We start from the raw sequence: 56,654 nt of genomic DNA, 5'->3' as shown, positions 1-56,654 counted from the left end.
CGGGGAGTGGGCTTACCGGCCGGGCATGTTCGGGCGCGTTCGGGCGTGTTCGGGCGTGTTCGGGGGGTTGGAGCGGAGCGCGGAAGCGGCCGCTGTCCGGGGCTGGGTCCGGGCTTTGCGGCCGCTTCGGTGTGCCAGGGTTCGGTGTTGGGCACTGCGGGGAACGCGGGTGGGCCTCAGTACTGGGGCCGACGGCCGTGGTTCGCCTTGTGCCGGGCGCGGGTCTTCTTCTTGCGGCGTCGCTTTGACGACATGGCCACACTCTCCTCTCGCGACAGTGGACAACGGCCCCCCGTCCACGGTGCGCCTGTCGCCGTGCTGGTGCCAGCCGGGGCCGGGGACGCTCCGTTGCGAGGCGGACGCGCCCCGCACCGGCCGGGTGCGGCGGCGGATGGGGACGCACCATGGAGACGAGGGGGTCGAACCACTGCCGCGGGAGGCGAGATGTCGCACCACACGCACGGAACGCACGGAACGCACGGAACGCACGGAACGCACGGAACGCACGGCACTCACGACGCACCGGCCGACGAGTGGCCGCCCACCGAGACGCCGGAGGCCGGGATGACCGCCGAGGGCTCGCCGCCGCCGGACGAGAGCGAGAAGACGGCGGAGGACGGCCCCGAGTTCGCCGTGCCGGTCTCCTCGCCGCCGGAGCCGGAGGAGGACTGACCGCAGCGGCCCGCAAGCCGCGCAGGCGGTAGGGCCCGCAGGCAGGAGCGCCCTACGCCAGTAATGCCCTGCGCGCGTAGGCGGGGGGCGTCGACCTCCGCCCAGATGGACTTGCCCTGGGCGCGCGGGTCGGCGCCCCCCGCGGTCGGCGGTGTGTTGCCCGATGTACAGGCTGTGACCGCCGTGACCGCCGTGACCGCCGTGACGGCCGGGGAGGCCGGGGCAGCCGGGGCGGTGAGGGGTGCGCAGGGCGGGCAGCGCGGAGGACACGTCGGCCCGGCCGGAGGCGGCGGCTCTCAGCGGCGGGCGAGGCGCCGTTCGCCGCCTGCGCCGGTGGCGTAGTCGATGTTGTAGTGAGCGAACACCTCGGGTTCCTGGTCGGCGGGCAGGATGCCGTCGGGGTCGATGGACGGGGCGTTCTTCACGTCGTCGCGGCCGTACGGGACCCGCAGGTAGCCCGGGCCGGCCACCGCGTTCACGATCGGGACGAACACCAGGCGTTTCTGCCGGCCGAACATGCCGACCGTGACGGTGGCGAAGTACGGCAGGTCGGTGGCGGTGTCCACGTAGACGTTCTCCAGGGTGCCGATCTTCTTGCTGTCCTGGTCGACCACGTCGTGGCCGCGCCACTCGCGGATTTCGGCGATCTCGATCATTGACGGCCTCCGATGGCTGGATGGTCCGCCGGTGGTGCGGCCTGCCGCTGGTACGGCCTGCCGGTGCTACGGACCGTGGCTGGACGGGGATTCCCGACCTGTCCATGGTCATCGACGGTGCGCGGGTCCGCCCGTTCGCGCATCGGCGTCCTGCGGGAGCAGCAGGCCGGCCAGCTCGTCGAGGAGTTCGGTGACCCGGCGGGCCTGCGCCGGGTCGGGGACGGCCTTGGCGATGACGGGTTCGGCCGGGCGGGCGACCCGGGCGCGGATGTGTCCGCGGGCGAGTTCGGAGGCGCGCAGCAGGGTGCGGCGGCCGTCCGCCGGGTCGGGCGTGGCGTCCAGCAGGCCGCGTTCGCGCAGACGGGCGACGGAGGTGGAGACGTGGCTCTGGGCGAAGCCGGTGCGCGCCCGGATGTCCTGCACCGAGGTGTCCGGGTGCCGGTACACGTCGGAGATCACCGCGATCTCGCCGGGGGAGAGGGTCGCCGAGGCGTGGTCGGTGACCAGCTCCCGGCCGAGCTCGGTCAGTCGCTTGCCGAGCCGCAGAAGTCGTACGCCGTCCATGCGCGGCAGAATACATCTTCACAGATGCATCGGCGCCGATGTATTTTTCCGGCATGACGACCCAAGAGCCGGCCCGCCCCGGCCTGCCAGCCGCCGAGCAGTCGAGCCCCGCACATTCCGGCCGGCCGGCCGCCGAGCGGCTGAGCCCCGTGTCGCGCACCGCCGTCGCCGTGGCCCGGGTCCGCGCCTACGAGAGCGCCCAGCCCGACCCGCTGTTCACCGACCCGTACGCGCTCGCCTTCGTCACCGCCGCCGGCCACCCGCCCCGCCCCGGCGGCGCACCGCTCGGGCCGTTCGCCCAGCGCCTGCTCCTGCACGGCATCCTGCGCACCCGGCACTACGACGACCGGCTGCTCGCCGTCGGTGCCCGCCAGGTCGTGCTGCTCGCCGCCGGACTCGACACCCGCGCCCACCGGCTGCCCTGGCCGGACGGCACCCGCCTGTTCGAACTCGACCTGCCGCCCGTCCTCGCCTTCAAGGACCGGATCCTCGCCGAACGCGGCGCCCGGCCGCAGTGCGAGCGCATCACGCTGCCCGCCGACCTCACCGACCCCGGCTGGCCCGAACTGCTGCGGAGCGCCGGCTTCGACCCCGGGCAGCCCGCCGCCTGGCTGGTGGAGGGACTGCTGGTCTACCTCGACGCCGACCAGGCCGCCCAACTGCTCACCACCGTCGGCGAGTTGTCCGCCCCAGGCAGCCGCCTGCTGGTCGAGAAGGGCCGCGACACCAGCCGCACCCCCGTCGAGGAGGGCCTCACCGAGATGACCGCCCTGTGGCGCGGCGGCCTCGGACCCGGCACCGCCGACTGGCTCGACACCCACGGCTGGACCACCCGCTTCACCGCCCTCGACGAACTCGCCGCCACCCACGGCCGGTTGCTGCCGCCAGGCGTTGCCGGGGGCGAGCCGTCCGGGTTCCTGGAGGCCGTCCGCAGCTGACCGCCAACGCGGCTGCCACATCCGCGTCAGGAGTGCGCCGAAAGGTACATCGCCCGGCGGTGACACCCCCCCGGGCCGGTCCGCGTTGACGCGGGGTGGGTCGCGGTGATGGAGTCCGGACCGGTGCTGTGCGTTCGCCCTGATGGGAGGCTGGTTTCGATGGCGGGTCGGTCGATCACCGTGGTCGGGGAGTGCGTCGCCGACGCCTTCGTGGAGCGCGGCGCGGCGCGGCCGGGTGAGCTGGCGCTGCGGGTGCTGCCGGGTGGGGGTCCGGCGAACACCGCTGTCGCGCTGGCCCGGCTGGGCACGCCCACGCGGTTCCTCGGCCGGATCTCCACCGACCCGTACGGCGAACTGTTCCGCGAGCGTCTGGCCGGCTCCGGCGTGGACCTGTCGGGCACGGTACGGGCCGCCGAGCCGAGCACCCTGGCGCTGGCCGCGCTCGACGGCGACGGCCACGCCGACTACTCGTTCCACGCCGAGGGGACCGCCGACTGGCAGTGGACGGAACGGGAGTTGACCGCGGCCCGCTCCGACGGCGCGGTGTGCGTGCACACCGGTTCGCTCGCGCTGGTGCGCGAGCCCGGCGGGCCACGGATCGAGGACCTGCTGGCCGAGGTGCGGGCCGAGGCCACCGTCTCGATCGACCCGAACGTCCGCCCGCTGCTGGTCGACCCGGCCGCCTACCGGCGGCGGCTGGCCCGCTGGTGCGAACTCGCCGACATCCTGCGACTGAGCGCCGACGACCTCGCGCATCTGCTCCCCGGCGCCACGCCCGAGCAGGCCTGCGACCACTGGCACGAGGCGGGCGCCCGACTGGTGGTGATCACCCTGGCCGAACACGGCGCGCTCGCCTCCCTGGACGGCCGGCGGATCCGGGTGCCCGCACCGCCGACCATCGTGGTGGACACCGTCGGCGCGGGCGACTCGTTCACCGCCGGACTGCTCCACTCGCTGGCCGAACAGGGCGCCCTGGGAGGGAGGTTGGACCCGCTGACGGTCGAGGGCCTGGAGCGGGCGGGTGGCTTCGCGTCGCGGGTCGCGGCACGGACGGTGGCGGTGGCGGGCGCGAATCCGCCGTGGGCAGGAGAGCTCTGAGCACGGGCTGACGCACCGTCATCAGGGCGAGGGGCCAACCTCGTTGGGGAGTTGCGTGATCGCGTCGGCCGAACGCGGCATGCCGACCCCGCCGGGCCGGCCGGGCGCATGGGGAGGACGGCTGCGCCCGCTGACCGGAGTCGAGCGTCGGCGCGAGCCCGGGTGCCGTCACCAGGGCAGCGGGCCGTCCTCGTTGAAGAACTGTCCGTTCGGGCCTCCGGCGGGCAGGGTGGCCAGGCGGACGGCGATCACCGCGCCCTGGGCAGGAGTTCGGGTGCCGCGGTGGCCGTTGAGGTCGGTGTCGCAGTAACCCGGGCAGGCGAGGTTGACCAGGATGCCGGTGTCGCTCAACTCCTTGGCATACTGCAGGGTCACGGCGTTCAGGAGGGTCTTGGACGGCCCGTAGGCGGCCGAGGCCGGTCCGGTGAACGCCTCGGGATCGGACTGGAGCGTCAACGAGCCGACGGCGCTGGACATGTTGACGATACGCGGGGCGGCCGAGCGGCGCAGCAGCGGCAGGACCGCGTTGGTCATCCGGATCACCCCGAGCACGTTGGTCTCCATCACCAGCCGCACCGCTGCGAGGTCGGCCGTGCTCGGCTGCTGCGACCAACCACCCGCCACCGCCGCGTTGTTGACCAACACGTCGAGCCGCCCGAAGCGCTCCGCGAGCAGCTCGGCGGCGGCCGTCGCGGAGTCGTCGTCGGTGACGTCGAGCGGAACCCCGAACGCGTCCGCACCGCCAGCGCGCAGCGCCCGCACGGCGTCCTCGCGCCGCCGCTCGTCGCGGGCTCCCACGCCGACCTGCCAGCCCAACGCGCCGAGGCCCGCCGCGATTTCGTACCCGATGCCCTTGTTCGCGCCGGTCACCAGCGCCACGGTCCGCCCGTTCGTGTTCTCGTTCATGCCGCCATCCTCCGGCCCGGCCGGGGCGGGTGGCCAAGACCGATCCGGTGGCCCGGCGATACCGGGCGGGTATCGCCGTAGGCTGGGGCAATGGAGACCAGGGAACTGCGCTACTTCGTGGCCGTGGCCGAGGAGTTGAACTTCGGCCGGGCGGCGCGGCGGCTGGGGATGGCACAGCCGCCGCTGTCGCGGGCGATCGCGCAGTTGGAGCGACGGCTCGGCACCGTCCTGCTGGAACGCGACAGCCACGGCGTGGCACTGACCGGCGCGGGTCACGTCCTGCTGCGCGAGGGCCGCACCGTGCTGGCGGCGGTGGCCGCGGCGGAGGCGCGCACCCGGCGGGCCGGACAGGCGCCCGGTCTGGCCCTGGCGGCGAAGGCCGGCGCGTCCACCGAACTGCTGGCGGCCCTGCTCGACGCGTACGCCGCCGGGCTGGACCCAGTGCCGGTGGACCTGCGGCTGTGCCGGTTCGGCGAGCAGGAACGCCTGCTGCGCGAAGGCGCGGTGGACGCGGCGCTGCTGCACCTGCCGTTCGACTCCACCGACGGCCTGGACAGCGAGGAACTGCACACCGAGGGACGGGTCGCACTGCTCCCGGCCGGCCACCCGCTGGCCGCCCGCCCGTCCCTGCGGCTCGCGGAACTCGCCGCCCTGCCGGACCTGCCCGCCCCGCGCTTCCCCCGCCGCGACGGCAGCTACCCCGAAGGCCCCGGCCCCGAGATCCGCGACAGCACCCAGCTCACCGAACTGGTCGCGCTCGGTCGGATGCACGCCGTGCTGCCGGACTCCGCCCGCAGCCAGCTGCGCCCCGGCGTCGCCGTCGTCCCCGTGCCCGACGCCCCGCCCGTCACCACCGTGCTGGCCTGGGACCCGGCCGCCCGCTCCCGCCCGCTGGCCGAGCTGGTGCGGGCGGCGAACGTGGCCCTCGGCGGCCCGAACGGTGCTGCTGGGCACGGTGGTTGACCGATCGGGTCAGCGCCCCGCGAGGGTGTCGAGGGCGGGCGGCTGCCAGGTGAACGTGGGCGCGGAGCGGTCGAGCAGGACGCGGGCGGGCAGGCGTCCGGCGAGGGCGAGTGCGCCGTCGCGCAGCAGGACGCCCGGGCGGGAGTGGGTGGCGACCAGGCGGCCCATGGTGTGGGAGCCCGCGACGATCCGCGAGGTGCGGGGCAGACGGGCGTCCGAGTAGGCGCGGAGGGCGGCCAGCGGGTCCGAGGCGTGCTGCGGGGAGGGGAGGGCGGCGAGCGGGTCCGGCGCGTGCTGCGGGGAGGGGAGGGCGGCGAGCGGGTCCGGCGCGTGCTGCGGGGAAGGGAGCGCGGCGGCGAGGACCACCGCATCCTCGATGGCCTGGCAGGCGCCCTGCCCCTGGAACGGCGACATGGCGTGCGCGGCGTCGCCGAGCAGCGCGACCCGTCCGCGATGGAATGCGGGCAGCGGGTCGGTGAGCGCCCACACGTCGTGGCGGAGCACCCGGTCGGCGTCGGTGCGGCGGAGCAGTTCCGGCAGCGGGGCGCACCAACTGCCGTACCGGCGCAGCATTTCGGCATGCTCGTCGCCGCCGTCCGCGCGCTGCCCCGCCGGTGCGAGGGCGGCCGCGTACACGTACACCCGCCCCCCGGCGAGCGGCACGATGCCCGCGAGCGCGCCGCGTCCCCACACCTCGCCGACGACGGCCGGCGGGCGTTCGGGGTCGTCGATGACGGTGCGCCACGTGGTGAACCCCGAGTAGCGCGGCCCCGGGTGCTCCGGGAAGAGCTGCGTGCGGGTGGCGGAGCGGATGCCGTCGGCCGCGACGACGAGGGACGCCTCGCGCCGGCCGTCCCCGGTCTCGACCAGGGCCGGGGAGTGGGCGTCGCCGGCGTCGAGCAGGGTGGCCGGGGAGTCGGTGCGTACGGTGCCGGGCGGGAGGGCGTCCAGCAGTGCGGCGATCAGCTCGGCCCGCGCGACCCCCAGCACCGGATCGCCGAAGTGCTGCTGCACGGCCTCGGTGTCGGTCCGGGCCAGCCACCGGCCGGACGGGCGGCGCAGGCCGACGGCCGGGTGCCGCACCGCGAGGGCGCGCAGGCGCCCACCGACACCGAGAACGTCCAGCGCCCGCAAGGCATTTGGCGCCAGCGCCAGCCCCGCGCCGACCGGTTCGAGGCTCGCGGCGCGCTCGTGCACGGTGACGGGGATGCCGCGGCGGTGCAGGGCGAGGGCGGCGGCGAGGCCGCCGATGCCACCACCGAGAACGATCGCGGGGCGCGGGTCGGTGGCGGGGTGCGGGGAGGGGTGCGGGGCGGAGGGCATGGCGGGCTCCGATCGGCCGGTTGACTACAGCTGTAGTTCCGAGTGCTGAGGCTGAGCGTACTACGGCTGTAGTGCGGGTGGGGAGGGGGTCTCGCCGGGGGAGGGGGAGCCGACTCAGGCGAGCGCTGCCGGCCCTGCGGGCGCTGCGGAGGCTGAGTGGATGGCCTGCAGGGCGGATCGGGGCGTCCAGCGGGTGGTGGCGCCCGGGCGGGTGGCGAGGTAGGCGGCGGCTTGGGCGGGCGTCCAGCCGTGGGATTCGGCGAGGCCGGTGGCGACGGTGGCGAGATAGGCGGCGGTGGGCGGGTTGAGGTCGGCGTCGGCGAGCGTCCAGGGGGAGGTGAAGGTGAGGACGGGAATGCCGTCGATGTTGCCGAGGTGGAGCAGGGTCTCGTAGCGGCCGGGGCCGAGCTGGTCGCGGCCGGTGGTCAGGACGCGGGTGAGGTCGAGGTCGGCGCCGGGTTCGCGGCCCATCTCCTGGGCGGCGATATCGGCGAACTGCCCGGCGGTGACGAGGTGGGCCCGGGCCGGCATCTCGCCGTGGCGGGTGGGGTCGTAGAAGGCGATGCCGCCCGTCCACACCAGGGATTCGTGCGCGAAGTACAGGATTCCGGGCAGCCGGATCGGCAACGTCCGTTCGGGCGGCGTGCGGTCGCGACAGCCCGGGTGCACGCGGGTGCCGTCGTTCGGGCGCCCGCCGGTGATGTAGTGCGCGAGGCGGCCGGCGCTCATGTTCGAGCCGTAGGCCGCGTACCACACCTTGGTGCCGGGGCCGGTCGGCGCAGGCTGGGGGCGGGGTGGCGCAGGCTGGGGGCTCGGCGGCGCGGGTTGGGGGCGGGGTGGCGCGGGTTGGGGGCGGGGTGGCGCGGGTTGGGGGCGGGGCGGCCGAATCTCGTTCATGTGGCAGACGGTAGTGGTGACCTGACGTTCCGTGCGCGAGGGTGTGGCGGGGTTTGGGAGTTGCGGGCGGGGCGCGGGATGATCGGGACCATGACTGTGGCGCGACCGACCCGGATTGCCGATGCGGCCATTGCCGTGATTGCGGAGCGAGGCCTGCGCGGCCTGACGCACCGGGCGGTGGACGAGGCGGCGGGCCTTCCGCTGGGATCGACGTCGAACGTGGCCCGGACGCGGTCCGCGCTGCTCGAGGCGGCGCTGGTGCGGATCGCCGAGGTCGAGGCGGCCGGCATGCTGGGCGAGGTGCCGACGACCCGGCCGGTGGGGGACGGCGCGGCGGCGCGGCGGCGGTTGGTGCGAGTGGTGGCGGACGGGCTGGAGCAGGCGCTGACCCCGGCCGGACGGGTGCTGACGGTGGCCCGGATCGAGCTGGCGCTGGAGGCCGCCCGGCGACCCGAACTCCGTTCCGTCTACGACCGGTTGGGCGCGGGCTTCGTGGAGGTGGCGGTGCAGTTGCTGCAGGCGTGCGGCTCTGCGGAACCGGTCGCCGACGCGCGCCGCCTGGTGCGCTGGTGCGAGGGCGTGCTGTTCAACGCGACGGCGGGCGGCGGGCACGCGTACCCGCCCGGCCGCGCCGAGCTGGCGGCGGACGCCGACCGGTACCTGGCCGCCCTGCTCGACGGCTGACCACGGACGTCCAATGACGATCGAGCTGCCCGAAGGGTCCTGGTGGGACTGGGACGTGGTCTCCTGGGACCCGTCCCGCCTGGTGCTGGGTGCGGACCACGACCTGACGTACCACCACTCGCTCGAACTGCGCTTCGACGAGCCCGAGTTGGTGACCTGCCCGGCCTCGTTCCAGGACCCGGTCTTCCGCGCCCCGACACCGGCCGAGACGACCGGCGTCCAACGCCAACTCGGCGCGACGCCAGCCGTGTTGGTCGCCTTCACCGCCGACGCGGGCGGCCCCGACCCGGCCGACGGGCTGATCGCCGCCGGTCGGCTGAGTATCGTCCGGGGGACGGTCTTCCGGTACTGGCGCGAGGAGTTGAGGCCGGGGGAGCGTCACGCGCCGTGGGTGCGGCCGCCGGTGGCGTGACCGCATTGCGGGCGCCGTGAAGACGCGGTGCGGCCCCGCGTGGCGGACCGCGCCGTGAAGACGCGGTGCGGCCCCGCGTGGCGGACCGTGGGCTCAGTGTCCGGGGAGCAGCGGACAGGCGCGCGGAGCTTGGGGAACAGGCAGCGTGGGAGCGGGAGTTTCCGCTCCGCTACCTCCTGGTGCGGGAGGACATGGATGGTGACGACGAGGAGCTGTGGGCGCGGTGCGCGGAGGCCGAGGGCTTGGCCGTCGGTGGTGCGCGGGTCGGGTCAGCCGGCGGCGTGGGCGAGGGGTGGGGCGATGGCCTGGGCGTCGGCGTGTTCGCCGATCCAGAGGCCGATGAAGAGGGCGGCGGTGGCCTCCAGCAGGTGGGCGCGGGAGAGGGCGCCGGCGTGGACGGGGGTGCAGCCGAGGTCGCGGACCAGGGCGGCGGTGCGGGCGAGGGCGTCCGGATGGTCGCCGCAGAGCGGGACGGCGAGGGGGCGGCCGTCGAAGACCGGGGGCTGGCGGCGCCAGACGTCCTCGTGGCACAGGTTGAACGCCTTCACCACCCGGGCGTCGGGTGCCGCCTCGGACAACTGCTGGGCGGCGGACGGACCTTGGCCGGTGAGCAGGCGGAAGCCGGGGCCGACCGGGTTGGCGCAGTCGATGAGGGTGCGGCCGGCCAGCGCGTCACGCAGCTCGCGGACCACCTCCGTTCCCGCACCGTACGGCAGCGCCGCGAGCACCACCTCTCCGGACTCCGCCGCCGCGCGCAGGCCGGCCGGGCGGGCGCCATGGCCGATCCGGTCGGCGAGTCGGCGGGCCTTGGCCGCGTCCCGGCCGCCGATGGTGACCCGGTGACCGGCCCGCGCCCACTGGGTGGCGAGGGCGTCGGCCATTCCGCCGGTCCCGAGGACGCCGATCGTCATCGAGGTGTTCATCAACTGGCTCCACTCTGCGCGGGTTTGGAAGATCTCCTTCGACAGTACGGAGCTCGCCGGGCACCATTCGGTACGTGACGACCAATGCCTTCCTCGCCGACTGCCGAGCCCGGCTCGCCTTCGACCTGCTCTCCAACACCTGGAACGCCGTAGTGCTCTGGGCCCTGCGCGACGGCCCGCGCCGCCCCGTCGAACTGCGGGAACGGATCGGCGGCATCAGCTCGAAGGTCCTCACGCAGACGCTGCGTCGCCTCCAGTACCACGGCCTGGTTGAGCGTCACCCGCAACGCCCCGGCGTGGCGTACGAACTGACCGCGCTCGGCCGTACCCTGCTGACCCCGATCGACGCCTTCGGGGCCTGGGCGTTCGAGCACGGCGACGAGGTGATGGCCGCGCAGGAAGCCGCGGAGGGGCGGTCGTGAACCAGCCGCAGCCAGGGGCTTCCGAGATCGCGGAGTGGCTCGGCGCCGTCGCCGAGGGCCGGGTGGATCGGGACGCGGCGGACCGGTGGGCGGGATGGTGGATGGAGGACGACGCGCTGGACTGGGACGAGGCGTGCTGGTGGGGGCTGGACCTGCTGTACGGCATCGATCTGCGCACCGGGCCCGGCGGGCCGTACCTGCACGATGACGAGCAAGTGCGGGGATGGGCGGCGGAGTTGATGGAGTGGGGCTCGTGTGGGTGAGAGGGCAGGGGCGCGGGCCGACAGTCGCTGCCGCTGAGCGCTGCTGGTGACGGTGGGCCAGGGAGGAGGAGTGCGCCGCGCGGATGGCCGGAAAGCGGATGGCCGGAAAGCGGTGGGTCGTAGCCCGGTGGACGGTGCGGGACGCGCTGGTCCCGGCGAGCGGGACGCCGCGCCGAGCACCACCGCTGACTTCGGGTGCGGCGGCTGCGCCTTTCTGACGTGGCACCAGCTGCAGAGCGGGTCGCCGGTGTGATCGGCTTGATCGGCACCGTGGCGATCAACTGCGCCGGGCGATACGGGGCCCGACCGTCGCCGTGTCCGGGAAGGGCAGGGCAGGGCAGCGTGGCCGTGTGCGGCGTCGATCACGAGTACCCGAGTGGTTGCCAGGACCTACTCCGGCCTCGGCGAGATCGGGTCGAAGCCGTTCGGGCGAGCCCCTCGCCGCGACCGGTGCGAACCTGTGCGGGCACCTGGAGCAGGGGGTGAAGCGGCGGGCGCGGCGTCGGCCGGCGGGGTGCGGGCGGTGCGGAGGGAGCGGGAGAAGGGTGAACTAACTGATGGTCCGTCGGTATGGAATGCGGAGCGCGGCGGCAGAAACATTTTGACGGGCGGTTAGGTATTCGGGCAGTCCCACTCACCCCGTCCACTGGGTCGGGCCCGCCGCCACAGAGTGTGCCGCCCGGCCGGGATCACGAGGAACCTTCCATGGCACCACAGTTCCGAGGCACCGCGATGCTCGCGGCCGCCGCGATCACCCTGCTCCTGGCCCCCACCGCCGCTGCCGTCGGCGCCCCGGTCAGCCCCTCCGAGTCCACCGCCGCCGACACCACGGCCGCGAAGCCGACCAACACGACGGCCGCGAAGCCGACCAACACGACGGCCGCGAAGCCGACCAACACGACGGCTTCGAAGCCGGCCAACACCGCTGCCACCAAGCCGGCGAAGACGACGGCCGCGAAGCCGGGTGCGGCGCCTGCCGGTACGACGGACGCCAAGCCGGCCGACACGACGGCGGCGAAGCCGGGCGTGGCCCCTGCGGGCACCACGGCCGACAAGCCGAGCCTGTCGCCCGCCGGCACGACCGCCGACAAGCCGAGCTTGTCGCCCACCAGCGCCACGGGCGCCAAGCCCGGTCACGCTCCCGGGTTCGGAGAGCTTCTCGGCTTCCTCGGCATGAAGACCCCCGCCGGCCTCCAGCAGCCGGGAGATGTGGCCACGCCCGGTGGTGTCCCGCTGACCGGTGACGTCGCCACGCCCGGCGGGGCCCCTGCGGGGGGTGGCGTTCCCGGGAGCGAGGAGGGCGACGCACCGGTCGCCGTTCGGCCCGTCGACAAGGTCTACCCCGCGCTGCCGCCGCCCGGCCGACTCGTTCACGGCGAACCCGTCGAGCGTGCCGCCGTCGCGCCCGGACGCTGACGCCCTGCCCATCCGGTAGGTCCCCTCCACGGGAGGAGTCCCCGGCACCTCCCGCTCGCCCGCGCCTTGGCCGGGCCGCCCCTGGGGTGCGCCGCCCCCGTCGATGACCTGCTGCTGCGGGCCCAGGGCCATGTCACCACAAGGTAGTTCGGTGACGGTGCCGCCAACTCGCGGTGTTTCAGCCTGAGTTCGGTGGTCGGCCCGTCCGGAGTCGAGCTGAACCAGGTCGCTGAGGTTTCAACCTCGCCAACTGAGGCCCCATGACCGGATATCGGAGGCCCGCACCGGAGGCCGGTGCGGGCCTCCGGCGCTTGCTGTGGCGGTTTGGGTGAGCACGGTTTCCAGGTCGAGGTGTGTGGACGCGGTTCTGGGGCAATGGCGGCGGCGAGGAACGCCGTCCCGGCGCCTGGCGTGTGCAGCGATCTCAACTCACCGAGGCCGTCCGGCGATGGTTGCGCGGCGGCCGACCCCTGGCAATCCACTTCGGGCGGTCAGCGCAGGCGCCTCAAGCAGCGCTCGGATCCGCGCCGCGCCCGAGCTCCGCGGCGGATCCGGGCGGTGGTTGAACGTCGGGCAGTGGTGGGCAGTCAGAACCTGTTGGTAGGGCGGGAGAGGGGGCGTCGTAAGGTGAGGCCGAGCCGAGACGATCAGGAGTTGCCCCCTCATGCCGGACGCGATCACGCTGCGACCCGTCACCGTTGACGACCTCGACCTGTTCGAGCGCGAGTTCGGCGGGCCGGAAGGGGTCGGTGCCTACCAGTGGTTCGGGTTTCGGTCGGCGGACGGTCTGCGACGGCGCTTCGCGGAGAACGGCCTGCTCGGTCCGGACGGTGGCGTGCTCTCCGTTGCCGAGGCCGGGCGTACGGTGGGCCGGGTCGAGTGGTTCGCCGGGAGCTGGGGGCGGCCCGAGACCTCCGCCTGCTGGACGCTTGCCATCGGCCTGATTCCCGCCGCCCAGGGGCGCGGTATCGGCACCCGGGCCCAAGGTCTGCTCGCCGACTACCTGTTCGCCCACACCCGCGCCGAGCGGCTCCAGGCCTGGACGGACTGCGCCAACCTTGCCGAACAGCGGGCCCTGGAGAAGGCGGGGTTCGTTCGTGAGGGTGTCCTGCGTTCCGCGCAGTGGCGCGGCGGTCGGTGGCACGACCAGGTGATCTATTCGCTGCTCCGCACCGATCCTGGGCCGGCCGCGGTCACCGGGGGAGCGTAGCCGGGCACCGCATCGCGTTCCACCGCGCGGGGGGCACTCAACCGCGGTCGGGCCGGGACGGGGGCGCGGGGCTGCCGAGTTGGTGGACGGTGAGGTGGTGGGGCGGGAACTGCTCCTGGCCGATCAGGTGGGGTGGGGCTGTCCCCTCGGGAACGGTGAGGACCAGTGGGAGGTGGTGGGGGAGCTGCGTCAGGTCGAGTGAGGTGCAGTGGGGGGCGACGATCAGGCTCAGCTCTTCCAGGCCGGGGAACAGCGGGAGAAGCGGGGCGAGCGGGTAGTCGGTGGGGACGTCGATCAGCGTCAGGTACCACACACCGGTCAGTGGTTCCCGTCCGGTGAGTGCGGCCGGGTCGGGTGTCAGCAGGGAGAGGATGCGCAGTTTCCGCATGTCGCGCAGGATCGCCCACAGCTCGTCGAACCGCTGCTCGGCGGCCCGGACGGATCGAATGGCGAGGGCCTCAAGTGGCAAGCCACGCAAGGGAGTCAGATCGTCCAGCTCCGGGCACTGGTAGAGGCCGAGACCGCTGAGCTGCGTCCACTGCCCCAGGAAGGAGATGTCCTGCAGCCCGGGGATCGCCGACAGGGTCAAGTACTCGATTCTGTCCGCCAGTTGGCTCCATCGCCATGGATCGACGGGCATGGCCGGACCGCCGAGCCAGACCTGACGCAGCGTCGGGTGGTCGACCAGGGCGTCGAGCTGCGCGGGCGAATGGAGCTGCACATGGACGGCGGAGAGGTCGGCCCGGTCCACCACCTGCCGGGCGAAGGCGTCGACCTCGAAGCGCGGCCACTGGTGGACCACGTTCGGCAACGGGTCCTCCTGCTCGGCCAGGGTCGCCAGCAGGGCCAGGGCGTCGGCGCCGCCGATGAGACCCAGGACGTTCGGGACCAGGTGGCGGGTTCCGGCCAGCAGGTCCGGCTCGTTTTCGGCGAACTCCCGTAGCAGGGGGACGAGTTCTTCTCCGACGCCGGCCAGTTGGAGGGCGGTGGCATCGCCGGTGAGCAGCGCGGGGAGGTGGTCGCGGAGCCGGGCAAGGACGGTGTCACGGACCTCGCCGTCGAGTTCCGGGGCGCTCGGGAGGCAGGTGGCGGCGAGGAGGTGGATGACGGGCTTGAGCTCGTCGGGGGCGGTGTGCGCGGCGGCGAGGACGGTGGTGAGGAGTTCGGCGCGTTCGCGGCGGCCGCAGTGGCCGACGGTCATCCGGATCACGTCGCCCCACTGCTCGTCGGCGGCGTGGCCCGCGAGCAGGCCGAAGTCGCGTTCCTCGCGGAACTCCATCGCGGCCAGGTACTCCTGGAAGGTGCGGTGGATGAACTGGAAGGTGTCCGGGCCGGTTTCGGTGATCAGGCCGGTGCGGTTGAGGAGGTGGACGTACGCCTGCTCGGCGTCGGTGCGACGGGCGACGGCGGGCAAGTCCCGCAGGGCCTTGGCGAGTTGGGCGATCGCGTCCCGTCGTCGGCCCTCGGCCTGGTTGTTGCGCACCAGCCAGTGAGCAAGTCGGCGGAGCATCGCCAGCTGCTCCTCCTCGGAGGCCTGGAGCTGCTCCGCGCCCTGCACCCGGCGGCCTTCGTCGCGCTTGACCAGCATCATGGACATCGCGTCGCGGTACAGCGCCATGCGGTGGCGCGGCAGCGCGCCGTCCGACTCGCGGTTCAGGGCACAGATCATCGCGCACAGCAGGGGGCTGTCGGTGAGTTGGGCGACCTCCGGCACGGTGTCGAGGGTGCGGAGGAGATCGGCCTGGTCCAGGTCGATCTCGCGGCGCCAGCGCTGCGCCTCGGCCTCGGTGTGCTGGGCGGTGAGGAGTTCGCGCAGGGCGGCTTCGTGCCAGCGTTCGACGAAGTGGCGGCGGTCCTGGCGGTTCATCGGGCAGAGCTGCAACTCGTCGAAGCCCAGGTGGCCGAGCCAGCCGTGCGGGACGGCGGAGGGGCGGACGGTGGCCAGCGTCCAGGTGTCGGGGTAGTGGTCGAGCAGTCGGTCCAGCCAGTCGAGGGCCTCCTCGCGCTGGTCGGTCGGCACCTCGTCCAGGCCGTCCACCAGGAGCAGGGCGCGGCCGGTGGAGAGGAGGCGGTGTGCCCAGCCGAGTGGTTGGCGCTCGGCGCACATGCGGTCGTCGAGGGTGAGGAACTCCTCGGGGCGGGGCTGCATGACGCCCTTGCGGTGCAGCTTGCGGAGCTGGAGGACCAGCGGGACGCGGTGGTTGAACCTGGCGAGGTCCTCGCCGAGGGTGCCGTTCATGGCGCCGACGGCCAGCCACTGCACGAGGGTGGTCTTGCCGGAGCCCGCCTCGCCGCGGATCAGGACGCGGCGGCGGCCCGCGAGGATGCGCTCGGCGCGCTGTGGGCCGGGGCCGGGGTCGGGGCCGGTGGTGGTGGCGGTGGACCGGATTTCCAGGCTGAGGTAGGAGGTGGTGAGGTCCCAGCCGCGGCGGCCGTGGCCGGCGGCCTGGCGGAGGCCGAAGATGCGGATGCGGCCGTAGTCGGCCTCGATGGCGGCGGCGTAGTCGCGTTCGAAGTCGGAGTCGGCGATTTCGGTGGCGGAGATGCCCTCGGGGTAAGGGAGTTCACCCAGGTTCGAGATGAGTGCCGCACAGAAGCCGGGGTCGGTGAGCAGCGCGGCCATCGGGACGAGGTCGAACTGGGAGTGTTCCCAGGTGTCCGGTGTCCGGTCCTGGACGGCGATGCCGAGCAGGCGGTCGCGGAACACGGCGCCGGCGCCCGACAGGCCCGACCATGGTGAGTCCGTCTCGCGGCGGCGTCGGGGCGGGTGCTGCTGGACGACCAGGACCTGACGGCCGGTCCGCTGTCCGGCGGCCGGGGTCAGGGTGGCCAGCACCTGGACGGTGTCGAGGCGGCCCTCCCGGTCGCGTCCGGCGAGCGGGAAGCCGGTCAGGTGGCAGCCGGCCACCGGGTCGAGCGTGGTGACGGTGCCCCAGCGGAGCGGTTCGAAGCGACCGGCGGGGATCAGTTCCCGATCCGCGAGCAGCAGGGCGGCGTCGAGGCCGGTGGAGCGCCAGACCGTGGTGCAGGGCGTCCACCCGGTGCCGTCCAGGACGGCGGCCTCCGGCGACGACCCGCCGACGTGGGCCGCCGTCAGGACCAGCCGAGGGCCGAGCAGGAAGCCGCTGCCCTGCGTGGCACCCCGGACGGCCGCCACGTGGTGAGCGAGGAACGGCACGGTCAGAACCCGTCCCGGCTGCCCAGGTCGTCGTTGGAGATGGTGACGCTGCCGCCGGTGTCCGCGTCCTTCGGGGTGAGGGTGACGGAGACCTTGTGGGTCCGGCCATGAGCCAGGCCCGCTTCGGCGTCGGCGGACAGCACCCAGGCCTTGATGCCGCCCTTGGCGCGGGCATCGCGCTTCAGCTCCACGGTGAAGTCCAGGGTGACCGGGCCGACCTCGAACTGGATGGCCTGGCCGCGGCCGCGCTCGGAGGCGTCGAGCAGTTCCAGCCTGATCGCCTCGATCGCGTCGGCCAGTTCGATGTCATGACGGTCCATTGCGCGCCCCCACAGCTTGAAGTCTTCGAGGGCCGAGCGTAGAGGGTCGGTCCGTCAACGGTGGTGCGGTTGGGTCAATTCGAGCGGAGGTAGGCGGCCAGGTACGGCGCGGTCGGGCTGCCCGCGGTGGTGGTGAGGGCCGCAGGGGTGCCCGTGGCGAGGACGCGGCCGCCGGCCGTCCCGCCGGACGGGCCGAGGTCGATGAGGTGGTCGGCGGTGGCGATCAGCGGGAGGTGGTGTTCGGCGAGCAGGACGGTCGCGCCGGCGTCGACCAGACGGTGGAGCTGGGCGGTGAGGACCTCGCTGTCGGCGGGGTGCAGGCCGGTGGTGGGTTCGTCGAGGAGGTAGAGGGTGTGGTGGCGGCGGGCATGGTGCAACTCCGCGGCGAGTTTGACGCGTTGGGCCTCGCCGCCGGAGAGTTCGGGCGCGGGCTGGCCCAGCCGCAGGTAGCCGAGGCCGACCTGCTGGAGGACCGTCAGGACGCGGGCGGCGGCGGGGACGTCGGCGAGGAACGGGGCGGCGGCGTCAACGGTCAGCGCGAGGACGTCGGCCACGGTGGCGCCGCGGTAGGTGATCTCCAGGGTCTGCGGGTTGTAGCGGCTGCCGTGGCAGTCCGGGCACGGGCTCCAGGCCGTGGGCAGGAAGAGCAGCTCCACCTCGATCGCGCCCGCGCCCTCGCAGGTCGGGCAGCGCCCGGACGCCACGTTGAACGAGAACCGCCCGGCGTCGTAGCCGCGCCGGCGGGCCTCGTCGGTGGCCGCGAACAGTTTCCGGACGGTGTCCAACAGGCCGGTGTACGTGGCCAGGTTGGAACGCGGGGTGCGGCCCAGCGGCGTCTGGTCGACCGTCACCACCCGGCCCACGGACGGGTCGGCGGCCGCCGCGTCGGCCGCCGCGCCCAGCAGCGTCGACTTGCCCGCGCCGGAGACGCCCGTCACGGCCGTCAGCACGCCCAGCGGCACGTCCACGTCCACGCCGCTCAGATTGTGCCGGGTCACCTCGCGCAGGCGCAGCACGCCGGTCGGGGTGCGGCCCCGGGAGGCGGGTGCGGGCGGCGGGTCGAAGAGGAAGCGGCGGGTCGCCGAGCCGGTCACCTCGCGCAGGCCGTCCACCGGCCCGCTGTACAGCACCTGGCCGCCGCCGGTGCCCGCGCCCGGGCCGACGTCCACCAGCCAGTCCGCGCCGCGCACCACCGTCATGTCGTGCTCCACCACGAACACCGAGTTGCCCGCGGCGCGCAGCTCGGCGAGGACCTCGCGCAGCGCCTCGGTGTCCGCCGGGTGCAGGCCCGCCGAGGGCTCGTCCAGCACGTACACCACGCCGAACAGGCCCGAGCGCAACTGGCTTGCCAGGCGCAGGCGTTGCAACTCGCCGGTGGACAGGGTGGGGGCGGCACGGTCGAGCGAGAGATAGCCGAGGCCGAGGCGGCGCAGGGCCGCGAGCCGGTCCGTCAGATCGGCGGTGAGCAGACCTGCCGGGCCCTCGTCGCCGGTGAACGGGTGCAGCAGGGCGGCGAGACGGTCGGCCGGGAGAGCCGCGAGCCCGGTGACCGGCAGGCCCGCGAAGGTCACCGCCAGGGCCTCGGGACGCAGCCGGTGGCCATGGCAGACCGGGCACGGGGACTGCGTCATGAACGCGGCGGCCTTGGCGCGGGTGGCCTCGCTGCGGGACTCGGAAAACGCTTTCAGCACCAGCCGGCGGGCACTGCTGTACTTGCCCTGGTAAGGGCGCTGGATCCGGCCCGGCTCGCGCTCCGGGTGGACGGTCACCACCGGCTGCTCGTCCGTGAACAGGATCCACTCGCGGTCGCGTGCGGGCAGTTCCCGCCAGGGCCGGTCCAGGTCCTGGCCGAGCGCGCCCAGGATGTCCCGCAGGTTCTTGCCCTGCCACGCACCCGGCCAGGACGCGACCGCGCCCTGCCGGATCGACAACGACGGATCGGGTACCAACGACTGCTCGGTGACCCGGTGCAGCACCCCCTGCCCGTGGCACTCCGGGCAGGCGCCGGCCGGGGTGTTCGGCGAGAACGCGTCCGAATCCAGCCGCGACGCGCCCGCCGGGTAGTCGCCGCACCGCGACAGCAGCATCCGCAGCAGGTTCGACATGGTGGAGATGGTGCCCACCGAGGAGCGCGAGGACGGCACCGAACGGCGCTGCTCCAGCGCGACCGCCGGCGGCATTCCCGTCACCGAGTCCACTTGCGGCGCCTCCACCTGCCGCAACAGCCGCCGCGCGTACGGCGAGACCGACTCCAGGTACCGGTGCTGCGCCTGCGCGAACAGCGTCCCGAACGCCAGCGAGGACTTCCCCGACCCCGAGACCCCCGTGAACGCCACCACCGCCCCGCGCGGCACCGCCACCGCCACGTCGCGCAGGTTGTGCACCCGCGCGCCGCGCACCCGCACCATGCCGTCGTCGTTGCCGCCGCTGTTGATCTCCGTGCCGTTCACCGGGCCACGCTACCGTGCGGCGCACCCTTCGGCGGGCTGCGCCACCTGCCCGGCGAGCGGGGCCAGGTTGGCGAGCGCGGCCTTGAAGCGGGCCTCGGTGTCGCGGGCGGTGCGGCCGTGGAAGAAGAGCGCGAGCAGGCCGGTGAAGCGTTCGCGCTGGACGACCCGGACCCGGCCGTCGCCGAGGTCGGTGATCAGGTAGGAGTGCGTGTTGTCGAGCAGCCTGGGCACCAGGAGGCGGCCGGCGCGGGAGAGTTCGCGGCCCGGGGCGACCACGGTGAGCACCGGGTGGAAGGTCAGCTCGCGGCCCGAGGCGGTGCGGACCACCTCGGTCTGGCGGGCGCCGACGGCGAGTTCGCCCTCGACCCGGACCACCACCGGGTGCCACTGCGGGTAGCGGTCGTGGTCGGTGATCAGCTGCCAGACGGCCTCCGGGGTGCCCGGGAACTCGGCTTCGGCGCTGGCCTCGCAGGTGAACAGGCTCATGATGGTCTCCCCCTGGTGACTGCTTGTCGTGTGTTTCAGCGGTGGCGCGCCAGGGTGGTGTCCACCAGGGCGCGCGCGAAGTGGTCGTCGATCGGGTCGCCGCTGATCAGCACCCGGTAGTAGAGCGGGCCGACCAGCTGGTCGATGATCAGCGCGGGGTCGGCGTCGGCCGCCAACTCGCCACGGGCGGTGGCCCGGGCGAGCAGCTCGGCGGCCGCGGTGCGGCGCTGCGTCCACAACGGGCGCAGCGCGTCGCCGAGTTCGGGGTGGCGGGTGCCGGCGGCGATCAACTCGGCCACCAGGGCGCGGGTGGCGGGCAGGCGCAGGCCGGCCGCGATCGCGGTGAGGGTGGCGGTCAGATCGGCCCGGACGTCGGCGGTCTCCCGGATCGGCGCGGTCTCGAACATGGTGGCGAAGGCGGCGACCACCAGGTGGTCCTTGGTGGGCCAGCGCCGGTACACGGTGGTGCGGGCGACCTCGGCGCGGGCGGCGGCCTCGTCGAGTGCGAACCCTGCGTACCCGCGCTCGCGCAGCAGCCCGCGCGCCGCCTCCAGCACCTTGGCGTCAACACCGGTGTCCCGCGGCCTGGCCATGTCTCCCGCCCCTCATTTCGCTACGCGTGTCTCGTAATGAGGACGAGGCTAGCGGGGGACGGCGCCATTGCGCAACGCGTGTAGCGGAATCGAGGGCCGGGCGTCAGGAGGAGCTTGGCCAGGTCCAGTTGAGAAGGGCCTCGCGCATCAGCCCGGCGGCGGGGGAGAGGCGGGCGGACTCGGACCAGTGCAGGGTGAGGGTCCGCCGGCACGCGGGATGGTCGACGGCGAGGAGGGCGAGCGGGAGGCGGGTGGCGCTCTGCCGGCCGACGGCGGGGATCAGGCCGACGCCGAGGCCCGCCGTGATCAGGTCGGCGATGGCGGCGAGTTCGTCGCTCTCGCAGACGATGCGGGGCGGGTGGCCGAGGTCGGCGAAGAGCTGGTCGAGCAGACGGCGGTTCCAGTGACCGGGGCGGGCGGTGATGAACGGGAGCGCGGCGAGGTCGGGCAGGGCGACGGAGCTGCGCCCGGCCAACGGGTGGCTGCGGTGGACGGCCAACCAGACCGGCTCGTCCAGGAGTTGGGCGCTCTGCAGGCCCTCGGTGCGGATCGGCTGCGAGGCGACGCACAAGTCCACTTCCTGAGCGCGGAGTTGGCGTGGCATCAGATCGGCCGGGAGCTGCCGCAGGTCGATCTCGGCGGCGGGGTGGGCGCGTTTGTACGCGGCCAGTGGGGCGGTGAAGGTCAGGAAGGTCTCGGACGCCAGCCGGACCGTTCCGAAGCCGTTGCCCGCCGCCTCCGCGACGGCCCGGCGGCCGGCCTCCAGCTCGCCGAGGGCCCGCTCCGCGTAGCCGCGGAACAGCCGGCCCGCCTCGTTCAGGCGCAGCCGCCCGCCCCGGTCGAACAGCGGGGTGCCGAGGTCCTCCTCCAGGCGGGCGATGGTGCGGCTCAACGAGGGCTGGGCGACCCGGAGTTCCTCGGCGGCCCGGCTCAGGTGCTCCAGACGTGCCACCACCAGGAACTGGGTCAGCGCGTGCAGATCCATGGCCGCTCCCCGTGTTGCTGCAACCGTCCGGCGACGGCCGGCGACGGCCGACACCGCCCGAGACCGCCCGGCACGTCCGGCACCGGCCATGCCGGAAACGGCATAACCCCATAGCAATATTGATCTTAGACGGGATAGCCGCCGGGGCATAGCGTCGAGGAGGTGCAAGTTCCGTACCCCGTACCAGGATTGAGGGAGAACTCTGCCATGGCTGTGTCAGCCGTCCCCGAACACGCCGAAGCGGCCGACCGCGCCGACCGCGCCGGCCGGACCGGTCCCGCCGGGCAGGTGCTGCGCGTGCTGGCCGCCGTGCACATGGTGGCCGTGTACGGGCAACCGGTGTTCGCCGGCGTCTACCTCAGCGGCTCGTACGACGGCCTCGGCTGGCACCTCGCCGGGGCCAACGCCGTCACCAGTCTCGGCTACCTGCAACTGATCGCCGCCATGGTGTTCTGGTACCGCCGCCGGATCGCCTGGCCGCTGACCGGCACCGCGCTGGTGGTGATCGCCGAGACCGTCCAGTACTTCGCCGGACTCGACGGCGCGCTGTGGCTGCACCTGCCGCTCGGCGTGGCCACCATCGCCGCCCTCACCGTCCTCACCATCGGCCTGCTGCGCGCCCCGCTGCCCGGACAGGCGCCGGAGGTGCGCGGTGAGTGAGCCCCAACTCCAGCTCAGCAGGCGGCGGTTGCTCGCGCTCGGTGGCGCGTTCGGACTGCTGACGGCGGGTGGTCTGGCCTCCGCCGCGACGCTCGCCCACCGCCCGGCCGGGACGGGCGGCCTGCTGCGCAGCGCGATCGAGCTGCCGCCCGCGTTCCAAGTGCCGCTGCCCCGGCCGCAGGTGCTGGCGCCGGTGTCCACCACCGGCGGTGTCGACCGGTACGAGATCACCCAGCGGGAGGCCGTCGCCGAGATCCTGCCCGGCGTGCACACCCCGGTGTGGACGTACGGCGGCAGCTTCCCCGGTCCGACCATCGAGGCCCGGCGCGGCCGTCCCGCCGTGGTCACGCACCGCAACGAACTGCCCGTTCCCACCGTGGTCCACCTGCACGGGGGCCGTACCCCCGCCGAGTTCGACGGCTACCCCACCGACTTTGTGCTGCCCGCGAGTTGGCCGGAGAGCGGCGGCCACGGTGGACATGGCGGCCATGGCGGCACCATGGCGGATCCGAGGGCCGTGCAGAGCCGAGTGGTGCGCGAGTACACCTTCCCGAACGAGCAGCGCGCCACCATGCTCTGGTACCACGACCACCGGATGGACTACACCGCCCCCGCGATCTGGCGCGGCCTGGCCGGGCTGCACATCATCCGCGAGGACAGCGAGAAGGCGCTCGAACTCCCGGACGGAGAACGGGAGTTGCCGCTGGTGATCACCGACCGCGCGTTCGCTGCCGACGGGAGCCTGGAGTACCCGTCGCTCGACCCCTCGCTTCGCGACCGGCCCGGGGTTCAAGAACCTTACATGGCCGGGGTGTTGGGCGATGTGATCCTGGTCAACGGCGCGCCGTGGCCGGTGCACGAAGTGGCGGCGGTGCGGCACCGGCTGCGCGTGCTCAACGGCTCCAACGCCCGCCACTACGAGCTGGAGGCGGTCGATCAGGACGGGCGGGCCCTGGAGTTGGTGCAGATCGGCGCGGACCAGGGTCTGCTGTCCGCGCCGGTGACGCACCGCCGACTGCCGCTCGCGCCCGCCGAACGGTACGACCTGCTGGTCGACTTCGGCGCGGTGCCGGTGGGCGGGACGGTCCGGCTGCTGAACCGCATGGGCAGCGGGCGGACCCGGGAGGTGATGGCGTTCCGCGTGGTCCGGGCGCAGCGGGAGGACACCCCGGTGCCGCAAACGCTGGCCACCGACCTGCCGGAGTGGCGACGCGAAGAGGCCGTCCGAACCAGGGAGTTCGCGTTCCGGGCCGGCCGGATGGGCGAGGGCCACGGCTGGCTGATCGGCGGCCGCCCGTTCGACCCGGCGCGCGAGGACGTCGGCGTCCGGCTCGGCGACCTGGAGGTGTGGCGGCTGATCGCGGACGTCCACCACCCCATCCACCTGCACCTGGTCGGCTTCCGCATCCTGAGCCGGGGCGGCCGCGCACCGCTGCCGCACGACGCCGGGCTGAAGGACACGGTCTCGCTGCGGCCCGGCGAGGCGGCCGAGATCATCTCCCGCTTCGACGGCTACCGGGGGCGGTACCTGTTCCACTGCCACAACGCGGAGCACGAGGACATGGGGATGATGGCGAACCTGGAGGTGCGGTGAGGCGCGACGCGTTCGAGGAGTGGTTCTGCGCCCTGTTCGAACGCGTCCCGGGCCTGCGGCCGACCCTCCGCGAGGTGGTCGTCCGGGGCCGGCCCTGGCGCACCACAGTGGGCCGCTGGCCTGACTGACCGTCAATATCGCTACGTGGCACGTCAATTGGTGATGGCAACGGGCGAGGAGGCGCCGGTGGCCAGCAGATGGGGCCGGCCGGAGCCGTCCGCCGGGACGGACCAGAGGTCGGTGGCGTGGCCCTCCTTCGCGGGGAGGGCGTAGCCGAGGGTCCGGGCGTCCAGCCAGGCGGCCTGGTCGTTCACGGCGCGGGTCTCGGCCACGGGATGGTCGCGCAGGTCGGCGAGGTCGAGGACATAGAGGCGCCAGGGGTCGGCGGGGTCGGCGGAGACGCGCTTGCGGAAGGCGATCTGCGTGCCGTCGGGGGAGAGGGACGGACATTCGACGTTCTCCCGCAGGGTGTGTGCCGACCAGGCCTTCAGGTCGCCCTCGACCAGGTGGGTGTGGCCGTCGGCGGAGACGGTGGCGTAGAAGCGGTTGTCGTCGGCGGCGAAGTTGACGCTCCAGTAGTTGAGGTCGGTGGCGTGGGAGGGGACGCCATCGACGGTCAGCGGGATGTTCTCGACGGCCCTGACCAGGGAGCCGGAGCGCAGGTCGAGGATCGAGGTGCGGGTGGAGTAGCCGGCGGTGGCGTGGGTGCCTCTGGTGAGGGTCGTCCAGGACAGCACCTGCCCGGACGGGGAGACCCGGGCCCGGTTCGGCAGGCCCGGGAGGGCGAGGGTCTGGAGCCGGTGGAAGTGCCGGTCGTAGACCACCGCTTCGGTACCGGCGGGCCGGCCCGGCCTGGTGCGCAGGCACAGTGCGCGGTTGCCCGCGGCATAGAAGCGTTCGCAGGACGGGCCGCCGACCGCCGCCGGATCGCCGACGGTGTGCGCGGCGCGGGCGATCCGGCCGGAGGCGGCGTCCCGGTAGTACAGGCCGGGCTCGTCGAGGGTGAAGGTGGCGTCGGCCGGGACGATCTGGTGCGGGCCGTCGCGGTGGCAGGTGTGCAGGGCGAACCCGAGCGCGGAGCCGAGCATCGTGACCACGACCACCACCAGGACCACCAGACGTGCCCCGGCCGCCGGACGCTCCGCCAAGTCCGGTGCGAAGTCCGTGTCTTGGGCTGGATCGGTGTCTTGGGCTGGGTCGGATGCGGCTCCGGGTGTGGTCTCGGTCGTCATGAGGGTTCCCTTCGGACAGGGCGCGCCGCGGCGCGAGTCCTGGATGCCGAGGACGGGGCCACGCCGGGCCGTTTCCCCGGAGCGTAGGTGAAAGGAAAGTTTCCTACCAGTAAGTCCGGACAAAGTCACCACCGCGAACTGCCGTACGGGAAAGGCGTGCTGACGACGCAACGGATTGTCGGAAAGTGTGGGTAACGCTGTTACCGGTGGGCTACGGTGTTACCCGTGAACACGCCCTACCAGGACGCGCAACGCATCGGCCAGAGTGCTGTGCGGACCGCGATCCTCGACCACGCCATCGACCTCCTGGTCACCGAGGGGCCCGCCGCGCTGACGATGCGCCGGATCGCCACCGGCATCGGTGCCTCGACCAAGGTCCTGTACACCATGTTCGGCGGCAAGGAAGGCCTGGCCGACGCGCTCTACCGGGAAGGCTTCGCCCGGCTGCGCCGCGCCCAGCAGCAAGTCCCGTGCGCCGACGACCCGTTGACCGCACTGAACGACCTCGGCACCGCGTACCGGGCGCACGCCCTCGCCGAACCCGCCTACTACCGGGTGATGTTCGAGCAGGCGGTGCCCGGCTACCAGCCCGGACCGGAGGCGCTCGCCACCGCCGACCACGCCTTCGACGCCTCGGTGGCGGCCGTCCAGGCCTGCATCGACGCGGGCGTCTTCGCGCCCGGCGACGCACACGAGATCTCCAAGCTCCTCTGGGCGGCGGCCCACGGCGCGGTGAGCCTGGAACTCGCCGGCCACTTCCCGCCGGAGAGCGCCGCCCACCGCTTCGACGCGCTGATGGCGGCGGTGGGGCGGGCGTTCCTCGCCGAGCCGCAGTGACCGTCCCTCGTCGAACCGCACCGCACGAACCGCGCGCCTCGCACGGACTGCGCGCACCGCACGAACCGCACGGACCGCGCGCCTCGCACGGACTGCGCGCACCGCACGAACCGCACGTACCGCACGGAAAAGGACAGCCGGCATGACGATCAACCGCTATCTGACGGGCAGCTTCGCCCCGGTCACCGAAGAGGTCACCGCCCACGGCCTTCCCGTCACCGGCCGCATCCCGGCCCACCTGAACGGCCGTTACCTGCGCAATGGCCCCAACGCGCTGGGCATCGAGGACCCCGCCGCGCACATCTGGACCCTCGGCCCGGGCATGGTGCACGGCGTGCGGATCCGCGACGGCCGTGCCGAGTGGTACCGCAACCGCTGGGTGCGCTCGGGCGCCGTCGCCGACCACCTCGGCGAGCCGCACCGCGGCACACCCGTCGATCCGCGGCTGGACTTCGCGCCGAACGTCCAGGTCGCCGGGCTGAACGGCCGTACCTTCGCGCTGATCGAGGGCGGCATACGTCCCTACGAACTCGGATACGAACTCGACACCTTGGGTCCCTGCGAGCTCGGCGCCACCCCCGAGGGCTACAGCGCCAACGCGCACTCCGTCTTCGACCCGCACACCCGGGAACTGCACTCGCTGGCGTTCCTGTACGGCACCGAGTACGTCCAGCACATCGTGATGGACCACCACGGCACCGTCCGCCGGACCACGCTGATCCACACCCCCGGCAACCCGTACATGCACGACTTCGCGCTGACCGAGCACTACGTCGTACTGTTCGACGCCCCCGTGGTGTTCAGCCCCGCCCACCTGCCCACCGGCGTGCCGTTCACCTGGGACGACACCCACCAGGCGCGGGTCGGCATCATGCCGCGCGGCGGCGGGCCGGTGCGCTGGTTCGACGTCGCCCCCTGCCTGGTCGGGCACACCCTCAACGCGTACGAGGACGGCACCGAGGTGGTGATCGACGTGGTCCGCCACCCCGAGGGCTTCAGCATCCGGGACTTCGGCCGCAGCCGCCCCACCCTGGACCGCTGGCGGATCGACCTGGCGGCGAACAGGATCCGCGAGGAGCGGCTGGACGACCGAACCCAGGAGTTCCCGCGCGTCGACCCCCGCCGGGTCGCCCGCCCGCACCGCTACGGCTACGCCGCCGTGGCCGAGCTGTACGCCACGCCCACCGGCCCCGACGACCCGCGCCCCGACGAGGGGTTCAGCAGCGCCCTGCTCAAGCACGACCTGCTGCGCGGCACCGTCGAGGCCCACGAGTTCGGACGGTACGGGGCCGTCGGCGAGGGCGTGTTCGTCCCCGCCGAGTCGCCCACCGCCGAGGACGACGGCTACGTGATGGCCTACGCGCACAACCCCGAACGCGGCGCGGCCGACCTGGTGATCCTCGCCGCGCAGGACTTCGCCGGCGAGCCCGTCGCCCGCATCCACCTGCCGGTCCGGGTGCCGCTCGGCCTGCACGGCAACTGGGTCCCCGACGGACGGTCAACTCACTGAAGGAGCACCGGCTTTCGGGATCGCCGTCCCGGTGGCCGCCGAGATCGTGTGCCGGGTCGGCGCCGGGAGCGCGGTGTGGCGGCGGCGTTCGCGGTGCAGCTCGACGTGCACGGCGACCTTCGCGCGCAGCGCCCACGGATCGACAGGCTTCGGGATGAAGTCGACCGCACCCGCCGCATAGCCGCGCATCGAGTGGTCCGGGTCCGTGCCGATCGCCGTGACGAAGATGATCGGGATGTCGCGGGTACGGGCCCGGCGCTTGATGTGCGCGGCGGTCTCGTAGCCGTCCATCCCCGGCATCTGCACATCCAGCAGGATCACCGCGAACTCGTCCGGCTCCAACAGCGCCCGCAACGCGTCCGGCCCCGACGCGGCCCGCACCAGCCGGTGCCCGTGCGGCCCCAGGACGGCCTCCAGCACCATCAGGTTGTCCGGCCGGTCGTCCACCAGCAGCACCTTCGGCGGCGGGCCCTCGTTCGACGGGCCCGGCGGAGCCGGGGGAGCGGGCGGAGCCGGCGGACGTGCGGGCTGCAACGGGATCTCCGCGAGGCCCTGTTGCTGCTCCACCAGGGCGAGTTGACGCTCGAACAGGTCGCAGCGGGTCTCCGCGCACGCCGCCCGCTCCCGGGCGCGGGCCAACTCCTCGGCCAGCCGCTCCACTTCGCGGGCGAGCGCGTCGCGCTCGGCGAGCAGCGCATCCCGGTCCGGCGCCGAGAGTGGTTCGGCCTGCTCGGCCTGCTCGGTGTGCCCGGCCTGCTCGGCCTGCCCGGTGTGCCCGGTGTGCCCGGCGCGTTCGGCTTGTTCGGTGCGGTCCTGCGGTGCGGGCAGGAGGGGGCGGGACTCCAGGCGGACCAGCCGGGCGTCCAGGTCGGCGATGCTCTGCCGAGTGTCGTCCAGCGCGTGGTCGAGCTGCTCCTCGCGCGCCCCCGCCCGGCGGGCCTCCCGGTCCGCCGCCTGCAACTGGTCCTCCAGTTGCTGCACCGCCCGGCCGATCGACGCCGCCGTGCGCAGCGCCGCCACGTGCCTGCGGCGCAGCCCCTCCAGGGCCGACGGGTCGAGTCGGGTGCCGCAGTCCTCGTCGAGGTGGTGCAGCAACTCCTCGACGAACTGCCACGGTGCGATCCGCGACCCCGCCAAGTACCGGGACAGCGTGCCCGGGTTGAGGTAGCAGCGGGTGGCGTACCGGCGCACCGAGATGCCGAGCTCCAGGAACAGTTCGCGCAATGATTCGGCGAACTCCCGGCACTCCCTGTTCAGTTCACGATCCAGCGGCTGGAGCCCGCCGTCCCGGACAGGCCCTGCCATCACGCTCCGCACCCCCGTCGGCCGTTCATCGATCCGCCGGGTCGCCATGTACGCCGCACCCGAATCCTCCACCCGTACCCGCCGGCCCGTCACGGTCCGGTCGCGCCAACCCCGGCCGCCGCTGCGCCGGGGTGGACAGCAGCATGCCGGATCGTGAGGGTGTTGCGCGCCCCGCAACGCGCAGACGCGCCGGACCGGCAACAGGATTGGCGTCCCGCAATTCTGATGCTGCGTCAGATTGACGAGACCCCCGACGGTACGCCGGTGCACAGCTTTCAGCGACCCCCGCGTTCACCTGCACGGGTGACGCCGAGGAGGGTGACCCCGGGCCCGCGAGGCCGCGTGCACGCCAGCGGCGCGGCTCCGAACGACCGGATGGTGACGAGGAAGCGGCAGGGCCTGCGGGGGCCGTGCCCTGGTGGCGGTCGGGGCGTTAGTCAGGGTGGCAGGATCAGCGCGAGTAGGAGGACTCCTTGATTGCATCTCAGGTCCGCAGGGTTGCCCTGGCCGCGGCTGCGGCGGCCGTGGCCGTGATGACGGTGATGCAGCCCGCGACGGCTGCCGGTCCGGTGCGGCGGGCGTTCACGGACCGAACCGACAGCGGGTTCCAGAACGACTGCCTCGCGGCCATCAACGCCTACCGGGCCAAGCATCAGGCACCTCCACTCACCGTCGATCCGCAGATCGTGGAATACGCCAAGTCCCGGGCGCAGAAGGTGTCGGAGCCGGGCGGCTTCCAGCACGACGGCCTTGCCCGTGGGTACGGCGAGACCCTGAGCTGGAGTTCGTTCGCCGGTGAGAACCCCGGGAGCGGCTATGCGCCGGACAGTTGCAGGGTCGCGGTGGACGCCTGGTACGAGGGGAGCGCGCACTACGACTACAGCAAGCCCGGCTTCTCCCGCGAGACCGGCAACTTCACCCAGCTGGTGTGGAAGTCCACGACGAAGATCGGCTGCGCCCGGGTGGGCGGACCGCGCGACGGCGGCCCCGACAAGGACGGCTTCTTCTGGTTCGACACCTACATCGCCTGCGACTTCGCGCCGCGCGGGAACACCGCGACGGATCCGCAGGACCCGGGCAAGTCCTATCGGGAGAACGTCCTGCCGGCCAGGTCGTAGGGGCGGCCGCGCACAGGTGAACGCGCGCACGGGTCCCGGCGGCGGAGTCCTCCAGGGCGCTGCCGGGTCCCGGTGGACGGCGTGGAGGGCGGCGACCGCGAGCAGCAGGTGGCTGCCTGGAGCGCGCGGCGCCGGGCGAGCCCCGGTGGCCCGCGCCGAGTGGCGCGGAGGGCGTCGAAGGGAGCGGACGGGTGAGGGAGTTCGGGCTCCGGGCCCGTCCACTCCGGGGGAGGGGCGGGGATCAGTCCTCGGTGCGGCGCAGCAGGTAGCTGTCCATGATCCAGCCCTTGCGTTCGCGGGCCTGTTCGCGCAACTCGGCGATGCGGTCGGCCTGTTCGGCGAGTGGGCCGGCGGCCAGGATCTCGTCCTCGGTGCCCAGGTAGGCGCCGTAGTGGATGTGCACGCCCGCCGGGTCGATCTTGGTGAAGGCCGCCTGCCCGTCCAGCATCACCACCGCGTCCTCCGAGCCCGGGCCGAAGCCCTCGGCGGCCAGGCGGCGCCCGGTGGTGATCCGAACCGGCCGCGCGGTGCGGGTCAGGGTGGTGCGGTGACGGGCCGCCAGGACGGAGATGCTGCTGATGCCGGGGATGACGGTGTAGTCGAATTCGGTGCGGCCGCGCGCCAGGATCCGGTCCAGGACGGCGATCACACTGTCGTACAGTGCCGGGTCGCCCCAGACCAGCAGGGCGCCGGTCTGACCGTCCGCCAGTTCCTCGATCACCGCCTGCTCGACCAGGTCGGCGCGCCGCTCCCGCCACTCCTCGACGGCCTCCCGGTACGCGGCCGTGCCACGGTCGCGCGCCGGGTCGATCAGCTCGACGACCCGGTGCCCGGGCCGCCCGTGCTCGGCGATCATCCGGCGCCGCAGCCGGATCAGGTCCTGGCGCTCCTCGGGCTTGTCCAGCAGCAGGAACGCATCCGTGCGGCCGATCGCCTTGACCGCCTCCAGAGTGAGGTGGTCGGGATCGCCTGCACCGATGCCGATGACGAGAAGGGTACGCATGACGCCGATTCTGCCTGGTCCCTCCCGCGCAGCCGCAGGTGGGAGTCCTGCTGGGCGCAGGGATGCGCGGTCGGCCGGCTGCCGTCCTCGAACTCGGCCGGGATCTCGTCCTCCCCACGGGTCGATCCCGAGGCGCTCCCGCGTGCCGTACCACCGCTCGCGCAGCGACTCCGGCAGGCGCCCGCCCCGGTCGGTCGTCGTCCCGCAGCAGTGCTCGGTCATCGGCCCCGGTGTCCCGTTCGGCTTGTCGGGCGGGCAGGCGAGGTGCGGCGGAGCGCGGCGGCGGTACACAGCGGTACACGGGTGGGCGAACGGTTTTCGGCCGTGTTCCGGCGGTGTCGCAGCAGGTGGGAGGCGGTCTGTTCACGGGCCCGGCGGCCTGTCAGGCTCGCCGCTCCGGACACCGACCAGGAGGGGCAACGGAGATGAGACGAATTCGGCAGGCACTGACCCGATGGATCGCGGTGATGGCCGTCCTGCTGGGCGCCGTCGCACTGACGGCACAACCCGCAGACGCGGCTCCGGCCGCCGCGCAGGGAGCGACGACGACCATCTGCGGCTACACCCCCGTGCCCGCCGGCTGGGTGATCACCAGCGAGAACTGGGCCGGGTGCAGCGGCTACGGGCTGTTCACCATCACGGAGTTGGGCGACGCCACCACCATCCAGGCCTGCTCCAACTCGCCCGTGCCCGCCGGCTGGGTGATCACGGCAATGCAGAACGGCCCGACCTGCGGCAGCAGTTACCCGCTGTACTCGCTGCTGAAGGTGACCACCCAGACCACGCTTCAGGACTGCGGCCAGTCCGCGATCCTGCCCGGCTGGGTGATCACCGCGATCCAGACCGTCTCCTCCGCCTGCGGCACCTACGGGACGTACACCGTCACGCTGATCCCGCCGGGGGCGACCTCGTACCAGGCGTGTGCGATCTCGCCGATCCAGAACGGCTGGGTGATCACCTCCTCGCAGAACGGCGCGGGCTGCGGCAACTATCCGCTGTACTCGCTGCTGAAGGTGACCACCCAGACCACGCTCCAGGACTGCGGCCAGTCCGCGATCCTGCCCGGTTGGGTGGTCACCGCGATCCAGCCCAACTCGCCCGCCTGCGGCTCGTACGGGACGTTCACGGTGACGCTGGTGACCACCCAGACCTCGCTCCAGGTGTGCGCCAACTCGCGCGTCCCCGACGGCTGGGTGATCACCGCGATGCAGAATCTGGCCGGCTGCGGCAGCTACCAGGTGTACTCGCTCGTCAAGCTCGCCGACCAACCGTCGATCCAGGCCTGCGCGCAGTCCGCGATCCCGGCCGGATACGTCATCACCCAGGTGCAGAGCGGCAGTTCGGTCTGCGGCGCGTACAACGTCAACACCCTGACGAAGGTGACCACCCAGACCACCCTGACCGTCTGCGGACAGTCGCCGATCCCGGCCGGCTGGGTGATCACCCAGGCGGGCAGCTCCGGGCAGTGCGGGACGTACACCATGTACACCCTGGTGAAGGTGACCACGCAGACCAGCATGGTGGTCTGCGGCCCGTCCCCGATCCCGGCCGGCTGGGTGGTCAGCAACCAGGTCAACGGCTCCCAGTGCGGGGTGTACACCGTGCTGCTCATCACCAAGACCTCCTGACACCCGCTCTCCCGCGCACCGGGTCTCCGCCTGCGAGGCCCGGCACGCGGGCCCGACCGTCCTCCACCCGGGCGGGAGCGTGGTGCGGGGAGGCTTTGACGGCCGGCCGGGCCGGATTGTCAGTGGCGGCTGCCATGCTGCCGGGATGATCCCGTGGAATCTGCTCGACCTCGACAGGGCGCTGCGCGCCAGCTGGGCCGCCGACACCTGCTCGCCCGACGACCTGGAGCGGGCCGGGTGGCAGCCCGAGAATCCGGCGTGGGGCCAGTGCGACATCACGGCGCTCGTGGTGCACGACATCTTCGGCGGGGATCTCCTGGTCGGGGAGGTGCACTGCGAGGGCGAGCAGCGGGGGTTCCACTGGTGGAACCGGCTGCCGAGCGGGGTGGAGCTCGACCTGACGCTCGAGCAGTTCCGGGCGGGGGAGACCGTGACGGAGGCGCGGGTTGTCGAGCGCCCGGCCGGGCCGACCCGTCGGCGGTGGGCGGAGTACCTGCTGCTGCGGGAGCGGGTCGGCGAGCGTCTCGAGGGGTTCCCGGAGTTGACTCACTGACGCGGCGTGGTGCCGAGACCCGCCAGGCCCGGCTCGGCGCACCCGGTGGGTGAATCAACCGCGTCGACGATTCGCCGCCGGACCGGGGCGGTGCCCACGACCGCGAACGGCCCGGCCGGCGCCGGGAGTTGTGCTCCGGCCCGGTGTGCGGTCGGCTGCTGCCACCCCGGGTGCGCACGTCAGCAGCGCCGATCGCCGCCAGCAGCGCCCCCACAGCCCGCCCCCGACCGTTCCTCGCCCGTCCTCCTCGGTCACAGCAATCAGACCTGTCGTCACCGGGCCCGGTCAGGACCCACGGCGCAGCAGGTAGGCGCCGGAGGCCGCCGCCAGGGCGGCCATGCAGGCCGCGAAGACCAGGCCCGCGTGGGTGAGGCCGAGCGGGCCGCTGAGCAGGCCGATGCCGATCACCGGCACCGAGATGCCGAAGTACGCCACCACGAACAGCGCCGACAGCACCCCGCCGCGCTCCCCGGCCGGGGACGCGTCCGCGACCTCGTCGACCGCACCGCGCAGCCCCATGCCCTGGCCGGTGCCGCCGACCAGCGCCGCCAGCACGAGGGGCGCAAGGGTGCCGGTGGCGAGGGAGAGGGAGAGCAGGCCGAGTCCGGCGATCAGCACCAGGCAGCCGAGCGGGATCGCCCGGGCCGCGCCCAGCCGGGGCACCAGCAGCTGGCCGCCGGTGGAGGCGAAGAACGCCAGGCAGACGATCGCGCCGACCGCGGCGTGGTTGTGCACGTCCAGGCTCTCGGCGAGGAACGCCGGGCTGACGGACGTGAACACCCCGAGCAGCGAGAACCCGGCGAACGCGGCGATCCCGGCCGGCACGAACACTCCGCGCACCTGCGGCGGCAGACTCGGCCGCCGGGGGCGCGCCGCCCGCAGTGGGACGGTGTCCGCGACCGTCTCCGGCAGCGACCAGGTGACGGCGAACGAGGCCGCCAGCAGCACCAGATGGACCAGGTACGGCAGCGTCAGCGGGTGCGAGGTGTACTCGGCGAGCAGCCCGGACAGCAGCGGTCCGAGGCCGAGACCGCCCATGTTGGCAGCGGTGGCCACGAACCCGGCGCGGGCGCGGCGGCCGGGCGGGGCGAGTTCCAGCACGTACGCGGTGGCGGTGCCGGTGAACAGGCCCGCCGACAGTCCGGACAGCAGCCGGCCCAGGCAGAGCAGCGGCAGACCCCCCTCGGCCAGGAACGCGACCGCGGCCGCCGCCGCGCAGCCGAGGCCGACCAGCAGCACCGGGCGCCGCCCCACCGCGTCCGAGACGTTGCCGACCAGCAGCAGCACGCCGATCACCCCGAACGCGTAGATGGCGAACACCACCGTCACCATCAGCTCGGAGAAGCCGATCTGTTCCTGGTACAGCCCGTACAGCGGCGTGGGCAGCGTGGTGCCCGCCATGCAGACGGCGAACGCGCCCGCCGCCCCCAGGTATCCCGGGTGCTGACGATCGGTCATGTGCCCACCGTAACCACGGGCCCGGCGCCCCCGCCCCCGGGCGGAGCGAACGCGCAGGTCAGCGCTGTCGGTGACGCACTGTTGAATGGCCGCCATGAACGTTCACGACCTGCTGCCCCTGCTGCCCGAACCGGCTGTGCTGCGCGCCCGCTGCCGGGCGATCGCCCTGCTCGACGCGGTCCTCGACCCGTCGGACCCCAGGCACACGTACCTGCCCGGCTGGCGGGAGGGCGTGGATCTGGCGTGCATGGACAACGGCGGGGGCGACCGGTACGCGATCGTGTTCGACCCGGCCGCCGGGGTGTTCCTTCACGGCTTCGACCACGAGAGCGCCGCGACGCCGTGGCGGGAGGAGGACCGCGCGCACTGGCCCGGGCTGCTCGACGGCCTGCCCGCCTCGCTCGCGCACTACGCGCAGGATCCGGCGTTCCGGTTCGAGGGGTTCTTCGACGCCTCGGTGTGCGTCTGGCGCGAGGCCGGCGACAGCGCGTGGCGGTGCGGGCCGGTTCGGTTCGGCCCCGGCGAGTCGGACGGCGCGGGCTGGCTGTTCGACCTCCTGGTGGACGGGAGCACGGACGGGTACCTGAGCTTCGCCGAGGACTACTACGAGCGGCCCGTGGACCGGGACGCGGTGGCGGCGGTGATGGCGGGCGCCCCGCTGACCAGGGCCACGGTCGCGGCGCTCAGCGCCACCGCGCACCACGGCACCGTCGCCGAGCGGGCCCGCGAGCTGGGCTGGGCGGTCGCGGAGGAGGCTGCGCCGGCCAGGTGAGATGTGGGGGGTGTCGGGGTCGGCCTGCGGGGGAGTGGGCGGGGCGGGTGGCACAGTGGCCGGGTTCCGATCATCCGATGGATGCGCGGCGGCCGGTGGGTCCCGGGGGACCCGACCGGTCGGTGGCGCGTCCGGTGCAGTTTGTAGCTAGGGCGGTGGACTCCCATGTCCCGTGGCACCTCCCGGTCCTGGCGGTCGGCGGTGGTCGCGCCGGTCGTGGCGCTGCTGCTGACGATCGCCGCACCCGCCGGCGCCGAGCCGTTGCCCGTTCCCGACAACGAGTCCGCCGGCGAAGCAGCCGGCGGCGAGCAGGCCGGGGAGGCACCCGAGAGCGAGGCCGCCGGGGAGGCCCCCGAGAGCGCGGTCGCCGGGGCGGCACTCGACCAGTTGGCCCAGGACCTCGCGCAGGCCCGGCACACGGCGGAGACGGCCGAGCAGCGCTCCACCGCCGCCGGTGCCCAACTCGACCGCAGGAAAAAGGAATCCGCGGACGCGGCGGTGCAGGCCGACCGGGAGCGGGCCCGGGTCGCGGAGGCCGAGACGCAGGCCGAGCGGCTGGTCGGCGAGCAGTACCGCAACGGCCCGCTCGGCTCGCTCGGCCCGCTGGCCCGGCTGCTGCTCTCCGACCGGCCCGAGGAGTTCCTCGGCCGCCGGCGCCAGGCGTTCGAAGGGTCCCACAGCGCCGCCGAGGTGCTGAGCGAACTGCGCGAGGCCCGGGGACGGCTGGTGCTGGCCGCCGACCAGGCCCGGCAGGCCGAGGAGTCGGCGGCCGCCGCCGCGCAGGACTCCCAGCAGGCCCTGGACCAGGCCCGCACCGCCGCCGACCGCACCGCCCAGCTGCTCGACTCCACCCCCGCCGACCAGCTCGAACTGCTGGAGCAGCTGGACTACGACCGCGCCGACCAGTCCCGCCAACAGATGCTCGCCGCCGGGGTGTTCGGCCCCGGCGGCAGCGCGTCCGAGGCCGGCCGCCAGGCCATCGCCTTCGCCCTCGACCAGCGCGACAAGCCGTACCTGTGGGGCGGCACCGGCCCCGACGCGTTCGACTGCTCCGGCCTCACCTCGCAGGCCTGGCTGGCCGCCGGCGTCACCATCCCGCGCACCAGCCAGGAGCAGTGGGCCGCGCTGCACCGGATCCCGCTGCGCGAACTGCGGCCCGGCGACCTCGTCATCTACCAGAACGACGCCAGCCACGTCGCGCTCTACCTGGGCGGCGGCACCGTCGTGCACGCCCCGCACGCCGGGACGGTGATCAAACTCGCCCCCGTCACCATGCTGCCCATCCTCGGCGCGATCCGTCCCGACCCGAACTCCCCGTCCGCGTCCTGACGTTCCGACAGATCGCCGCTCAGCGGGTGGCGGCGATCGGACGGACCTGGGTGCCCGGCTGAGGGGCGGTGCGGCGGTCCTGCGGGTTGGCGCCCTCCCAGTGGACGGTGAGCCGGCCGGTGTCGTTCGGCGGGGTCAGCACCATCGAGGTGACCTTGAACTCGTCCTGGCCGCGCTGCCCGCGCCCCCGGTAGGGCAGGTAGTCGATCAGCAGGTACGCCGTCCCGCCGGGCGGCAGCGTCACCGTCCGGGCCTGCGCCGAACGGGAGCGCGGCAGACTCCAGGTCGTCTCCCCGCTCACCAGATCGACGCCCGGGAAACCCTGCATGGTGCAGGTGGCGGTGCCCCGGTTGGCCAGCTCGATCCGCTCCACCACCGGCCCGTCCGAGGCCGGCACCACCGAGGCCGCCGCCACCGTCGCCCGCAGGTCCGCCGCCGTGCACGGGCGGGTCCCCTTCGCGGCCGGGGAGCTCGCCACCACGGGCGACACCGGGAGTTCCGCCGCGACCGGCGCCACCGGCCCGGCGGGCGCGACAGGGCCGGACGGCCGGTCGTCGGCGCACGCGGTGAGGGACACGCCCAGGGCCGCCACCACGGCGGCGGCGGAGAGCTGACGGATACGCATGATCTGTTCCCCGTGATCTCGGCGGCCCCGCAGCGGGTACCGCGCCGAAACTGACGGCCGGCCACCACTCGAACCCACCCCCGGGACCGGCACGTCTCCCATGCTGGCCTCCGCCGATCAACAACGGATCAACAGCCACGGGACGCCCGTCGCCAGCGGAGCCGAGCGGCGGCCACGGGCCGGGCGCGGCAAAGGACTTGCGGCCCCGCGCGGGCCGCGCGGAGGGGCCGGACGGCCCGGGGCGCGGGGACGTACGGGACCTGCGACGGCACGGGCGGGGTTCGTAGCGTGGAGGCACGCCCGTGCGGGGGGTCCGCCGGCCCCGGGGCGAGGTGCACGAGTCCAGGAGGACCGCATGTTCTGTTACCAGTGCGAGCAGACCGACCGTACCGGTACGGTTCCCGGGTGCGCGGGCGCGATCGGCAACTGCGGCAAGGACGCTGCCACGTCCGACCTGCAGGACCTGCTGATCCACGCGGCGAAGGGCATCGCCCAGTACGCCGCCGAGGCGCGCACCCTCGGCGCGGCGGACGACGAGGCGTCGCGGTTCCTGCTGTACGCGATGTTCACCACCCTCACCAACGTGAACTTCAACCCGTCGCGGTTCGGCGCACTGATCCAGCAGGCCGTCGCCCACCGCGACCGCGCCCGCGCCGCCTACCAGCGGGCCGCCCGCGCCGCCGGACAGGAACCGCGCGAACTGACCGGCCCCGCGGCCTGGCAGCCCGCCGACGACCCGGACGCGCTGATGCGCCAGGCCGCCGAGGTGGGCGTGGACGCCGGCCTGGCCCTGGTCGGACCGGACGTGGTCGGCCTGCGCGCGCTGCACCTGTACGCACTGAAGGGCATCTGCGCGTACGCGCACCACGCGCACGTCCTCGGCAAGGAGAGCGCCGAGGTGTTCGGCGGCGTGGAGAGCGCCCTCTCCTACCTCGCGGGCGAACCCACCGACGCCGCCGACCTGGTGGAACGCGCGGTCGGCCTCGGCCGGCTCAACCTCGCCACCATCGAACTGCTGGACGCCGCCAACACCGGCGCGTACGGCGCCCAGCAGCCCACCGCGGTGCGCACCACGCCCGTCGCCGGGAAGGCGATCCTGGTCAGCGGCCACGACCTGCACGACCTGGAGCAACTGCTGGAGCAGACCGCCGGCCAGGGCATCAACGTGTACACCCACGGCGAGATGCTGCCCGCGCACGCCTACCCGACGCTGAAGGCCTACCCGCACCTGGTCGGCAACTACGGCGGCGCCTGGCAGGACCAGCAGCGCGAGTTCGCCGCGTTCCCCGGCCCGATCCTGATGACCTCCAACTGCATCATCGAACCCCACGCCGGTTACCGGCGGCGGATCTTCACCACCGGCCCGGTCGGCTGGCCCGGCGTGCGCCACCTCGCCCAGGGCGACTTCGGCCCCGTCCTGCAGGCCGCCCGCGCGCTGCCCGGCTTCCCCGCCGAACCGGAGGGCGAGCCCGAGCGGATGCTCACCGTCGGCTTCGGCGCCGACGCCGTACTCGCCGTCGCCGACCGGGTCACCGCCGCCGTCCGCAGCGGCGCGATCCGCCACTTCTTCGTGGTCGGCGGATGCGACGGGCCCACCCCCGGACGCGACTACTACACCGACTTCGCGGTCGGCGCGCCCGCCGACAGCGTGGTCCTCACCCTGGGCTGCGCCAAGTACCGTTTCAACGGGCACGACTTCGGCGACATCGACGGCATCCCGCGGCTGCTCGACCTCGGCCAGTGCAACGACACCCACTCGGCGATCCGGATCGCCGCCGCCCTCGCCGAGGCGTTCGACTGCGAGCTGAACGACCTGCCGCTGACCCTGGTGCTGTCCTGGACCGAGCAGAAGGCCGTCGCCGTGCTGCTCGCCCTGCTCGCCCTCGGCATCCGCAACATCCACCTCGGCCCGACGCTGCCGGGCTTCCTCACCCCGAACCTGATCGACGCCCTCGTACAGCGCTTCGACCTGCGGCTGGTCGGCGACCCGGCCGCCGACCTCGCCGCCGCGCTGGAAACGGCCGCGAAATGACGGAGCAGCAAGTAGCGGGCCACCAGGTGGTGCTGACCACCACCGACGGCGCCCGGCTGGAGCTGTGCTGCCCGCCCGGCGGCACCGTACTGGAGGCGGCCGCCGAGGCCGGGGCCGCGCTGCCCGCCTCCTGCAAGCAGGGCACCTGCGGCTCCTGCCACGCCACCGTCACCTCCGGCGAGTACCACCTCGGCCCGCACAGCGAGCAGGCCCTGTCGCCCGAACAACTCTCCTGCGGCGGCGTGCTGTTGTGCCGCACCGTGCCGTGCGGGCCGCTCACCGCCGAACTGCCCTACCCGCAGTCGCGGATCCTGTACGGCGGGGTGCCGCAGCGGGCCGCCGAGGTGGCGTCGGTCACCGCCGTCGCCCGGGACACCGTCCGGCTGGAGGTCACCCTCACCGACAGCCCCGACTGCCAGTTCGACGCCGGGCAGTTCGTCGAACTCGAACTGCCCGGCACCGGCGTCAAACGCGCCTACTCGCTCGCCAACACCGGCAACTGGGAAGGCCGGATGGAGTTCTTCATCCGGCTCCGCCCCGGCGGCGCCTTCTCCGGGGCGCTCGCCGAACGGCTCCGCCCAGGCGACCCGTTGACGGTGCACGGCCCGCAAGGCGCCTTCGGCCTGCACGAGACCGGGCTGCGCCCGCGCTGGCTGCTGGCCGGCGGCACCGGCCTGGCCCCGCTGCTCGCGATGGCCCGGCAGATGGCCGAGTGGCAGGACCCGCAGCCGGCCCGGCTGTTCCTCGGCGTCAACACGCCCGAGGAACTGTTCGGCGACGCCGAGCTCAAGGCGGTCGCCGCCGAACTGCCCGGCTTCCGCCACGAGTTCTGCGTCCGTGAGCCCGACCCGACCTGGACCGGCCCGATCGGCACCCCCGCCGACCTGCTCGCCCGGGCCCTCGCCGAACACACCGGCCCCGCCCCCGACCTCTACGTCTGCGGGCCCCCGCCGATGATCGACGCGGTCCGCCGGGCCGCCCCCGACTGCCAGGTCTTCCACGAACGCTTCCTGGCCACCTGAAAGCCCGCGGCCACCTGGCGCACCCGGCACCCACACCCGGGCCGCCAGGTGGCCGCCGGCACAGTCGGAGGCACTCCCCGGCACGGCACCATGGGCGCAAGGCGTAACGGAGGCCGGGGGAGAGCATCGTCGGAAGCCTGCGGGCGGGCAAGCCGGTCGCCGTCATCACCGCCTCCCCCGCCACCACCGGCGGCGAACGCGCCCGCGCCTGGACCGCCGGCACGTTCCGCACTCCCGTACTTCGAGCACGACCTGGAGGTGGCCGCCCCGCCCGCCGACGTGCTGCACCAATCCGTCGATCCCGGCCGCCGAAGGCCGAGTGGGCAGCCGCCGTACCGTCAGGTTCCGGGTGTGGCCCGCCAGTTGGTACCGTGGCACTCCTCGCGTGCGCGAGTGTCGGGGCCGGGCTGGTGGGTGGGAGCGGGCAGTGGCAGTCGATCGGGTCAAGCCGCAGCTGGTGTTCGTGCACGGGATCGGCCGGCCGCGCGACCCCGAGGCGGAACTCACCGAGTGGAAGCGGGCGCTGGCGGACGGGGCCCGTGCGGCGGGCTACGCCGAGGAGATCTCCGCGCTGACCATGGACTGGTCCGCCGACGCCTCGTTCGCCCACTACGGAGACCTGTTCTACGCCGGCGACGCCCAGGGCGCGGGCGGGCCGGGGGAGGGGGACGAGGAGCAGGACGCGATCATGCTCGGCCTGCTGGCCGAGTTCGTCGAGGAGCTCCTCGAACTGCCCCAGCACAGCGGCAACCGCGACCTGCGGCGGATCCGGGCCCAACTCGGCCCGGACGAGCAGGCGCAGGGCCTCGGGAACGTCGCCAGGACGCTGGCCACCGGCGTCGCCGCACTCGCCGCCGTCCCCGGACTGAACGTGGGCCTGCGGGCACTCAGCCGGCAGAAGCTGCTCAGCATCGTCTCCCAGCCGGGCCGCTACCTGCGCAGGCACCAACCCGACGCCGCCGGAAGGACCCTGGACCAGCGCGTCCGCGAGCGGGTACTGGCCTGCCTGGACCCGGCCCGGCCCGCGATCGTGGTGGCACACTCGCTCGGCACGGTCGTCGCCCTCGAGGCGCTGGCCGAATACCCGGGCGCCGTACCGCTGTTCGTCACGCTCGGATCCCCGATCACCACCCACGCCGTTGTGTGGCCGCTGCTGCGTCCCCGGCCGCCGGCCACCCCGGAGACGGTGGAGGCCTGGGCGGACTTCCGCGACAGCGACGACCTGGTGGTCCCGAAGCGACGCCTCGCCAAGGCGATGGCCCCGAACAGCCGCGGCGTGCAGCCGCTCTCCGACCGGATGGAGTCGGCCACCCTGTGGCCGCACGACGCCACCACCTACCTGCGCCGCGCCGAGGTGGCCGAACCGGTGATGCGCACCCTGGCGGCCCTGGCCGCCCGGCAGTGAGCGTTCGTCAGCCGCCGCCCAGGCACCTGCTGCTGATCGCCACCCAGTCGGACGGCGCGGAGAACAAGCTGGACGGCCTGGAGACCGCGGCGGGCGAGCTGCACACCGTGCTGACCGACCCGGCGATCGGCGGCTGCACCGACAGCCCCGGCCTGGACGCCGCCCACCTGCGCTCCGGCCGGGTGCTGCGCGCGGAGATCGACAGCGCCGTGCGGTCCGCCGTCGCGGCCGCCGGAGAAGCCCGGGCCACCCTTGTGCTGGCCTTCCTCGGCCACGGCCAGGTCGCCGGCCGGCTCCGGTACATGGCGGCCGACAGCAAGGACGGCCAGAGCCTGGACTGCGTGGATGTCGCCCACCTGGTCGAGCTGGCCGCCGACCACCCGGGCGTCGCCGGGCTGGTCGTGCTGATCGACACCTGCCACGCCGCGGCCGGGCTCCCCGACACCGGCAGCCTGATCGGCGGCTTCGGGGTCGGCGCGAAGAAGGTCGCCGTCCTGGCCGCCTGCGCCGCCCACGAACGGGCCTTCGGCCTGGCGCTGAGCCGACGCCTCGCCGCGCTGCTGGCCGAAGGGCTCCCGGGCGAAGGGGAGTTGCTGCGGGTCGGGGCGCTCGCCCCGCACATCCGCGACGCCCTGGACCGCCAACTGGCCGCCGACTTCGCCTACAACGGGACCGACGGCGGACTCTGGCTGGCCCGCAACCGCCACTCGGCCCGGCCACCGGGCGGCAGGGCGGGCACCCTGGGCGCCGAGATCCTCGCCGCAGCCCTGCGCACGTGGCCGCAGGCGCCGCCCGGCCCGCTGCCGCACACCCGCGACGGCCTTGCCGCGCTCGCCGACCAGGCCGCGGCGGCCGGGATCTGGCCGGTGCACGACGCGGCCGACGACATCCTCGCCGCCATGGACACCGCCGACGTGCTGGTCGAACTCGCCGGAGCCTCCCTGACCACCGACCAACTGCGGCTGCTCGCCGCCGAGTTCAACCGCCAATGGATCGGGGACCGGCCCGGCCCGGTCGAGCCGCCCGAAGGGCTCGGCGACCGTACGCTGCTCCAGTACCTGCTGGAGGACGCCGTGGTGCTGGCACCCGCCACGGCCTCCCGGCACGGCGCGCTCGCCTGGTACCTGGTCGCCGCCGCCCACGCCTGCGGCCGCGACCCCCGGGACGCGCTGATCGGCGACTGGGCGCGCGACAACGAAGCCGAGATCGCCCTCAACGACGCCCTGGCCAGGTACACCGCGCACCGCGCGAAGGCGTCCGAACGCCGGCTGGTGGTCAGCCTGGACGCCGCCCAGATCGACTGGCCCGACTCGCTCTCGGTGTGCGTGCGCGACGGAGCGGCCTGCGTCGACCACCGGCACTTCGCCTGCCCGCCCGACCAGGCCGGCGTCGAAGCAACCCTGGCCGAGGTCATCGACTGGGCCGACGGCCTGCCGACCGCGACCGGCCCGATCAGCACCATCGACCTGGTGGTGAACGCCCCCGTCCTGCTCGACTGGCACCCCGAGGAGGCCCTCACCGGCCTCCACCACCTCGGCGTCGACCACACCGTGGCACTGCGCTGGGCCGGCCGGCTGGTCGAACCCGGCCACCTGCGCGGCATGAACCGCAGAGCCCGAACCCAACTCGAAGAGCTGCGGCGCGCCCCGGGCGGCCAAGGCCCGCCCCTCTCCCGGATCGACCCCGCCGCGACCCCCCTCGACACCCTGCGCACCGACCTGCGCCGGGGCCGCTACCGGCCCGCCGTCCTGCTCACCGACCGGGCCACCGCCCCGAGCGCCGTCCGCGACCTGGTCGAGGCCTTCCTCCCGTACGCCCCGATCGTCCTGTGGCCGCGCGCCGACAGCGCGCCCTCGGCCGCCGACTGGGAATGCCTGAGGCACTTCTGGGACGGCCTGCCCGCCCGCTTCGGCACCGCCTACCGCCGGATGCTCACCGGCCCCGACGACCTCGCGCCGGCCGACCCAGTCACCGACGCCCACCTGGTCCGCCTCGCCCAGCTGCGCACCGCCTGGCACGACGTCGAGTGGCTCGACTTCTGCGCCCGCTACGACCGGCACCAGCCCGGCTCCGCACCCGCCGCCGCACCTGCCGCCGTGCTCAACGCCGCACCTGCCGCCGTACCCGCCCCGAGGAGCACCTGATGTCCTGGAACACCTACTACCGCGGCGACGGCGAACCCCGCGAGGTGACACTCGCACCCCCGCCGCCCTGGCGCCGCCTCGGCACCCACCAGCCGCACCGCGCCTTTCTGCCGCCCGAGGGCCTCACCGACGCCGTCAACGCCGCCCTCTACCTGCACCGCCCGCTGCTCATCACCGGCAGCGCCGGCACCGGCAAGTCGACCGTCATCGAACAGGTCGCCGCCGAACTACGGCTGGGCCCCGTCCTGAAATGGCACATCACCTCCCGCAGCACCCTCCCGGACGCGCTGTGCCGCTACGACGCACTCGGCCACATCCACGCCCTGCGCATCGGCGAAGCCACCGAACGCGACGCCGCCCCGATCGAGTCCTTCCTCAAACTCGGCCCACTGGGAACGGCGTTGCTGCCCAGCGAGCGCCCCCGGGCGCTGCTGATCGACGAGATCGACAAGAGCGACATCGACCTGCCCGCCGACCTGCTCGACGTCCTGGAGACCGGCACCTTCGAGATCCCCGAACTCGTTCGGCAGCCCGCCGGCCGGCTGACCGTCAGCACCTGGGTGTCCACCGACACCGCCGAGATCGAGGACGGCCGGGTGCAGTGCACCACCTTCCCGTTCATCGTCATGACCAGCAACGGCGAACGGGACTTCCCCGCACCGTTCCTGCGCCGCTGCATCCGCTACGACATGCCCAGGCCCACCGCCGACACCCTGCACCGCGCCGTCCAGGCCCACCTCGGACTGGACGGGACGCCGCTGTCGCCCGATGCCACCGCGCTGATCGCGCTGTTCGCCGAGCGAGTCGCCCGCGGCGACCAGCTGGCGATCGACCAACTCCTGAACGCCGTACGCCTGGTGACCGACGCCGGCGCCCCGACCGGTGAGCGCCGCAGCAGGCTGCTCGACCTGATGCTCCGGGACCTGTCCGGTGCGTGACCACACCGCCGAGCTGGTCGCGAAGCTGACCGCGCTGCTGCCGCCCGACACCGACGGCGCGGCGGTGGCGGACGCGCTCTGGCTCGCAGCCGGTTTGGCGCCTGATGGCCCGCCAGTCCATTTGTCCGACCCGTCTGTTCCGCGTTCGTTCTCGGTCTCCCATCCCGCCGCCCCCGCAGCTTCCGCTGCTGTCGAGGCACCGCCCGAGGAACCCGAGCACCGGCCCGCCACCCCGCTGTACGAACCGCCGACCGGCGACCCCGCCGCGCCCCGCGTCGAGGTCGCCGCCGCCCGCGCCCTCCCGCACGCCCTGGACGCCGGCCGCGCCCTGCGCCCGTTCAAACGCCGCTACCCGCACGGCCCCCGGCGCACCGTGGACCTCGACGCGACCGTCAGCGCGTACACCCGCACGGGTGAACTCCTGCCCGTGCTCAGCCCCACGCCCGAACGCTGGTTCGAGGTCGTGGTGCTCGTCGAACGCAGCCCCACCATGGAGATCTGGCAGGACACCCTCGACGAGTTCACCACCCTGCTCACCGGACTCGGCGCATTCCGCCGGGTCCGCCGACTCCACCTCGACCTCGACCCCCACCCCACCGTCACCGACACCCACGGCCGCCCCGTCCCCCCGGCCCGACTGCCGCAGCAACGCCGGCTCCTCCTCGTCCTGACCGACTGCGCCGGACCCCACTGGCGCACCCCCGCCATCTGGCAACTCCTGCACACCTGGGGCGCCCACGGCCCCGTCGCCCTGCTCAACCCGCTGCCCGGACGCCTGCGCCACCGCACCGCCCTCGACCTCCCCGCCGTCCGGGTCCGCCACCGCCGACCCGACGCCCGCAACACCGAACTCGCCCACGCCGTACCACTGATGCTCACCGCCACCTTCGGCCCCGAGGCCGGCTGGGTGCCGCTGCCCACCCCGTCCCTCACCCCGCACTCGCTGCGCCGCTGGGCCGACGCCATGATGCGCGGCACCCCCGCCGGCCACGACGCCGTCCTCGTCCCCGCCACCGGCACCCTCACCTCGCCGTTCGCCGACGACGACCCCACCGATGCCGACGACCCCGCCCGCCGGGCCGCCGCGTTCCTGCACACCGCCACCCCCGCCGCCCGCCGACTCGCCGCCCTGTGCAGCCCGTTCAGCCGCCTCAGCCTCCCGCTGCTGCGCCTGGTCCGGCAGGAAGCCGTCCCCGAGGCCGACACCGACGACCTCGCCGAAGTCCTCACCGCCGGCCTGCTCGACACCCGCACCCCCGCCGCCCTCACCTTCCACCCCGAAGCCCGCGCCGCCCTCACCCCCCACCTCACCCGCCACGACGCCTGGACCGTCCACGCCGCCCTCACCCACCACCTCGCCACCCACCACCCCCGCCCCGGCCACGCCTTCTCGGCCATCGCCCCCGAACACCTCGACGAGCTCCCCGCCGACCTCCAGCCCTTCGCCACCGCCACCGCCGACCTGCTCACCCTCCTCGCCCCCGCCCGCCGGAGAGCGCCACGCGGGCGACCGGCCACACCGGCGCCGCCCCGATTCCCCGATCCGGCGCGGAGCGCGGCGGTACTGATCGGGATCCCGGGGCCGGCGGAGCGCGACTCGCCCGAGAACCTGCGGACGTCCCTCGACGAGCTCAAGTCCGTTCTGACCTCGCCGATGAGCTGGAACCTTCCGCCGGAGCGGTGCCACGTCCTGCTCGGGGCGAGCACCCCGGAGCAGGTGCAAGTCCTGCTGGCGGCCGCGGACTTGGGAGCGGAGGACGCGCTGCTGGTGTACGTGCAGGGAGACTTCCCCGAGGCCGTTTCCGACGATGGGCCGCCCGGTGGGGTGCGGCAAGCGATCAGCGACCTGCTGGACAACCGCCCGGCGGCCACCACCGTGCTGATGATGGACGGCAACGACGCGACCCAGCTGGCGAGGCCGATCGAGCGGCGGCTCCCCCGGCTGGCCGGTGCCGTCGCGATTCTTTCCGCCGAGCGCCAGGGTGCGGACGACGACTTCAGCCTGGCCCGGAGCCTGGCGAAGGATGCCGAGGAAGGCATCCCCGGCGGACCGGACGTCATCGGGCTGGACACCCTCCTGCGGCTGCCGCGCCGCCGCCCGTCCGGGTCGAGCGCAAGCTTTCGCCTGTCGGCCCACGGGCCGGTGGAGGTGCCCGCGATCCTGCGCAACCGGCAGGCCCTGCAGTACAGCCGAGCCGAGGTGCGGATGGACTTCCTCGGACTCCGGGCGGAACTCGAAGCCCGAGGCATCCAGGTCTCGGACGAGATCGCCCCGATTCTCCTGGCGCTGGTCTCGTTCTCGCACAGCTACGCACAGCAGGTGGCGAGCGGAGAGGTCCGGGAAGCCGACGTCCGGGACGCCCTCGCCGATTTCCTGGGGCCGGCCCTGGTCCTGGCATCCGACCCGGACGGAGGGCCTGACCTGTCCTGTCGGCGGCGGGAGGGCGGACCTGGGGTGCCGTTCGAGCTGCTGGTGGCTTCTCAGGCCGACCCGACGCTGCCGGCCTCGGTCGGCCCACTGGTGAACCACCCGCTCCGGATCCAGATGCTCGTCGGCCGCTTCGAGAACCCGATGGGACCGCTGGTCTTCCGACACAAGGAGCAGAACGTCCACGTCGTCGCTCTCTTCGTTCCGGCTCCGGGCTCGGACAACAACCGGGCAGCCGGGCGGGTGACCGCGACGGCCGACGTCCTGGTGCTTCCCGACCATGAAGGGCAGGGTCCGCTCTCGGATGCCGGGCTGCGTCAACTCGCGGAAATCCGTGCCCAGGTGCGGGCGGCAACCGACCCCGAACACCCCGCTGCCTTCCGGGTCGAGGAGCTGGCGACCCTCGTCGACAACCTTCGTCGGCGCAGAGCAGAACTCGCGGGGCGGCAACTCTGCCTGGCTGTCGGCCACGCGCCCTTCGACAGCGCCGTGGTGGGCAAGGGCACCGCCGCCATGTCGCGGCTGTGGAACGGTCTCGACGCCCTCCCTTGGGCACTCGGTGCTCCGGGCCAGGGGCTGGCTGTCCTCCTCACGGACGAGGTTCATCAGGAGATGCGGCCCGGCAGTCAGGGCACCACGGTGCTGGAGTACGTACCGTTCCGGCCGACCGGAGAATCCGGCGATGTCCAGGCCTGGTTCGGCATGCTCGGGTCCACCGGAGCAGCGCTGATCACGAGGCTGCGCCCCACGGCGGACCCAAGCTCCCCGCAGAGTGTCGGCTACTCCCACACCCGGCTCTGCCGCCAGCTGCGCGACCTGGGCGTCAGGCCCGGCGGAGTGCTGTTCGTCCAGGTGTCGGAGCGGGCCATCAGGGCAGTGCTCCCCGAGCAGTTGATGGCAGCACTCCATGAGGTGCTGGGGCCGGACGGCACGGTGGTGATGTCGGCCGCCACTCCCGAGAACTCCCTCAACTCCGCGTACACCAAGGGCGCCCTTGCCGGTCTGACACCCGACGCGCAGGAGGTTTACCGGTCGTACATGCCGCCCTTCGACCCCCTGGTGACCCCGGTCTCGGCCTCGGCGGGGTCACTCGCAGAGTGGCTTCGGCGCGATCAGGCCAGCAACAGCGTCCGCAGTGCTCACCCCCAGCACTCGTTTGTCGCGTCCGGCCGGTGGGCCCAGTACCTGATGGCCGATCACCGGCTGGACTCACCCCACGGTGAGCACTCTCCACTCCTGAAGCTCCATCAGAGTCGCGCGCAGGCCCTGCTGTTGGGTGTGCCGGTGAACGAATGCCTGGCGTGGAACCTGGCAGCCTCGCGGATCCCGAACCCGCCGATGGTGACGGAGTCCTGCGTCGTGAAGTCCAGCGCGGGCACCGGCCGGGAATGGGTCACGTTCACGACCGTCGCTGCTCCTGAGCTGGACGCGCCGGAGCTGAGGGAACGGCTGGAGGCGCAACTCCCGCTCCGCCGGGGCGTCCTGGCGGACGAGGCGGCCGTCCTGGCCCCGGTGGAGGAAGGCGTCGAGCTGGTCGCCGCGTGGCTGGCGGACACGCGCCATTGAATATCCGGCGGATGACGGTACTTTGAGACAGCTCGGGCTGGTGGGTCGTCGGAGGCAGGGGGGACGTATGCGGGGTCTGTTGGCGCTGTCGCACCTGGACGCGCTGGAGGCGGAGTCGGTGCACATCTTCCGTGAGGTGGCGGGTGAGTTCGAGCGGCCGGTGATCCTGTTCTCCGGCGGCAAGGACTCCATCGTGATGCTGCACCTGGCGCTGAAGGCGTTCGCGCCCGCCCCGGTGCCGTTCGCGCTGCTGCACGTGGACACCGGCCACAACTTCCCCGAGGTCATCGAGTACCGCGACCGCACCGTGGCCCGGCACGGCCTGCGCCTGCACGTCGCCTCCGTCCAGGAGTTCATCGACCGCGGCGTGCTGCGCGAACGCCCCGACGGCACCCGCAACCCGCTGCAGACCGTGCCACTGCTGGACGCCATCGAAACGGGCCGGTTCGACGCGGTCTTCGGCGGCGGCCGCCGCGACGAGGAGAAAGCCCGCGCCAAGGAACGCGTCTTCTCCCTGCGCGACGAGTTCGGCGCCTGGGACCCGCGCCGCCAGCGCCCCGAACTCTGGTCCCTCTACAACGGCCGCCACGCACCCGGCGAACACGTCCGCGTCTTCCCGCTGTCCAACTGGACCGAACTCGACGTCTGGCAGTACATCCAGCGCGAGAACATCGAACTCCCCGCCATCTACTACGCCCACCACCGCGAGGTGTTCCGGCGCGACGGCATGTGGCTGACCGCCGGCGACTGGGGCGGCCCCAAGCAGAACGAAACCACCCAAACCCGCCTGGTGCGCTACCGCACCGTGGGCGACATGTCCTGCACCGGCGCCGTCGACTCCGACGCGGGCACCATCGACGCCGTCATCACCGAGATCGCCGCCTCCCGCCTCACCGAACGCGGCGCCACCCGCGCCGACGACAAACTCTCCGAGGCCGCCATGGAAGACCGCAAGCGCGAGGGGTACTTCTAACCCATGCCCACCCGAACCCCCACCACCCTCCTGCGCTTCGCCACCGCCGGAAGCGTCGACGACGGCAAATCCACCCTCGTCGGCCGACTCCTCCACGACTCCAAATCCGTCCTCACCGACCAGCTCGAAGCCGTCGAACACGCCTCCCGCCGCCGCGGCCAGAACACCCCCGACCTCGCCCTCCTCACCGACGGCCTGCGCGCCGAGCGCGAACAGGGCATCACCATCGACGTCGCCCACCGCTACTTCGCCACCGCCCGCCGCCGCTTCATCCTCGCCGACACCCCCGGCCACGTGCAGTACACCCGCAACATGGTCACCGGCGCCTCCACCGCCGAACTCGCCGTCGTCCTCGTCGACGCCCGCAACGGCATCGTCGAACAGACCCGCCGCCACGCCGCCGTCGCCGCCCTCCTGCGCGTCCCCCACCTCGTCCTCGCCGTCAACAAAATGGACCTCACCGGCTACGCGGAGGACGTCTTCGCGGCGATCGCCGAAGAGTTCACCGCCTACACCGCCACCCTCGGCGTCAAGGACGTCACGGCGATCCCGATATCCGCCCTCGCCGGCGACAACGTCGTCGAACCCTCCGCCCACACGCACTGGTACTGCGGCCCGACCCTCCTCGAACACCTGGAGACCGTCCCCGTCGGCACCGACCCCCACACCGAACCGGCCCGCTTCCCCGTCCAGTACGTCATCCGCCCGCAGAGCGAGGAATTCCACGACTACCGCGGCTACGCCGGACAACTGGCGTCCGGCGTCCTGCACGTCGGCGACCCGGTCACCGTCCTGCCCTCGGGCCACACCACCACCATCGCCGCGATCGACGCACTCGGCACCCCCACCGACACCGCCCGCGCCCCGCAGTCGGTGACCCTCCGCCTCACCCACGACCTCGACATCTCCCGCGGCGACCTCATCGCCACCGGCCGGGCCGCCCCACCCACCAAGGACATCGAAGCCACCGTCTGCCACCTGAACGAACGCCCCCTGCACACCGGCGCCAAAGTGCTCCTCAAACACACCACCCGCACCGTGCGCGCACTCGTCAAGGACATCTCCTACCGCATCGACATCGACACCCTCCAACAACGGCCCGCCACCGAAGGCCTGAACGTCAACGACATCGGCCACGTGACCCTGCGCACCGCCGAACCACTCGCCCTCGACAACTACGCCGACAACCGCCGCACCGGCTCGTTCATCCTGATCGACCCGGCCGACGGCACCACCCTCACCGCCGGCATGGCGGGAACCGATCTTCGGGCCCAATGATGCTGATCCACTCCCACGAACGCTCCGAGACGGTAGATTCGAGCACACTCCGCACGGTGGGAGCGGGGCAGTGTCAGACGGCAGATCGGAAGTCCGGTCCATGAGTCAAGCGCACAACTACGCTCCACCGCCCGGCTCCAGTGAGCCGGGCCGGCTGCTGGCCGTGAGCGATCTGCACGTCGGGATCGCCGACAACCGGCCGCTGGTCGAGTCGCTCCGGCCGACGTCCGAGCGGGACTGGCTGATCGTCGCGGGCGACGTGGCCGAGCAGGTACGGGACGTCGAGTGGGCGCTGCGGCTGCTCGCGGGCCGGTTCGCGCGGGTGGTGTGGACACCCGGCAACCACGAGCTGTGGAGCACCGCGAAGGACCCCGTGCAGTTGGGCGGGCGGGACCGCTACGAGCATCTGGTGGCGGTCTGCCGGGAACTCGGGGTGGCCACCCCGGAGGATCCCTTCCCGCACTTCCAGGGGCCGGACGGGCCGTACGCGGTCGCCCCGGTGTTCGCGCTGTACGACTACTCGTTCCGGATGCCGGGGACGGCGAGCAAACAGGAGTCGCTGGCCCGGGCCCGGGAGGCGGGCGTGGTGTGCACCGACGAGTACCTGCTGCGGCCGGACCCGTACGGATCGATCGAGGAGTGGTGCCGGCAGCGGGTGGCGCTCACCGAGCGGCGGCTCGCCGCGCACGATCCGGACGTGCCCTTGGTGCTGGTCTCGCACTGGCCGCTGGTGCGGCAGCCGACCGAGCTGATGCGCTATCAGGAGTTCACCCAGTGGTGCGGTACCGAGCTGACCGCCGACTGGCACCGCCGTTTCCACGTGGCGGCGGTGGTCTACGGGCACCTGCACATACCGCGGACCACCTGGTACGACGGCGTGCGGTTCGAGGAGGTGTCGATCGGCTACCCCCGGGAGTGGGGCCGCCGCGGGCATCCGCTGGGGCTGCTGCGGCAGGTGCTGCCCGCGCCGGACGCCGGCGAGCGGCCGGGCGTCCGACGGGAGTTGCTCCGGCGCGGGACGGACGCGTGATAGCCGGGCTGCTGCCGGACGAGGTCCGGTGCGTGGTGCGGCGGGAGGACGGTTCGCCCAGCGAGCCGCTGTTCCCGGCGGAGGAGGCCCTGCTGGTACAGGCGGGGCCCAAGCGCCGGGCGGAGTTCACCACGGTGCGTGGCTGCGCCCGGCGGGCGCTGGCGGGGCTGGGGCTGCCTCCGGTCCCGGTCCTGCCCGGGCAACGGGGTGCGCCCCAGTGGCCTGCGGGGGTGGTGGGCAGTCTGACGCACTGCGAGGGCTTTCGGGCGGCGGCGGTGGCCCGGGCGGGCCGCATCCGGTCGCTGGGCATCGACGCCGAGCCGAATCTGCCGCTGCCGCCGGGCGTGCGCGAGGTCGTCCTGCGGCCGGCCGAGCTGCGGCTGCCGGACGGGCCGCAGGGCAGCGGGGAGGTCCACCTGGACCGGCTGGTGTTCAGTGCGAAGGAGAGCGTCTTCAAGGCCTGGTACCCGCTGACCGGGCTGGAGCTGGATTTCCTGGAGGCCGAGCTGAGGCTGAGCCCGGCGGCTCCGGGGAGCGCCGACGGATCCTTCGAGGCCAGGCTGCTGCGCAGCGCGCCGGGCTTGTCCGGAACCCTTCACGGGCGATGGTCGGTGCGCGACGGAATTGTGGCGACCGCGGTCGTGGTGAATACCGGTTGAAGAGTCGGGATTTCCCCGGGGAAATGTCGGTGAGTGCCCTCCCCGGCATTTTGATCAAGGAGCGGTGTTGATCATGGTCGGGGCTCAGGAGCACTTCGGAAAGCCTTGACGCGATTGCATCGGGCCGACTATAAAAGGACCGTCTCTGCGGCTAATCTGCTTGTGTGGTACGTCGTTCCACCGCAGGAGGAGGGGACCGGTGTCGGACGGAATTCTCACTTCACCCGAGCTTCGGGATGTCAGTACAAATGGCTCGCCAATCTATACGCTTTTCGATGTGGAAACGGTGGACGAGCTTACTGCCGACCATATTCTGAGGCTCGCGGCGGGTGTTCTCGGCGCGGTCCGGATCAGAAACTTCGCACCATTGCAGGACTGTGCCGACGTGATGGCGAGTCTGGAGACGTGCGAGCTGGGCGCGTACGACGAGGCGCTGATCTACCCGCGGATCGCCAAGCTGGGCCCGGCCGCCTACGACTTCTACAGCGCGTACGGCCTGGACAAGACCTACTGGGAGCACGCCGAGCAGTCCCGGGCGACCCGGTCGACCCTGCTGCGCGGCGGTGACCCGATGGACGTGGCGGTGGAGCGGCTCCAGCGGGCCTGGGGCGGCGAGCTGATCCCGGCGACGTCCGGCGGGCGGCCGATGTTCTCCGGCATGATCCGGGAGATCACCAAGGGCGCGAAGATCCACTTCGATGAGATCGTCCGCGAATTCCCGGGCGCGATGGATGCCCCGCCGGCCAGCTTCCTGACCTTCAACTGGTACCTCTCGATGCCGAGTTCGGGCGGCGAGACGGTGGTGCACCGGCACCGCTGGCAGCCCTCCGACGAGCAGTACCGGGACGGCTACGGGTACGTCGACGCGTCGGTCGAGGGCCTGCCGTCGGTGACGGTCGCACCGGAGACGGGCGACGCGATCCTCTTCGACTCACGGAACTTCCACGCGGTGCTGCCGGTGGACGGGGAGGGGCGGCGGGTCAGCCTGTCCTTCTTCCTCGGCGTCACGGGGCGCGGCCCGCTCGCGCTCTGGTCCTGAACGGGGCTGGGTGCGGCCGGCGGCCGAACATCCGATTCTCGACATCCAGGGGGATGCCATGCGCCTCAGCGAGGAACAGGTCCACAACTACCGGGACCGCGGATATCTGACGGTGGAGTCGGTCTTCGACGAGCAGGAGGTGGCCGCCCTTCGGGAGGCCTTCCTGCGGGACTGCCAGGTCCCGGGCGAACAGCGCATCATGGAGGACAAGGGCGACGCGGTCCGCGCGATCTACAGCTCGCACGTGCGGCAGTCCGAGTTCGCCGCCCTGATCCGCACGCCACGGCTGCTCGGACCGGTCAAGCAGCTGCTCGGCGAACAGGTCTACCTGTTCCAGCTCAAGGTCAACGCCAAGGGCCCGTTCACCGGCGACCTGTGGGCCTGGCACCAGGACTTCCTGGCCTGGAAGCTGGCGGACAACCTGCCCGCCCCCAGGCTGGTGAACGTCGGCATCTACCTGGACGAGGTCACCGAGTTCAACGGCCCGGTGATCTTCGTCCCCGGCTCCCATCAGGGCGGCCTGGTCGGGGACGGCCGCCGGCACGCCACCAAGTCGATCCAGCACCTCGACCCCGACGACATCAGCCTGACCCCTGCCCAGCTCGCCGAACTGGTCGAGGAGCGCGGGATGGAAAGCCCCAAGGGTCCGGCCGGCACGGTGATCTTCTTCGACCCGCAGATCGTGCACGGGTCCGCACCGAACATGTCCCCGCTGCCGCGCAAGCTGCTGATCGCGACCTACAACCAGGTGGGCAACGAGCCCCGGCCGGTCGCCGAGCCCCGGCCGGACTACCTGATCTGCCGTGACAACCGGCCGCTGCAGGCCACCGACGAACCGTTGGTTCCCACGACGTGAGGAGTGACCAGGTGACCGATCGTGCCACCGAGGCGAGGACCGGCAAGGCCGTCGTGCTGGAGCGGTTCGGCGAGCCGCTGGTGCTGCGGGAGTTCCCCGTACCGCCCGCGCCGCCCCAGGGGATGGTCGTGGCCAGTCGCTACGGCGGGATCTGTGGCACCGATCTGCACCTGCAGCAGGGCCATCTGCCCATCCCGACCCCGCTGGTGCTCGGGCACGAGGGCCTCGGCACCGTGGAGGAGCTCGGCGAGGGGGCCGGACCGGACGCCAACGGCGAACAGCTGGCCGTCGGCGACCAGGTGATGTGGGCCTCCTCGATCGCCTGCGGGGAGTGTCCGCCCTGCCGGACCCACCGCGAGCCGACCCTGTGCGAGAACCGGCGGACCTACGGGGTCAACCGGCCGGTCACCGAGGAACCGGCGCTCTCCGGCTCCTGGGCCGAGCGGATCGTGCTGCGCCCGCGCACCACCGTGGTGAAGGTGCCGGAGGGCGTGGACCCGCTGGCCGCGATGTCGCTGGCCTGCGCCGGACCGACCATGGTGCACGCGCTGTACGAGCGCCGGCCGGTACGGCTCGGCGAGGTGGTCGTGGTCCAGGGCAGCGGGCCGGTCGGCCTGGCCGCCGCGGCCCTGGCGCAGCTGTCCGGTGCGGCGAAGGTGATCCTGGTCGGCGGCCCCGCCGAGCGGCTGGAGCGGGCCGCCAAGGCCGGGATCGGCGACCACCACGTCAATCTGGTGGAGGCCGAGGACCGGTCCGCGGCGCTGGCGCAGGTCCTGGAACTGACCGGCGGACGCGGGGCCGATCTGGTGATCGAGTGCACCGGCGTCCCCGAGGCGGTGGACCAGGGTCTGCGGCTGTGCCGGCGCGGTGGCTCGTACCTGATCGTCGGTCAGTACACCGACAGCGGCGACACGCTGATCAACCCGCACCAGATCGTCTACCGGCAGCTCGACGTGGTCGGCTCCTGGGCCTTCGGCGGAGCGCATCTGGTCGAATACGTACGGCTACTGCCGGCACTGGTCGGGCGCTTCGACCTGGGCAGTCTGGTGACGCCCTTCCCGCTCGCCGAGCACGCGGCGGCGACGGCTGCCGTGGCCCGCGGCGCGGTCTTGAAGGCAGTCCTGCTGGGCTAGGGTGGCGCATGTCAACTTGCTTGCCGGGCAGGGCATTTCGCTGATCTGCCCGGCGGTCCGGCCGGGTGTGCACAGGGAGCGTGCGTGAAGATCAGTTGGGACCAGGCGCTGGCCTGGCGGTTGCGCCGGCAGTACGTCGACCCGCCCCAGGGCGCGGACGCCGTACAGGTCGTCAGCCGGCTGTGCGGCGTCCAGGCCCAGGTCGGCTCGTCCGCCGAACTGGCGGTCGCACTGCGGCGGCGCACCGACGACCCCGGCGCGGTGGCCGAGGCCCTCGCCGAGCGGCGACTCATGAAGACCTGGGCGATGCGCGGCACCCTGCACCTGCTGGAGCCCGCCGAGGCCGGGGACTACCTGTCGCTGATCGCCTCCGCCCGGACCTGGGAGAAGCCCGCCTGGCAGCGCGAGTTCGGAGCCACCCCGGAGCAGATCGCGGCCCTGGTCGAGAGCGTGTCCAAGGTGCTCGACGGCGAGTCACTCACCCGCGAGGAACTGGCCGTCGAACTGCTGAAGGACCGCCGGTTCGCCGGCATGGAGAAGCAGCTCAAGTCCGGCTGGGGCGCGCTGCTCAAGCCGCTGGCCTGGCAGGGCGCGCTCTGCTACGGCCTCGGGCAGAGCAACAAGGTGACCTTCACCCGCCCCGACGGCTTCCCCGGCTGGCGCGGCCTGCCCCACCCCGACGAGGCCGGCCCCCGGGCGATCACCGCCTACCTGGGCGCGTACGGGCCGTCCACCCCCGAGCTCTTCGACGCCTGGCTGTCCCGCAACAGCCTGCGCAAGACCGCGCTGCGCCGCTGGTTCGACCAGCTCGGCGACCGGCTGACCCAGGTCGACGTCGAGGGCCGGGCGGCGTACGTCCTCACCGAGCACGCCGAGGAACTCGCGCGGACCGAACCGAGCCGTTCGGTGCGGCTGCTCGGCGCCTTCGACCAGTACGTGCTCGGCCCCGGCACCAAGTCCGTCGAACTCCTCCCGGCCGAGCACCGGGCCAAGGTCAGCAAGGCCGCCGGATGGATCGCACCGATCCTGGTCGTCGGCGGGCGGATCACCGGAGTCTGGGAATTGACCGACCGTCGGATCGACGTGACGCTGTTCCCCGGCGTCGCACGGCCGGCGCAGAAAGAACTCGAGGCGGAAGCGGCGAACGTCGCCCGGGCCAGCGGCCTGA

At 73.2% G+C, this 56,654-nt stretch carries 50 protein-coding genes and 1 pseudogene (1 of these 51 only partly in view); 33 read left to right on the top strand and 18 right to left on the bottom strand.

Annotation, left to right across the window (positions count from 1 at the left end; translation table 11 throughout):
* Positions 1 to 968: 968 nt before the first annotated feature.
* Together ACFV18_RS04595 and ACFV18_RS04590 are read right to left on the bottom strand one after the other, a co-directional pair.
* Positions 969 to 1,328 (bottom strand): PRC-barrel domain-containing protein, encoded by a 360-nt coding sequence (locus ACFV18_RS04595; protein WP_380479147.1) that lies wholly within the window; start codon positions 1,326 to 1,328, stop codon positions 969 to 971.
* A gap of 108 nt (positions 1,329 to 1,436) precedes the next feature.
* Complete coding sequence (locus tag ACFV18_RS04590; protein ID WP_380479144.1) at positions 1,437 to 1,892, bottom strand: MarR family winged helix-turn-helix transcriptional regulator; 456 nt, start codon at positions 1,890 to 1,892, stop codon at positions 1,437 to 1,439.
* A gap of 53 nt (positions 1,893 to 1,945) precedes the next feature.
* Between ACFV18_RS04590 and ACFV18_RS04585 the strand changes: the two genes are divergently transcribed.
* Together ACFV18_RS04585 and ACFV18_RS04580 are read left to right on the top strand one after the other, a co-directional pair.
* Entirely contained in the window at positions 1,946 to 2,830 is an 885-nt protein-coding gene (locus ACFV18_RS04585) for an SAM-dependent methyltransferase (protein WP_380479141.1), read from the top strand.
* A gap of 159 nt (positions 2,831 to 2,989) precedes the next feature.
* Positions 2,990 to 3,928 carry a carbohydrate kinase gene (locus ACFV18_RS04580; protein ID WP_380479138.1) on the top strand — a complete coding sequence of 313 codons (939 nt, stop codon included), beginning with the start codon at positions 2,990 to 2,992 and terminating at the stop codon, positions 3,926 to 3,928.
* 168 nt (positions 3,929 to 4,096) lie between these two features.
* On the opposite strand, the gene ACFV18_RS04575 is transcribed toward ACFV18_RS04580, so the two are convergent.
* A complete protein-coding gene (locus ACFV18_RS04575) occupies positions 4,097 to 4,834 on the bottom strand; it encodes an SDR family oxidoreductase (protein ID WP_380479136.1) in 738 nt (245 codons plus the stop codon).
* A 90-nt stretch (positions 4,835 to 4,924) separates the two neighbouring features.
* Here ACFV18_RS04575 and ACFV18_RS04570 point away from each other — a divergent pair, with 90 nt between their 5' ends.
* Positions 4,925 to 5,797 (top strand): LysR family transcriptional regulator, encoded by an 873-nt coding sequence (locus ACFV18_RS04570; RefSeq protein ID WP_380479133.1) that lies wholly within the window; start codon positions 4,925 to 4,927, stop codon positions 5,795 to 5,797.
* 9 nt (positions 5,798 to 5,806) lie between these two features.
* Here ACFV18_RS04570 and ACFV18_RS04565 read toward each other — a convergent pair whose 3' ends face one another.
* The gene (locus tag ACFV18_RS04565) at positions 5,807 to 7,120 is read right to left on the bottom strand and encodes an FAD-dependent monooxygenase (RefSeq protein WP_380479130.1); all 1,314 of its coding nucleotides are present in this window, start codon (positions 7,118 to 7,120) and stop codon (positions 5,807 to 5,809) included.
* Positions 7,121 to 7,234: 114 nt separating this feature from the next.
* Entirely contained in the window at positions 7,235 to 7,849 is a 615-nt protein-coding gene (locus tag ACFV18_RS04560; RefSeq protein WP_380479127.1) for a histone deacetylase, read from the bottom strand.
* 258 nt (positions 7,850 to 8,107) lie between these two features.
* Between ACFV18_RS04560 and ACFV18_RS04555 the strand changes: the two genes are divergently transcribed.
* Positions 8,108 to 8,701 carry a TetR/AcrR family transcriptional regulator gene (locus ACFV18_RS04555; protein WP_380479125.1) on the top strand — a complete coding sequence of 198 codons (594 nt, stop codon included), beginning with the start codon at positions 8,108 to 8,110 and terminating at the stop codon, positions 8,699 to 8,701.
* Positions 8,702 to 8,714: 13 nt separating this feature from the next.
* The gene (locus tag ACFV18_RS04550; RefSeq protein ID WP_380479122.1) at positions 8,715 to 9,113 is read left to right on the top strand and encodes a hypothetical protein; all 399 of its coding nucleotides are present in this window, start codon (positions 8,715 to 8,717) and stop codon (positions 9,111 to 9,113) included.
* 269 nt (positions 9,114 to 9,382) lie between these two features.
* On the opposite strand, the gene ACFV18_RS04545 is transcribed toward ACFV18_RS04550, so the two are convergent.
* The gene (locus ACFV18_RS04545; protein WP_380479260.1) at positions 9,383 to 10,024 is read right to left on the bottom strand and encodes an NADPH-dependent F420 reductase; all 642 of its coding nucleotides are present in this window, start codon (positions 10,022 to 10,024) and stop codon (positions 9,383 to 9,385) included.
* A gap of 86 nt (positions 10,025 to 10,110) precedes the next feature.
* Between ACFV18_RS04545 and ACFV18_RS04540 the strand changes: the two genes are divergently transcribed.
* The 4 genes from ACFV18_RS04540 (at position 10,111) to ACFV18_RS04525 (ending at position 13,347) form a co-directional block, all read left to right on the top strand.
* Positions 10,111 to 10,458, top strand: a complete 348-nt coding sequence (locus ACFV18_RS04540; RefSeq protein WP_380479119.1) for a winged helix-turn-helix transcriptional regulator — start codon at positions 10,111 to 10,113, stop codon at positions 10,456 to 10,458.
* On the top strand, positions 10,455 to 10,721 hold the full coding sequence (locus ACFV18_RS04535) for a hypothetical protein (protein ID WP_380479117.1): 267 nt from the start codon (positions 10,455 to 10,457) through the stop codon (positions 10,719 to 10,721). The genes ACFV18_RS04540 and ACFV18_RS04535 overlap by 4 nt, the downstream gene beginning before the upstream one ends.
* Positions 10,722 to 11,426: 705 nt before the next feature.
* A complete protein-coding gene (locus ACFV18_RS04530) occupies positions 11,427 to 12,137 on the top strand; it encodes a hypothetical protein (protein WP_380479114.1) in 711 nt (236 codons plus the stop codon).
* Positions 12,138 to 12,801: 664 nt separating this feature from the next.
* On the top strand, positions 12,802 to 13,347 hold the full coding sequence (locus ACFV18_RS04525) for a GNAT family N-acetyltransferase (protein ID WP_380479111.1): 546 nt from the start codon (positions 12,802 to 12,804) through the stop codon (positions 13,345 to 13,347).
* A gap of 37 nt (positions 13,348 to 13,384) precedes the next feature.
* Here ACFV18_RS04525 and ACFV18_RS04520 read toward each other — a convergent pair whose 3' ends face one another.
* From ACFV18_RS04520 to ACFV18_RS04490, 7 genes are all read right to left on the bottom strand, one after another.
* A complete protein-coding gene (locus ACFV18_RS04520) occupies positions 13,385 to 16,525 on the bottom strand; it encodes an NACHT domain-containing protein (RefSeq protein ID WP_380479108.1) in 3,141 nt (1,046 codons plus the stop codon).
* A 2-nt stretch (positions 16,526 to 16,527) separates the two neighbouring features.
* Entirely contained in the window at positions 16,528 to 16,845 is a 318-nt protein-coding gene (locus ACFV18_RS04515; protein WP_380479105.1) for a trypco2 family protein, read from the bottom strand.
* Between the two features lie 74 nt (positions 16,846 to 16,919).
* The gene (locus ACFV18_RS04510; protein ID WP_380479257.1) at positions 16,920 to 19,253 is read right to left on the bottom strand and encodes an ATP-binding cassette domain-containing protein; all 2,334 of its coding nucleotides are present in this window, start codon (positions 19,251 to 19,253) and stop codon (positions 16,920 to 16,922) included.
* A 51-nt stretch (positions 19,254 to 19,304) separates the two neighbouring features.
* Positions 19,305 to 19,781: an SRPBCC family protein gene (locus tag ACFV18_RS04505; protein ID WP_380479103.1), complete on the bottom strand. Its 477-nt coding sequence runs from the start codon at positions 19,779 to 19,781 to the stop codon at positions 19,305 to 19,307.
* A gap of 35 nt (positions 19,782 to 19,816) precedes the next feature.
* Entirely contained in the window at positions 19,817 to 20,374 is a 558-nt protein-coding gene (locus tag ACFV18_RS04500) for a TetR-like C-terminal domain-containing protein (RefSeq protein ID WP_380479100.1), read from the bottom strand.
* A 103-nt stretch (positions 20,375 to 20,477) separates the two neighbouring features.
* On the bottom strand, positions 20,478 to 21,359 hold the full coding sequence (locus ACFV18_RS04495) for a LysR family transcriptional regulator (protein ID WP_380479098.1): 882 nt from the start codon (positions 21,357 to 21,359) through the stop codon (positions 20,478 to 20,480).
* Positions 21,341 to 21,463, bottom strand: coding sequence for an EspF repeat-containing protein (locus tag ACFV18_RS04490; RefSeq protein WP_380479095.1), 123 nt, complete (start codon positions 21,461 to 21,463; stop codon positions 21,341 to 21,343). Before ACFV18_RS04490 ends, ACFV18_RS04495 begins: the two co-directional genes overlap by 19 nt.
* Before the next feature lie 103 nt (positions 21,464 to 21,566).
* Between ACFV18_RS04490 and ACFV18_RS04485 the strand changes: the two genes are divergently transcribed.
* Genes ACFV18_RS04485 through ACFV18_RS04475 form a run of 3 tightly spaced genes read left to right on the top strand, consistent with a single transcriptional unit; the run spans position 21,567 to position 23,741 of the window.
* Positions 21,567 to 22,019: a hypothetical protein gene (locus ACFV18_RS04485; protein ID WP_380479092.1), complete on the top strand. Its 453-nt coding sequence runs from the start codon at positions 21,567 to 21,569 to the stop codon at positions 22,017 to 22,019.
* On the top strand, positions 22,012 to 23,613 hold the full coding sequence (locus ACFV18_RS04480) for a multicopper oxidase family protein (protein WP_380479090.1): 1,602 nt from the start codon (positions 22,012 to 22,014) through the stop codon (positions 23,611 to 23,613). Before ACFV18_RS04485 ends, ACFV18_RS04480 begins: the two co-directional genes overlap by 8 nt.
* Positions 23,610 to 23,741 (top strand): hypothetical protein, encoded by a 132-nt coding sequence (locus ACFV18_RS04475; protein ID WP_380479087.1) that lies wholly within the window; start codon positions 23,610 to 23,612, stop codon positions 23,739 to 23,741. Before ACFV18_RS04480 ends, ACFV18_RS04475 begins: the two co-directional genes overlap by 4 nt.
* 24 nt (positions 23,742 to 23,765) lie before the next feature.
* Here the strand turns inward: ACFV18_RS04475 and ACFV18_RS04470 are convergent, their stop codons facing one another.
* Positions 23,766 to 24,761: a hypothetical protein gene (locus ACFV18_RS04470; protein WP_380479084.1), complete on the bottom strand. Its 996-nt coding sequence runs from the start codon at positions 24,759 to 24,761 to the stop codon at positions 23,766 to 23,768.
* A gap of 309 nt (positions 24,762 to 25,070) precedes the next feature.
* Between ACFV18_RS04470 and ACFV18_RS04465 the strand changes: the two genes are divergently transcribed.
* Positions 25,071 to 25,682, top strand: coding sequence for a TetR/AcrR family transcriptional regulator (locus tag ACFV18_RS04465; RefSeq protein WP_380479082.1), 612 nt, complete (start codon positions 25,071 to 25,073; stop codon positions 25,680 to 25,682).
* Positions 25,683 to 25,824: 142 nt separating this feature from the next.
* Positions 25,825 to 27,192 (top strand): carotenoid oxygenase family protein, encoded by a 1,368-nt coding sequence (locus ACFV18_RS04460; protein ID WP_380479080.1) that lies wholly within the window; start codon positions 25,825 to 25,827, stop codon positions 27,190 to 27,192.
* Positions 27,193 to 27,284: 92 nt separating this feature from the next.
* Here the strand turns inward: ACFV18_RS04460 and ACFV18_RS04455 are convergent.
* Positions 27,285 to 27,615, bottom strand: a pseudogene (locus ACFV18_RS04455) (two-component system response regulator); the annotation flags it as partial.
* Positions 27,616 to 28,970: 1,355 nt separating this feature from the next.
* Between ACFV18_RS04455 and ACFV18_RS04450 the strand changes: the two are divergent.
* Positions 28,971 to 29,615, top strand: coding sequence for a CAP family protein (locus tag ACFV18_RS04450; RefSeq protein WP_380479079.1), 645 nt, complete (start codon positions 28,971 to 28,973; stop codon positions 29,613 to 29,615).
* Between the two features lie 241 nt (positions 29,616 to 29,856).
* On the opposite strand, the gene cobF is transcribed toward ACFV18_RS04450, so the two are convergent.
* Entirely contained in the window at positions 29,857 to 30,618 is a 762-nt protein-coding gene (gene cobF / locus ACFV18_RS04445; protein ID WP_380479078.1) for a precorrin-6A synthase (deacetylating), read from the bottom strand.
* Positions 30,619 to 31,043: 425 nt separating this feature from the next.
* Here cobF and ACFV18_RS04440 point away from each other — a divergent pair, with 425 nt between their 5' ends.
* Both ACFV18_RS04440 and ACFV18_RS04435 read left to right on the top strand, forming a co-directional pair.
* Complete coding sequence (locus ACFV18_RS04440) at positions 31,044 to 32,246, top strand: hypothetical protein (RefSeq protein ID WP_380479076.1); 1,203 nt, start codon at positions 31,044 to 31,046, stop codon at positions 32,244 to 32,246.
* 145 nt (positions 32,247 to 32,391) lie between these two features.
* Positions 32,392 to 32,799: a hypothetical protein gene (locus tag ACFV18_RS04435; protein WP_380479074.1), complete on the top strand. Its 408-nt coding sequence runs from the start codon at positions 32,392 to 32,394 to the stop codon at positions 32,797 to 32,799.
* A 285-nt stretch (positions 32,800 to 33,084) separates the two neighbouring features.
* Here the strand turns inward: ACFV18_RS04435 and ACFV18_RS04430 are convergent, their stop codons facing one another.
* Positions 33,085 to 34,257, bottom strand: coding sequence for an MFS transporter (locus tag ACFV18_RS04430; RefSeq protein ID WP_380479072.1), 1,173 nt, complete (start codon positions 34,255 to 34,257; stop codon positions 33,085 to 33,087).
* Positions 34,258 to 34,351: 94 nt separating this feature from the next.
* Between ACFV18_RS04430 and ACFV18_RS04425 the strand changes: the two genes are divergently transcribed.
* Entirely contained in the window at positions 34,352 to 35,029 is a 678-nt protein-coding gene (locus tag ACFV18_RS04425; protein WP_380479070.1) for a hypothetical protein, read from the top strand.
* A 165-nt stretch (positions 35,030 to 35,194) separates the two neighbouring features.
* Entirely contained in the window at positions 35,195 to 36,358 is a 1,164-nt protein-coding gene (locus tag ACFV18_RS04420; protein ID WP_380479069.1) for an NlpC/P60 family protein, read from the top strand.
* A gap of 19 nt (positions 36,359 to 36,377) precedes the next feature.
* Here the strand turns inward: ACFV18_RS04420 and ACFV18_RS04415 are convergent, their stop codons facing one another.
* Entirely contained in the window at positions 36,378 to 36,983 is a 606-nt protein-coding gene (locus tag ACFV18_RS04415) for a DUF4232 domain-containing protein (RefSeq protein ID WP_380479067.1), read from the bottom strand.
* A 355-nt stretch (positions 36,984 to 37,338) separates the two neighbouring features.
* On the opposite strand from ACFV18_RS04415, the gene hcp reads away from it, so the two are divergent.
* The 14 genes from hcp to ACFV18_RS04345 all read left to right on the top strand — a co-directional run.
* Complete coding sequence (hcp, locus tag ACFV18_RS04410) at positions 37,339 to 39,015, top strand: hydroxylamine reductase (protein ID WP_380479065.1); 1,677 nt, start codon at positions 37,339 to 37,341, stop codon at positions 39,013 to 39,015.
* Positions 39,012 to 40,037 carry an FAD-binding oxidoreductase gene (locus ACFV18_RS04405; protein WP_380479063.1) on the top strand — a complete coding sequence of 342 codons (1,026 nt, stop codon included), beginning with the start codon at positions 39,012 to 39,014 and terminating at the stop codon, positions 40,035 to 40,037. Before hcp ends, ACFV18_RS04405 begins: the two co-directional genes overlap by 4 nt.
* A gap of 427 nt (positions 40,038 to 40,464) precedes the next feature.
* A complete protein-coding gene (locus ACFV18_RS04400) occupies positions 40,465 to 41,442 on the top strand; it encodes a hypothetical protein (RefSeq protein ID WP_380479061.1) in 978 nt (325 codons plus the stop codon).
* Positions 41,439 to 43,586: a hypothetical protein gene (locus ACFV18_RS04395; RefSeq protein WP_380479059.1), complete on the top strand. Its 2,148-nt coding sequence runs from the start codon at positions 41,439 to 41,441 to the stop codon at positions 43,584 to 43,586. Before ACFV18_RS04400 ends, ACFV18_RS04395 begins: the two co-directional genes overlap by 4 nt.
* Complete coding sequence (locus ACFV18_RS04390) at positions 43,586 to 44,524, top strand: AAA family ATPase (protein WP_380479057.1); 939 nt, start codon at positions 43,586 to 43,588, stop codon at positions 44,522 to 44,524. The genes ACFV18_RS04395 and ACFV18_RS04390 overlap by 1 nt, the downstream gene beginning before the upstream one ends.
* The gene (locus ACFV18_RS04385) at positions 44,517 to 48,518 is read left to right on the top strand and encodes an SAV_2336 N-terminal domain-related protein (RefSeq protein ID WP_380479055.1); all 4,002 of its coding nucleotides are present in this window, start codon (positions 44,517 to 44,519) and stop codon (positions 48,516 to 48,518) included. Before ACFV18_RS04390 ends, ACFV18_RS04385 begins: the two co-directional genes overlap by 8 nt.
* Positions 48,519 to 48,585: 67 nt before the next feature.
* Complete coding sequence (gene cysD / locus ACFV18_RS04380) at positions 48,586 to 49,491, top strand: sulfate adenylyltransferase subunit CysD (protein WP_380479053.1); 906 nt, start codon at positions 48,586 to 48,588, stop codon at positions 49,489 to 49,491.
* 3 nt (positions 49,492 to 49,494) lie between these two features.
* The gene (locus tag ACFV18_RS04375; protein WP_380479051.1) at positions 49,495 to 50,769 is read left to right on the top strand and encodes a sulfate adenylyltransferase subunit 1; all 1,275 of its coding nucleotides are present in this window, start codon (positions 49,495 to 49,497) and stop codon (positions 50,767 to 50,769) included.
* A gap of 100 nt (positions 50,770 to 50,869) precedes the next feature.
* Complete coding sequence (locus tag ACFV18_RS04370) at positions 50,870 to 51,799, top strand: metallophosphoesterase family protein (protein WP_380479049.1); 930 nt, start codon at positions 50,870 to 50,872, stop codon at positions 51,797 to 51,799.
* Positions 51,796 to 52,458, top strand: coding sequence for a 4'-phosphopantetheinyl transferase (locus ACFV18_RS04365; protein WP_380479047.1), 663 nt, complete (start codon positions 51,796 to 51,798; stop codon positions 52,456 to 52,458). Before ACFV18_RS04370 ends, ACFV18_RS04365 begins: the two co-directional genes overlap by 4 nt.
* A 199-nt stretch (positions 52,459 to 52,657) precedes the next feature.
* The gene (locus tag ACFV18_RS04360; protein ID WP_380479046.1) at positions 52,658 to 53,497 is read left to right on the top strand and encodes a putative 2OG-Fe(II) oxygenase; all 840 of its coding nucleotides are present in this window, start codon (positions 52,658 to 52,660) and stop codon (positions 53,495 to 53,497) included.
* Between the two features lie 58 nt (positions 53,498 to 53,555).
* Positions 53,556 to 54,353 carry a phytanoyl-CoA dioxygenase family protein gene (locus ACFV18_RS04355; protein ID WP_380479044.1) on the top strand — a complete coding sequence of 266 codons (798 nt, stop codon included), beginning with the start codon at positions 53,556 to 53,558 and terminating at the stop codon, positions 54,351 to 54,353.
* An 11-nt stretch (positions 54,354 to 54,364) separates the two neighbouring features.
* Positions 54,365 to 55,486, top strand: coding sequence for a zinc-binding dehydrogenase (locus tag ACFV18_RS04350; RefSeq protein WP_380479042.1), 1,122 nt, complete (start codon positions 54,365 to 54,367; stop codon positions 55,484 to 55,486).
* 84 nt (positions 55,487 to 55,570) lie between these two features.
* On the top strand, positions 55,571 to 56,654 hold the 5' portion of the coding sequence (locus tag ACFV18_RS04345) for a winged helix DNA-binding domain-containing protein (protein WP_380479040.1). Its footprint extends 26 nt past the window's final position; the window shows 1,084 of its 1,110 coding nt (coding positions 1–1,084); it begins with the start codon at positions 55,571 to 55,573; its stop codon lies off the right edge, out of view.

Source organism: Kitasatospora sp. NPDC059673, assembly GCF_042734215.1.
In the GTDB taxonomy this organism is placed as follows: Bacteria; Actinomycetota; Actinomycetes; order Streptomycetales; family Streptomycetaceae; genus Kitasatospora.
Note: the sequence above shows the minus strand (reverse complement) of the source record. Positions and strands in the feature narration are given on the sequence as shown.

Excerpts from the sequence above, each read along its gene's own strand:
- ACFV18_RS04415 (WP_380479067.1), bottom strand. The coding sequence starts at position 36,983 with ATGCGTATCCGTCAGCTCTCCGCCGCCGCCGTGGTGGCGGCCCTGGGC.
- ACFV18_RS04500 (WP_380479100.1), bottom strand. The coding sequence starts at position 20,374 with ATGGCCAGGCCGCGGGACACCGGTGTTGACGCCAAGGTGCTGGAGGCG.
- cobF (WP_380479078.1), bottom strand. The coding sequence starts at position 30,618 with ATGCGTACCCTTCTCGTCATCGGCATCGGTGCAGGCGATCCCGACCAC.
- ACFV18_RS04420 (WP_380479069.1), top strand. The coding sequence starts at position 35,195 with ATGTCCCGTGGCACCTCCCGGTCCTGGCGGTCGGCGGTGGTCGCGCCG.
- ACFV18_RS04425 (WP_380479070.1), top strand. The coding sequence starts at position 34,352 with ATGAACGTTCACGACCTGCTGCCCCTGCTGCCCGAACCGGCTGTGCTG.
- ACFV18_RS04525 (WP_380479111.1), top strand. The coding sequence starts at position 12,802 with ATGCCGGACGCGATCACGCTGCGACCCGTCACCGTTGACGACCTCGAC.
- hcp (WP_380479065.1), top strand. The coding sequence starts at position 37,339 with ATGTTCTGTTACCAGTGCGAGCAGACCGACCGTACCGGTACGGTTCCC.
- ACFV18_RS04440 (WP_380479076.1), top strand. The coding sequence starts at position 31,044 with ATGAGACGAATTCGGCAGGCACTGACCCGATGGATCGCGGTGATGGCC.
- ACFV18_RS04460 (WP_380479080.1), top strand. The coding sequence starts at position 25,825 with ATGACGATCAACCGCTATCTGACGGGCAGCTTCGCCCCGGTCACCGAA.
- ACFV18_RS04495 (WP_380479098.1), bottom strand. The coding sequence starts at position 21,359 with ATGGATCTGCACGCGCTGACCCAGTTCCTGGTGGTGGCACGTCTGGAG.
- ACFV18_RS04580 (WP_380479138.1), top strand. The coding sequence starts at position 2,990 with ATGGCGGGTCGGTCGATCACCGTGGTCGGGGAGTGCGTCGCCGACGCC.
- ACFV18_RS04530 (WP_380479114.1), top strand. The coding sequence starts at position 11,427 with ATGGCACCACAGTTCCGAGGCACCGCGATGCTCGCGGCCGCCGCGATC.
- ACFV18_RS04390 (WP_380479057.1), top strand. The coding sequence starts at position 43,586 with ATGTCCTGGAACACCTACTACCGCGGCGACGGCGAACCCCGCGAGGTG.
- ACFV18_RS04490 (WP_380479095.1), bottom strand. The coding sequence starts at position 21,463 with ATGCCGTTTCCGGCATGGCCGGTGCCGGACGTGCCGGGCGGTCTCGGG.
- ACFV18_RS04550 (WP_380479122.1), top strand. The coding sequence starts at position 8,715 with ATGACGATCGAGCTGCCCGAAGGGTCCTGGTGGGACTGGGACGTGGTC.
- ACFV18_RS04585 (WP_380479141.1), top strand. The coding sequence starts at position 1,946 with ATGACGACCCAAGAGCCGGCCCGCCCCGGCCTGCCAGCCGCCGAGCAG.
- ACFV18_RS04555 (WP_380479125.1), top strand. The coding sequence starts at position 8,108 with ATGACTGTGGCGCGACCGACCCGGATTGCCGATGCGGCCATTGCCGTG.
- ACFV18_RS04565 (WP_380479130.1), bottom strand. The coding sequence starts at position 7,120 with ATGCCCTCCGCCCCGCACCCCTCCCCGCACCCCGCCACCGACCCGCGC.
- ACFV18_RS04590 (WP_380479144.1), bottom strand. The coding sequence starts at position 1,892 with ATGGACGGCGTACGACTTCTGCGGCTCGGCAAGCGACTGACCGAGCTC.
- ACFV18_RS04510 (WP_380479257.1), bottom strand. The coding sequence starts at position 19,253 with ATGGTGCGGGTGCGCGGCGCGCGGGTGCACAACCTGCGCGACGTGGCG.
- cysD (WP_380479053.1), top strand. The coding sequence starts at position 48,586 with ATGCGGGGTCTGTTGGCGCTGTCGCACCTGGACGCGCTGGAGGCGGAG.
- ACFV18_RS04545 (WP_380479260.1), bottom strand. The coding sequence starts at position 10,024 with ATGACGATCGGCGTCCTCGGGACCGGCGGAATGGCCGACGCCCTCGCC.
- ACFV18_RS04560 (WP_380479127.1), bottom strand. The coding sequence starts at position 7,849 with ATGAGCGCCGGCCGCCTCGCGCACTACATCACCGGCGGGCGCCCGAAC.
- ACFV18_RS04595 (WP_380479147.1), bottom strand. The coding sequence starts at position 1,328 with ATGATCGAGATCGCCGAAATCCGCGAGTGGCGCGGCCACGACGTGGTC.
- ACFV18_RS04485 (WP_380479092.1), top strand. The coding sequence starts at position 21,567 with ATGGCTGTGTCAGCCGTCCCCGAACACGCCGAAGCGGCCGACCGCGCC.
- ACFV18_RS04430 (WP_380479072.1), bottom strand. The coding sequence starts at position 34,257 with ATGACCGATCGTCAGCACCCGGGATACCTGGGGGCGGCGGGCGCGTTC.
- ACFV18_RS04405 (WP_380479063.1), top strand. The coding sequence starts at position 39,012 with ATGACGGAGCAGCAAGTAGCGGGCCACCAGGTGGTGCTGACCACCACC.
- ACFV18_RS04505 (WP_380479103.1), bottom strand. The coding sequence starts at position 19,781 with ATGAGCCTGTTCACCTGCGAGGCCAGCGCCGAAGCCGAGTTCCCGGGC.
- ACFV18_RS04435 (WP_380479074.1), top strand. The coding sequence starts at position 32,392 with ATGATCCCGTGGAATCTGCTCGACCTCGACAGGGCGCTGCGCGCCAGC.
- ACFV18_RS04570 (WP_380479133.1), top strand. The coding sequence starts at position 4,925 with ATGGAGACCAGGGAACTGCGCTACTTCGTGGCCGTGGCCGAGGAGTTG.
- ACFV18_RS04375 (WP_380479051.1), top strand. The coding sequence starts at position 49,495 with ATGCCCACCCGAACCCCCACCACCCTCCTGCGCTTCGCCACCGCCGGA.
- ACFV18_RS04355 (WP_380479044.1), top strand. The coding sequence starts at position 53,556 with ATGCGCCTCAGCGAGGAACAGGTCCACAACTACCGGGACCGCGGATAT.
- ACFV18_RS04370 (WP_380479049.1), top strand. The coding sequence starts at position 50,870 with ATGAGTCAAGCGCACAACTACGCTCCACCGCCCGGCTCCAGTGAGCCG.
- ACFV18_RS04575 (WP_380479136.1), bottom strand. The coding sequence starts at position 4,834 with ATGAACGAGAACACGAACGGGCGGACCGTGGCGCTGGTGACCGGCGCG.
- ACFV18_RS04515 (WP_380479105.1), bottom strand. The coding sequence starts at position 16,845 with ATGGACCGTCATGACATCGAACTGGCCGACGCGATCGAGGCGATCAGG.